This window comes from Streptomyces sp. NPDC088194, from assembly GCF_040702025.1.
Taxonomy (GTDB): domain Bacteria; phylum Actinomycetota; class Actinomycetes; order Streptomycetales; family Streptomycetaceae; genus Actinacidiphila.
In genome coordinates, this window is record NZ_JBFBIV010000069.1 from 1 (window position 1) to 47,620 (window position 47,620).

At 72.7% G+C, this 47,620-nt stretch carries 18 protein-coding genes and 2 pseudogenes; 12 read left to right on the plus strand and 8 right to left on the minus strand.

Translation table 11 applies throughout. The features are described from left to right. Positions 1-15 precede the first annotated feature (15 nt). The 4 genes and pseudogenes from AB0399_RS29715 to AB0399_RS29730 all read left to right on the plus strand — a co-directional run. Positions 16-258, plus strand: a pseudogene (locus tag AB0399_RS29715) (ketoacyl-synthetase C-terminal extension domain-containing protein); the annotation flags it as partial. A gap of 42 nt (positions 259-300) precedes the next feature. Then, positions 301-4,407, plus strand: coding sequence for a type I polyketide synthase (locus AB0399_RS29720; protein ID WP_366413458.1), 4,107 nt, complete (start codon positions 301-303; stop codon positions 4,405-4,407). Beyond that, on the plus strand, positions 4,408-21,558 hold the full coding sequence (locus tag AB0399_RS29725; RefSeq protein ID WP_366413449.1) for a type I polyketide synthase: 17,151 nt from the start codon (positions 4,408-4,410) through the stop codon (positions 21,556-21,558). 112 nt (positions 21,559-21,670) lie between these two features. Then, a complete protein-coding gene (locus AB0399_RS29730; protein WP_366413459.1) occupies positions 21,671-22,567 on the plus strand; it encodes a proline iminopeptidase-family hydrolase in 897 nt (298 codons plus the stop codon). A gap of 4 nt (positions 22,568-22,571) precedes the next feature. On the opposite strand, the gene AB0399_RS29735 is transcribed toward AB0399_RS29730, so the two are convergent. Further along, a complete protein-coding gene (locus AB0399_RS29735) occupies positions 22,572-23,624 on the minus strand; it encodes a LuxR C-terminal-related transcriptional regulator (protein WP_329362498.1) in 1,053 nt (350 codons plus the stop codon). Between the two features lie 279 nt (positions 23,625-23,903). Next, entirely contained in the window at positions 23,904-26,540 is a 2,637-nt protein-coding gene (locus AB0399_RS29740) for an AAA family ATPase (protein ID WP_366413450.1), read from the minus strand. Positions 26,541-27,670: 1,130 nt separating this feature from the next. Between AB0399_RS29740 and AB0399_RS29745 the strand changes: the two genes are divergently transcribed. Then, positions 27,671-28,372 carry a TetR/AcrR family transcriptional regulator gene (locus AB0399_RS29745; RefSeq protein ID WP_329362496.1) on the plus strand — a complete coding sequence of 234 codons (702 nt, stop codon included), beginning with the start codon at positions 27,671-27,673 and terminating at the stop codon, positions 28,370-28,372. A 24-nt stretch (positions 28,373-28,396) separates the two neighbouring features. Here AB0399_RS29745 and AB0399_RS29750 read toward each other — a convergent pair whose 3' ends face one another. After that, entirely contained in the window at positions 28,397-29,473 is a 1,077-nt protein-coding gene (locus tag AB0399_RS29750) for an ATP-dependent DNA ligase (protein WP_329362493.1), read from the minus strand. A 130-nt stretch (positions 29,474-29,603) separates the two neighbouring features. On the opposite strand from AB0399_RS29750, the gene ligD reads away from it, so the two are divergent. Next, the gene (gene ligD, locus AB0399_RS29755) at positions 29,604-30,614 is read left to right on the plus strand and encodes a non-homologous end-joining DNA ligase (RefSeq protein ID WP_366413451.1); all 1,011 of its coding nucleotides are present in this window, start codon (positions 29,604-29,606) and stop codon (positions 30,612-30,614) included. Positions 30,615-30,742: 128 nt separating this feature from the next. Here ligD and AB0399_RS29760 read toward each other — a convergent pair whose 3' ends face one another. Beyond that, a complete protein-coding gene (locus tag AB0399_RS29760) occupies positions 30,743-32,647 on the minus strand; it encodes a glycoside hydrolase family 35 protein (RefSeq protein ID WP_366413452.1) in 1,905 nt (634 codons plus the stop codon). A 278-nt stretch (positions 32,648-32,925) separates the two neighbouring features. Here AB0399_RS29760 and AB0399_RS29765 point away from each other — a divergent pair, with 278 nt between their 5' ends. Then, entirely contained in the window at positions 32,926-33,957 is a 1,032-nt protein-coding gene (locus AB0399_RS29765; RefSeq protein ID WP_329362487.1) for a LacI family DNA-binding transcriptional regulator, read from the plus strand. A gap of 371 nt (positions 33,958-34,328) precedes the next feature. Beyond that, positions 34,329-38,900: an endo-alpha-N-acetylgalactosaminidase family protein gene (locus AB0399_RS29770; RefSeq protein ID WP_366413453.1), complete on the plus strand. Its 4,572-nt coding sequence runs from the start codon at positions 34,329-34,331 to the stop codon at positions 38,898-38,900. A gap of 124 nt (positions 38,901-39,024) precedes the next feature. Here the strand turns inward: AB0399_RS29770 and AB0399_RS29775 are convergent, their stop codons facing one another. Genes AB0399_RS29775 through AB0399_RS29785 form a run of 3 tightly spaced genes read right to left on the minus strand, consistent with a single transcriptional unit; the run spans position 39,025 to position 41,005 of the window. Beyond that, positions 39,025-39,912 carry a MauE/DoxX family redox-associated membrane protein gene (locus tag AB0399_RS29775; RefSeq protein WP_366413454.1) on the minus strand — a complete coding sequence of 296 codons (888 nt, stop codon included), beginning with the start codon at positions 39,910-39,912 and terminating at the stop codon, positions 39,025-39,027. A gap of 11 nt (positions 39,913-39,923) precedes the next feature. Further along, the gene (locus AB0399_RS29780; RefSeq protein WP_329362481.1) at positions 39,924-40,556 is read right to left on the minus strand and encodes a cell wall protein; all 633 of its coding nucleotides are present in this window, start codon (positions 40,554-40,556) and stop codon (positions 39,924-39,926) included. Between the two features lie 26 nt (positions 40,557-40,582). Beyond that, on the minus strand, positions 40,583-41,005 hold the full coding sequence (locus tag AB0399_RS29785) for a hypothetical protein (RefSeq protein ID WP_328472195.1): 423 nt from the start codon (positions 41,003-41,005) through the stop codon (positions 40,583-40,585). 521 nt (positions 41,006-41,526) lie between these two features. Here AB0399_RS29785 and AB0399_RS29790 point away from each other — a divergent pair. Beyond that, entirely contained in the window at positions 41,527-42,612 is a 1,086-nt protein-coding gene (locus tag AB0399_RS29790) for a GlxA family transcriptional regulator (protein ID WP_366413455.1), read from the plus strand. 223 nt (positions 42,613-42,835) lie between these two features. Further along, positions 42,836-43,456, plus strand: a complete 621-nt coding sequence (locus tag AB0399_RS29795; protein ID WP_329362475.1) for a DJ-1/PfpI family protein — start codon at positions 42,836-42,838, stop codon at positions 43,454-43,456. Between the two features lie 269 nt (positions 43,457-43,725). Here the strand turns inward: AB0399_RS29795 and AB0399_RS29800 are convergent. Beyond that, positions 43,726-44,193: pseudogene (locus AB0399_RS29800) on the minus strand (Lrp/AsnC family transcriptional regulator); the annotation flags it as partial. A gap of 463 nt (positions 44,194-44,656) precedes the next feature. On the opposite strand from AB0399_RS29800, the gene AB0399_RS29805 reads away from it, so the two are divergent. Then, on the plus strand, positions 44,657-46,243 hold the full coding sequence (locus tag AB0399_RS29805; RefSeq protein ID WP_366413456.1) for a hypothetical protein: 1,587 nt from the start codon (positions 44,657-44,659) through the stop codon (positions 46,241-46,243). 154 nt (positions 46,244-46,397) lie between these two features. Further along, the gene (locus AB0399_RS29810) at positions 46,398-47,438 is read left to right on the plus strand and encodes a lactonase family protein (protein WP_366413457.1); all 1,041 of its coding nucleotides are present in this window, start codon (positions 46,398-46,400) and stop codon (positions 47,436-47,438) included. Positions 47,439-47,620 lie beyond the last annotated feature (182 nt).

Below are 47,620 nucleotides of genomic sequence, written 5' to 3' on the forward strand. Positions count from 1 at the left end.
TGGGCGTCGGGTGCGGTGGAGTTGTTGGTGGAGTCGCGGGAGTGGCCGCGGGTGGGTCGTGTGCGGCGGGCGGGGGTGTCGTCGTTCGGGATCAGTGGGACGAACGCGCACGTGATCATCGAGCAGGCGCCGGAGGAGGTGGAGCCGGCGCCGGCGGAGTCTGAGTCTGTTTCGGGTTCGGGTTCGGGTTCGGGTTCGGGGTTGGTGGCGTGGGTGGTGTCGGGTCGTTCGGAGTCGGCGGTGGCGGCTCAGGCGGGCCGGTTGGGTGAGTGGGTGGGTGGGGTTGGTTCTGGTGTGTCGGTGGGGGATGTGGGGTGGTCGTTGGCGGGGCGTGCCGCGTGGGAGCAGCGTGCGGTGGTCGTCGGGCAGGACCGTGCCGAACTGGTGCGGGGGTTGGAGGCGTTGGCGGCCGGCGAGGTGCGGGCCGGTGTCCTCCGGGGTGCGGTGGCGGAGGGCCTGACCGCGTTGGTGTTCACGGGGCAGGGTGCGCAGCGGTTGGGGATGGGGCGGGAGTTGTGTGGGGCGTTTCCGGTGTTCGCGGCGGCCTTCGACGAGGCGGTGGCGGAGCTGGATCGCCATCTCGGGTTCTCGTTGCGGGAGGTGTTGTGGGGGTCTGACACGGACCGGGTGAATGACACGGTTGTGGCTCAGGCGGGGTTGTTCGCGTTCGAGGTGGCGTTGTTCCGGCTGGTGGAGTCGTGGGGGGTGCGGCCGGAGTTCGTGGTGGGTCATTCGATTGGTGAGGTGGCGGCTGCGTGTGTGGCGGGGGTGTGGTCGGTGGAGGATGCCGCGCGGGTGGTGGCGGCGCGGGGGCGGTTGATGCAGGCATTGCCGGCGGGTGGGGCGATGGTGGCGATCGGGGCCTCGGAGGCGGCCATTCGCGAGGAACTGTTGGAAGGCGTCTCCATTGCTGCGGTGAACGGCCCCTCGTCGGTGGTGGTGTCCGGGGTCGAGGACGCCGTCGCCGAACTGGCGGACGTATTCGAGCGGCAGGGGTGCCGGACGAGTCGGCTGCGGGTGAGTCACGCGTTCCATTCGGCGTTGATGGAGCCGATGTTGGCGGAGTTCGGGGAGGTGCTGGACGGGGTGTCGTTTGCGGCGCCGACGATTCCGGTCGTGTCGAACGTGACCGGCACCCTCGCGACAGCCGAGGACCTGTGCACCCCCGACTACTGGGTGCGGCACGTTCGAGAGGCGGTGCGCTTCGCCGACGGCGTCAGCTGGCTGGCGGATCAGGGGGTGTCGCGCTGGGTCGAGATCGGACCGGATGCCGTGTTGTCCGGGATGCTCACTCCCTGCCTCGAATCCGCCGCCGAAGAGGACAGCGCAGCCACCAACACAGCCACCAGCGGGGCCAGTTCGGCGGTCATCGTGCCGCTCGTACGCCGCGATCGCCCCGAGGCGGCCGAAGTCCTCACCGGGGTGGGCCGCTTGTGGACCTCGGGCGTGGCCGTGGACTGGCGCGAGACCTTCACCGGCGCCGCGCCTCGCCACGTCGTGGACCTGCCCACCTACGCCTTCCAGCGCCGGAACTTCTGGCTCGACTCCGTACACGGGGACACGCGGCGCGACGCGGTGTCGTTGGGCCTGGGCGCCACCGGTTCGCCGCTGCTCGGTGCGGCCGTGCCGCTGGCGGAGGCCGACGGCGTGGTGCTGACCGGTCGGCTGTCACTCGCGACGCACCCGTGGCTCGCCGACCACCGCGTCGGCGGCATGGTGCTGTTCCCCGGCACCGGCTTCGTCGAACTCGCCGTGCAGGCCGGCGACCAGGTCGGCTGCGACGTACTGGAGGAGCTGACGATCGAGGCGCCGCTCGCGGTGCCCGACCAGGGCGGAGTCCAACTCCAGCTCACCGTGGGCGAGATGGACGCGGCGGGCGGCCGTACGCTCACGGTGCACTCGCGCGGCGAAGAGGCGGAGTCGCCGTGGGTGCGGCACGCCAGTGGAACGCTCACCACCGGCCCGAGCGACCCCGGCGCGGACGTCGACCTCACCGACTGGCCGCCGGCCGGGGCCGAACCGGTCGACGTCGACGCGCTGTACGAGCAACTGGCCGACGCCGGTCTGGAGTACGGCGCCGCGTTCCAGGGGCTGCACCGGGCCTGGATCGGCGGCGACGACATCTACGCCGAGGTGCGCGTGGACGAGCGGTTCACGACCGAGGCCGCGTCGTACGGCCTGCACCCGGCCGCGTTCGACGCGTGCCTGCACGCCATCGGCCTCAAGGCGGCGCACGAGGGTGAACCCGGCGCGGCGCGGCTGCCCTTCGCCTGGCACGGGGTGACCCTGCGGACCAGCGGCGCCGCCGCTCTGCGCGTGTGCGTCTCGCCCGCCGGCACCGGCGCGGTCTCGCTGTCGATGGCCGACGAGGCAGGCGGCCCGGTGGCGCACGTCCGGCAGTTGGCGCTGCGCGAGGTGTCGGCGGAGCAACTGGCGGCGGCGCGGGCCGCCGGGCACAGCGACGCGCTGTTCCAGCTCTCCTGGACACCCGTGCCGGTTCCGGTGCCGGAGCCCGCGCCCGCGTCCGCCGTACCCGTGTGGTGCGAGTGGGAGGCGCTGTCCGACGACGAAGTGCCGCCCGCGACCGTGGTGTTGCGCTCGCACGGCGACGACGGCACCGTGCAGGCACGCGTGCACCGCGTCCTCGACGTGCTCCAACGCTGGCTCGCGGACGAGCGCTTCACGTTCGCGAAGCTCCTCGTCCTGACCGGCGGCGCGGTGTCGGTCGGCGGCGAGGACATCGCGGACCTCGCGGGTGCGGCGGTCTGGGGGCTGATGCGTTCCGCGCAGTCCGAGCATCCGGACCGGTTCCTCGTCGCCGACTTCGACGAAGCCGCGGCGTCGTTCGAGCCCGGCCAGGCGAGCGGCCAGGCGACCGGAGAGGTGACCGCGGCCGCGGCCGACGCGCTGATCGCCGCGGTCGTCGGGACGGGCGAACCGCAGATCGCGGTGCGCGGCGACCTCCTCCACGCGCCTCGGCTCATCCGTGCCGTGGCCCCGGCACCGACCGCGGCTGAGGACACCGGTGCGGACGGCGGCCAACGCCCGGCGTCGTTCGACCCCGACGGGACCGTGCTGCTCACCGGCGCCACCGGAACGCTGGGCCGCCTCGTCGCACGCCATCTGGTCGTACGCTGCGGCGTCCGGCGTCTGGTGCTCACGAGCCGCCGCGGCATGGACGCCCCGGGCGCCGCCGAACTCGTCGCGGATCTCGCCGAACTCGGCGCCGAAGCGGCCCTCGTGGCCTGCGATGTCGCGGACCGGGCCGCCCTGGCCGCCGTGCTCGCCGCACATCCGGTGACAGCGGTGGTCCACGCGGCGGGGGTGCTCGACGACGGGGTGATCAGCGCGTTGACCCCCGAGCGGGTCGACACCGTGCTGCGGCCCAAGGTGGACGGCGCGCTCAACCTGCACGAACTCACCGAGGAGATGGGCACGAAGCTCTCCGCCTTCGTCATGTTCTCCTCCGCCGCCGGTGTCTTCGGCACCCCGGGCCAGGGCAACTACGCGGCCGCCAACGCCTTCCTCGACGCGTTGGCCGCACACCGCCGTTCTGCCGGCCGCCCCGCCCAGTCCCTCGCCTGGGGGCTGTGGGAGGACGACGAGGGCATGGCGGGCGAGCTGGACGTGGCGGGCCGGCAGCGGATGAGCCGCACGGGAGTCCGCCCGCTCGCGACCGATGAGGGGCTGGCGCTCTTCGACACCGCCCGCGGACTCGACGCCGCCGTGCTCGTACCGATCCGGTTGGACCTCACCGCGTCCGCCGGCGGGCGCGGTGGCGGGCCGGACGACGTCCCGCCGCTGCTGCGCTCCCTGGTCCGTCGCACGTCCCGGCGGAGCGCGGACGGGGGGCCGGGCAGCGGTGCGGCGCTGCGCGGCCGGCTCGCCGACGCCACCGCGGAGGAACGCGACGCGCTGCTGTTGGACTTGGTGCGGACCCGGGCCGCTGAGGTGCTCGGACACGCGTCCTCCGACGCCATCGAACCCGATCGGGCGTTCAAGGAACTCGGCTTCGACTCGCTGAGCGCGGTGGAGTTCCGCAACCTGATCAACTCCGCCACCGGTCTGCGGCTGCCGCCGACGCTCGTCTTCGACTACCCCAACGCCCGCGCCCTGGCTGCCCATGTGCACGGCGAACTGCTGCCGGAGGAGGACCCGGCCGACCGCGAGGAGGCGGAGATCCGGCGCGTGCTGCACAGCATTCCGGTCAGCCGGCTGCGCGAGGCGGGCCTGATGGAACTGCTGCTGGAACTCGGCGGAGCGCACGGCCCGGACTCCGGCGCGTCGGCCCCGGGCGCGGCCGACGGCGGACCGTCCATCGACGAGATGGACACCGCGGCACTGATCAGCATGGCACTTGACGGGCATGGCTTTGACGAGCCGACACAGGAAACGGGAGAACTGTAGATGTCCAGCTCTGACCAGAAGCTTGTCGAAGCCCTCCGCTCCTCCCTCAAGGAGACCGAGCGGCTCCGCGCCCAGAACCAGAGTCTCGTTGCCGGTGCCCGCGAACCGATCGCGATCGTCGGGATGGCGTGCCGGTATCCGGGTGGTGTGGAGTCGCCGGAGGATTTGTGGCAACTGGTGTCCGGCGGTGTGGACGCGATCTCCGAGTTTCCGACCAACCGGGGTTGGAACACGGAGGAGTTGTACGACCCGACGGGTGAGCGGGCGAATACCACGTACACGAAGCACGGTGGTTTTCTGCACGATGCGGGGGAGTTCGATCCGGCGTTCTTCGGGATCAGTCCGAATGAGGCGTTGGTGATGGACCCGCAGCAGCGGTTGTTGCTGGAGGTGTCGTGGGAGGCGTTGGAGCGGGCGGGGATCGACCCGGCGTCGTTGCGCGGGAGCGCGACCGGTGTGTTCGCCGGGATGATGTACCACGACTACCCGGCCAATGCCAGCACGGGCTCCATCGCGTCGGGTCGGATCTCCTACGTGCTGGGCCTTGAGGGGCCGGCGGTGACGGTGGACACCGCGTGCTCCTCCTCCCTGGTCGCGCTTCATTCCGCCGTGCAGGCGTTGCGTTCGGGCGAGTGCTCGCTCGCGCTGGTGGGTGGGGTGGCGGTGATGGCGACTCCGGATGTGTTCGTGGAGTTCAGCCGTCAGCGCGGATTGTCGCGTGACGGTCGGTGCCGTTCGTTCTCCGAGGGGGCGGACGGCACGGTCTGGGGTGAGGGCGCGGGGATGGTGGTGGTCGAGCGGCTTTCCGACGCTCGGCAGAACGGGCATTCCGTGTTGGCGGTGGTGCGGGGTTCCGCGGTGAACCAGGACGGGGCGAGTAACGGGTTGACGGCGCCGAACGGTCCGGCGCAGCAGCGGGTGATTCGTGCGGCACTGCGTTCGGCCGGGTTGTCGGTGGTGGACGTGGATGTGGTGGAGGGGCACGGCACCGGGACGTCGTTGGGTGACCCGATCGAGGCGCAGGCGCTGTTGGCGACGTACGGGCGTGGCCGCGCGGAGAACTCGCCTTTGTGGCTGGGCTCGTTGAAGTCGAACATCGGTCATACGCAGGCGGCTGCCGGTGTCGGTGGCGTCATCAAGATGGTGGAGGCGTTGCGGCGGGGGGTGTTGCCGCGGTCGCTGCATGCGGGGGCGGCGTCGAGTGAGGTGGACTGGGCCTCGGGTGCCGTGGAGTTGCTGGTGGAGGCTCGGGAATGGCCGCGGGTGGATCGTGCACGGCGGGCGGGGGTGTCGTCGTTCGGGATCAGCGGGACGAACGCGCACGTGATCATCGAGCAGGCGCCGGAGGAGGTGGAGCCGGCGCCGGCGGAGTCTGAGTCTATTTCGGGTTCGGGTTCGGGGTTGGTGGCGTGGGTGGTGTCGGGTCGTTCGGAGTCGGCGGTGGTGGGTCAGGCGGTTCGGTTGGGTGAGTGGGTGGGTGGGGCTGGCTCTGGTGTGCCGGTGGGGGATGTGGCCTGGTCGTTGGCGGGCCGCTCCCAATGGGAGCACCGTGCGGTGGTCGTCGGGCAGGACCGTGCCGAACTGGTCCGGGGGCTGGAGGCGTTGGCGGCCGGTCTGCCGGGTGCGGGTGTGTCTCGGGGTGTGGTGTGTTCGGGTCGTTCGGCGTTCGTGTTCACGGGGCAGGGTGCGCAGCGGTTGGGGATGGGGCGGGAGTTGTGTGGGGCGTTTCCGGTGTTCGCGGCGGCGTTCGACGAGGCGGTGGCGGAGTTGGATCGTCATCTCGGGTTCTCGTTGCGGGAGGTGTTGTGGGGTTCGGATGCGGGCCGGGTGAACGAGACGGTTGTGGCGCAGGCGGGGTTGTTCGCGTTCGAGGTGGCGTTGTTCCGGTTGGTGGAGTCGTGGGGGGTGCGGCCGGACTTCGTGGTGGGTCACTCGATCGGTGAGGTGGCGGCTGCGTGTGTGGCCGGGGTGTGGTCGGTCGAGGATGCCGCGCGGGTGGTGGCGGCGCGGGGCCGGTTGATGCAGGCGTTGCCGGCGGGTGGCGCGATGGTGGCGATCGGGGCCTCCGAGGCGGCCATTCGCGAGGAGTTGCCGCAAGGCGTGTCCATCGCTGCGGTGAACGGTCCCTCGTCGGTGGTGGTGTCCGGGGTCGAGGAGGCGGTGCTTGCGCTGGCGGACGTATTCGAGCGGCAGGGGTGCCGTACGAGTCGGCTGCGGGTGAGCCACGCGTTCCATTCCGCCCTGATGGAACCGATGTTGGCGGAGTTCGGCGAGGTCTTGGAAGGGCTGTCGTTCGCGGCGCCGCAGATTCCGGTGGTGTCGAACGTGACGGGTGGCCTCGCGACGGCCGAGGACCTGTGCACCCCCGACTACTGGGTGCGCCACGTTCGAGAGGCGGTGCGCTTCGCCGACGGCGTCAGTTGGCTGGCGGATCAGGGGGTGTCGCGCTGGGTCGAGATCGGACCTGACGCGGTGCTGTCCGGGATGCTCACCCCTTGCCTCGAAGCCGCCACCGTAACTGACGAGACGCATGCGGCGAGTTCGGCGGTCATCGTGCCGCTCGTACGCCGTGATCGCCCCGAGGCGGCGGAAGTCCTTACTGGGGTAGGGCGGTTGTGGACCTCGGGCGCCACCGTGGACTGGCCCAAGACCTTCACCGGCCCCGCGCCCCGCCACGTCCTGGACCTGCCCACCTACGCCTTCCAACGCCAGCACTACTGGCTGCACCCTCTGGAGTTCCTCGCCGAGTCCTGGCTCGCGGCCGAACTGGGCGGCAGGCCCGAGGCGATGGGGCTGAGCGCGGTCGAACACCCGCTGCTCGGTGCCGTTGTGGCCCTGCCGGAGACCGACGGGGCCGTCTTCACCGGCCGGCTCGCGCTCGACACGCAGGAGTGGGTCGCGGACCACGACGTCCTCGGAGCCGTCCTGCTGCCCGGCACCGCCTTCGTCGAACTCGCGATCCACGCGGGCGACCACTTCGGGTGCGACGTCGTTGAGGAGCTGACACTCCAGGCACCCCTGGTCATGCCCGACAGCGGCGGCGTCCTGCTCCGGGTCACCGTCGGCGGCGCGGACGGCTCCGGTGCCAGGTCGCTGACCATCCACTCGCGTCCCGAAGGCGCCGACCAGCCCTGGACACCGCACGCCGAAGGACTCCTGCGCGTGGGTGCGGCGACGCCCTCGTACGACTTCACCCAGTGGCCGCCGGCCGGCGCCACGCCCATCGACATCACCGGCGGCTACGAGCGCCTGCTGGACCGCGGGTACGGCTACGGCCCGGCCTTCCAGGGCCTCACCTCCGCCTGGGAGCGCGGCGACGAACTGTTCGCCGAGGTCGCACTGCCCGACGCGGCACACCCCGACGCCGCCCGGTTCGGCCTGCACCCGGCCCTCTTCGACGCGGCCATGCACGCGGCCCTGCTCCAGGAGGAGGAGACCGGCGAGGAGACGTTGCTGCCCTTCTCGTGGAAAGGCGTCTCCCTCTTCGCGTCGGGTGCCACCGGGCTGCGGATGCGGATGCGCGCCGAGGGCCAGGACAGCGTGTCCATGGAGATGGCCGACGCGTACGGCCAACCGGTCCTGTCCGTTGGGTCGTTGGTGTCCCGGGCGGTCTCGTCGGAGCAACTGGGCGCGGCCCGGGCGGCGGGCGCGGCGCAGAACCAGGCGCTGTTCCGGGTGGAGTGGACCGCGACTGCCGTCTCCCAGGCTCAGCCGGAGACGTCGGAGTGGGTACTGCTCACCGCGGACTCGGACGGCCCGGAGACGGCCGAACTGCTCGGCATGACCGGGCGATCCGCGTACCGCGATGTCGCGGCGCTGCGGGCCGCGCTCGATGACGACGGAGTCGCCGTCCCCCCGGTCGCGCTTCTCGCCCTGCCGCCGGACGAGACCGCGGGTCCGGTCCCCGCCGCGGTACGGGCTCGCGCGGCGACCGTCATGGCGGCGGTACAGGGCTGGCTCGACGATGACCGCTTCGCCGGCTCGCGGCTCGTGGTCGTGACCCGCGGCGCGGTCGCCACGGCCGACGGCGACGACATCGACCTGGCGCTCGCCCCCGTCTGGGGACTGGTGCGGGCCGCGCAGGCCGAACAGCCGGGCAGGTTCGTACTGGTGGACCTCGACGAGGACCACGCGCCGGAGCTGCTGCGTGCCGCCGTGGCCGCCGGCGAACCCGAGATCGCGCTGCGCGACGGACAGGCGCGGGTGCCGAGGCTCGCCCGGGTCGCACCCGACGAGATCACCGCCGCGGTCACCGCCGCGGTCACCGACGCCGACACCGACATGGTCACCGGCGCGGACACCCCGCGACTCGACCCCGAACGGACGGTGCTGGTCACCGGCGGCACCGGCGGCCTCGGCGCCCTCGTGGCCCGCCATCTGGTGGCGGCCCACGGCGCACGGCACCTCCTCCTGACCAGCCGCCGCGGCCTCCAGGCACCCGGCGCCGAGGAACTGCGGGCGGAACTCGTCGCGGCGGGCGCCTCCGTCACGGTCGCCGCGTGCGACGTGAGCGACCGGGACGCGCTGGCCGCCCTGCTCGCCGGAATCGACCCCGCGCATCCGCTGACCGCGGTCGTGCACGCCGCCGGCGTGGCCCACAACGGACTCGTGACGGCGCTGACCGACGAGCGGCTGGACGCCGTTCTCGGGCCCAAGGCCGACGCCGCCCACCACCTGCACGAGCTGACCGGCGACCTCGACCTGTCGGCGTTCGTGCTCTTCTCGTCCGCCGGCGGCCTGCTCTTCGCCGCCGGACAGAGCGCCTACGCCACCGCGAACGTCTTCCTCGACGCGCTGGCCGCACACCGCCGGGCCCACGGCCTGCCGGCGACCTCCCTCGTCTACGGCCTGTGGGGTGTCGAAGCGGGCCTCGGCGCGGCCCTCGGCGACGCCGACCTGCACCGGATGAAGCGGCAGGGCTTCCCGCCGCTGTCCGCGGAGGAAGGACTCGCCGCGCTCGACGCCGCCCTGCGCGGAGCCGGGCCGGCGAGCACGCCGCCGTCCGCCGCACCCGCGGTGCTGGTGCCGTTGCGCGTGGACACCGCGGCGCTGCGTGCCCGTGGCGAGGTCCCCGCCCTGCTGCGCGGGCTGGTGAGGAGCCGTCAGGTATCCGGCTCCGGCGGACCGTCCCAAGGCACCGCCCTGGCCCAGCGGCTGGCCGGCCTGCCCGCGGACGAGCGCCGCGGCGTCCTGCTGGATCTGGTCCGCGACCGCGTGGCCGCGCTGCTCGGGCACGGGTCCTCCGACGCGATCGAGCCGGACCGCGCCTTCCAGGAACTCGGCTTCGACTCGCTCACGTCGGTCGAGCTGCGCAACGTCCTCAACACGGAGACCGGCCTGCGCCTGCCGGCCACCCTCGTCTTCGACTACCCGACCGCGGCCGACGTCGCGCGGTACCTCGACGACGAGATCGCCGGAGCGGTGGCGAACGTGCCGGTGACCCCCCTGCCGCTCACCCGTCAGGACGCCGAGCCGATCGCGATCGTCGCCATGACCTGCCGCTACCCGGGCGGCGTCTCCTCGCCCGAGGACCTGTGGCGACTCGTGGCCGACGAGGTGGACGCGATCGCGCCCTTCCCGACCGACCGCGGCTGGGACCCGGACGTCTACGACCCCGAGCCTGGCAAGGCGGGGAAGTCGTACGCGTCGGAGGGCGGATTCCTTTACGACGCGGCCGACTTCGACGCCGACTTCTTCGGCATCAGCCCCAGCGAGGCGCTTTCCATGGACCCGCAGCAGCGGCTGCTGCTGGAGGCGTCATGGGAGGTGTTCGAGCGGGCCGGGATGGACCCCACCGCGCTGCGCGGCAGTTCGACCGGTGTCTTCGCCGGACTGATGTACCACGACTACGGCCAGGGCAACGGCGGCGCCAGCACCAGCGGCGGAAGCCTCGTCTCGGGCCGGATCGCCTACACCTTCGGCCTGGAGGGGCCGGCGGTGACGGTGGACACGGCGTGCTCCTCCTCCCTGGTGGCGCTGCATCTGGCGGTGCAGGCGCTGCGTTCGGGCGAGTGCTCGCTCGCACTGGCCGGCGGTGTCGCCGTGATGGCCACGCCGGAGATGCTGATCGAGTTCAGCCGCCAGCGCGGCCTCGCTCCCGACGGCCGTTCGAAGTCCTTCTCGGACGCGGCGGACGGCACCGGCTGGGGCGAGGGCCTGGGCCTCCTGCTGGTCGAACGGCTCTCCGACGCCCGCAGGAACGGGCACCCCGTCCTCGCGGTGGTGCGGGGCTCCGCCGTCAACCAGGACGGCGCCAGCAACGGCTTCTTCGCGCCGAATGGTCCGGCGCAGCAGCGGGTGATTCGTGCGGCGTTGGGTGCGGCGGGGTTGTCGGTGGTGGATGTGGATGTGGTGGAGGGGCACGGGACGGGGACGTCGTTGGGTGATCCGATCGAGGCGCAGGCGTTGTTGGCGACGTACGGGCATGGTCGGGTGGAGGGTTTGCCTTTGTGGTTGGGGTCGTTGAAGTCGAATGTGGGTCATACGCAGGCGGCTGCGGGTGTCGGTGGTGTGATCAAGATGGTGGAGGCGTTGCGGCGGGGGGTGTTGCCGCGGTCACTGCACGTGGGAACGGCGTCGGGTGAGGTGGATTGGGCGTCGGGCTCGGTGGAGTTGTTGGCGGAGGCTCGGGAGTGGCCGCAGGTGGGTCGTGTGCGGCGGGCGGGGGTGTCGTCGTTCGGGATCAGTGGGACGAACGCGCACGTGATCATCGAGCAGGCACCGGAGGGGGAAGAAGCGCGAACGGTGTCGGCGGGGGTTGGGCCGGCGCCGCTGGAGATTGCGGCGGAGTCCGAGTCTGAGTCGGGTTCGGGGTTGGTGGCGTGGGTGGTGTCGGGTCGTTCGGAGTCGGCGGTGGTGGGTCAGGCGGTTCGGTTGGGTGAGTGGGTGGGTGGGGTTGGTTCTGGTGTGTCGGTGGGGGATGTGGGGTGGTCGTTGGCGGGGCGTGCCGCGTGGGAGCAGCGTGCGGTGGTGGTCGGGCAGGACCGTGCCGAACTGGTGCGGGGGTTGGAGGCGTTGGCGGCCGGTGAGGCGCGGGCGGCGAATGTGTGTCGGGGGGTGGCGGGTTCGGGTCGTTCGGCGTTGGTGTTCACGGGGCAGGGTGCGCAGCGGTTGGGGATGGGGCGGGAGTTGTGCGGGGCGTTTCCGGTGTTCGCGGCGGCCTTCGACGAGGCGGTGGCGGAGTTGGATCGCCATCTCGGGTTCTCGTTGCGGGAGGTGTTGTGGGGTTCTGACGCGGCCCGGGTGAATGACACGGTTGTTGCTCAGGCGGGGTTGTTCGCGTTCGAGGTGGCGTTGTTCCGGCTGGTCGAATCGTGGGGGATGCGGCCGGACTTCGTGGTGGGTCATTCGATCGGTGAGGTGGCGGCTGCGTGTGTGGCGGGGGTGTGGTCGGTCGAGGACGCGGCGCGGGTGGTGGCGGCACGGGGGCGGTTGATGCAGGCGTTGCCGGCGGGTGGGGCGATGGTGGCGATCGGGGCCTCCGAGGCGGCCATTCGCGAGGAACTGCCGGAAGGCGTCTCCATTGCGGCGGTGAACGGCCCCTCGTCGGTGGTGGTGTCCGGCGTGGAGGACGCCGTCGCCGAGCTGGCGGAGGTGTTCGCTGGGCGCGGTTGCCGGACGAGTCGGCTGCGGGTGAGCCACGCGTTCCATTCCGCCCTGATGGAGCCGATGTTGGCCGAGTTCGGCGAGGTACTGGACGGGGTGTCGTTTGCGGCGCCGACGATTCCGGTGGTGTCGAACGTGACGGGTGGCCTCGCGACGGCCGAGGACCTGTGCACCCCCGACTACTGGGTGCGCCACGTTCGGGAGGCGGTGCGGTTCGCCGACGGCGTCAGTTGGTTGGCGGATCAGGGGGTGTCGCGGTGGGTCGAGATCGGACCTGACGCGGTGCTGTCCGGGATGCTCACCCCCTGCCTCGAAGCCGCCACCGAGGAGGACGGCGTAGCCGCCAACGCGGCGACCAGCGCGGCCAGTTCCGCGGTCATCGTGCCGCTGGTACGCCGTGATCGCCCCGAGGCGGCGGAAGTCCTCATCGGGATCGGGCGGTTGTGGACCTCGGGCGTCGCCGTGGACTGGCGCAAGACCTTCACCGGCCCGGCGCCCCGCCACGTCGTGGACCTTCCCACCTACGCCTTCCAGCGGAAGCGGTACTGGCTGGACGCGTCACGCGGCGGAACGGACGTGGGCGCGGCGGGACTTGGGGCCGTCGACCACCCGCTGCTCAGCGCCGTACTGCCGTCGCCCGACGGTGACTCCGTCGTGCTGACCGGGCGCCTCTCGACGGAAACCCACCGTTGGCTGGCCGACCACGACATCCTCGGGGCGGTCCTGCTGCCCGGTACCGCATTCGTCGAACTCGCGTTGCGCGCAGGGCTGGAGGTGGGCTGCGGGGGTCTGCGGGAACTCGCCCTGCACGCCCCGCTGGTCCTCCCGGAGCGCGGCGGCGTAGCCGTCCAGGTGGTGGTGCGCGCGCCCGACGCCGCGGGTCTGCGGGAACTCGCGATCCACGCGCGGCCGGAGGAGGACGGCGAAGAGGCCGTCTGGACCCTGCATGCCGAGGGCGCCCTCACCCCTGAGCAGGAGGCCCCGGCGTTCGACCTCGCCGCGTGGCCGCCGCCTGGTGCGGTGCCCGTCGAGATGGCGGGTGCCTACGAGCGGCTGCTCGGCGCCGGCTACGTCTACGGCCCGGCCTTCCAGGGGCTCAAGTCCGCCTGGCGGCGCGGCGACGACCTCTTCGCCGAAGTGGAGTTGCCGGAGGAGTCCCACGCCGACGCCTCCCGATTCGGGCTGCACCCCGCCCTGCTCGACGCCGCCCTGCACGTCAATCTGGTCGCCGCGGGGGACTCCGACGACGAGGACCGCACCGTGGTCCCGTTCGCCTGGAACGGCCTGGCGCTCCACGCGCGCGGGGCCACGGCGCTGCGCGTGCGGCTGACACCGCAGGAAGCCGGACGGACGGCCGACGGCGGTCCGGCCCCGGCCGGGATGTCCATCGTCGCCGCGACCGCCGACGGTCAGCCCGTGTTCAGCGTCTCCTCGCTCGTCGCCCGCGAGGTCTCCCCGGAACAGCTCGCGGCGGCACGCCGTACGGAGCAGGTCCCGTACCACCTGGGGTGGGCCACGCTGCCCGCGCCCACCGGCACGGCCGACGCGCCGAGTTGGGCGGTCATCCGGCCCGCCGGAGCGGCCGAACCGGCGACCGGCCGGCCCGGAGCGACCGAACCCCCCTCGTTCACCGGTCTGGAGGCGCTGGGCGCGGCGCTGGAAGCGGGACAGCCGCTCCCCGACGCGGTCGTCCTGCCGTACGTCACCCTTCTCGACGGCGCCGAAGGCACTGACGGCGCGGACGGCCCCGGCCTGACCGTCATCGCCCACCGTGCCCTTGAGGTGGTGCAGTCCTGGCTCGCGGACGAGCGTTTCGCGCCGTCCCGACTGGTGCTGCTGACGGACGGGGCGATCCGCCTGCCGGAGGACGGCGAGTCCGCGTCCGAGGCCCGGCTCGAAGCCGTGCCCGAAGCCGTGCCCGAAGCAGTACCCGAGGCCGAAGCCCTGTCCGAGGCCGGGCTGTCGGCATCGGCGGTGTGGGGCCTGCTCCGGGCGGCCCACAGCGAGAACCCGGGCCGCTTCGTCCTCGTGGATGCCGACGCCGCCACCGATCCGTGGACCGCGCTGCCCACCGCCCTCGCCACCGGCGAGGCGGAGATCGCGATACGGGACGGCGTCATGCGGACGCCTCGACTGGTCAGGTCGAGCACCGTGCCCAGCGACGCCGAACCCGTCTGGGACGCGCATGGGACCGTGCTGATCACCGGCGGCACCGGCGGCCTGGGCGCACTGACGGCCCGTCACCTGGTGACGGCCCACGGGGTGCGACGGCTGCTCCTGGTCAGCCGCCGGGGTGCCGAGGCCCCCGGTGCGGCCGAACTGCGCGACGAGCTGGCCGCGTTGGGCGCGGACGTGGTGATCGCCGCCTGCGACGTGGCGGACCGCGCGCAGATCGCGGCCGTCATCGACGGCATCCCCGCTGAGCATCCGCTCACCGGCGTGATCCACACCGCGGGCGTGCTGGACGACGGTGTCGTCTCCGCCCTCACGCCCGAACGGCTCGACACCGTGCTGCTGCCGAAGGCCGTGGCCGCCTGGCACCTGCACGAGCTCACCCGCGATCTCGACCTGTCCGCGTTCGTGCTGTTCTCGTCGATGGCCGGCACGTTCGGCGGCATCGGCCAGGCCAACTACGCGGCGGCGAACGTCTTCCTCGACGCCCTGGCCCAACGCCGCAAAGCCGCCGGCCTGCCCGCGGTGTCCATGGCGTGGGGCCTGTGGGCGACCGGCATGGGTGGCCAGTTGACACAGGTGGAGGTACGGCGCCTCGGCAGGCAGGGCTTCCCGCCGCTGTCCGACGCCGAGGGCCTGGCCCTGTTCGACGAGGTCATGCGGTCGGACGCCGTCACGTGGTCCGGACAGGCGCTGACCGTGCTGCTCCGGCTGGACCCCGCCGCCCTGCGCGCCCAGGCGGTGTCCTCCGGCTTCGTCCTGCCGGTACTGCGCGACCTCGTGCGCGTGCCCGCCCGGCAGAGCGTGGTGAGCGCCACCGCTTCCGGCCTGGCCGGCCGAGTGACGGGCCTGGCGCCCGCCGAGCGGCACGCGTTGGTGCTCACCCTTGTCCGGCAGCACGTCGCCGACGTGCTCGGGCACGCGTCCTCCGACGCGATCGAACCGGACCGTGCCTTCAGCGACCTCGGCTTCGACTCGCTGGCCGCCGTCGAGCTGCGCAACAGCCTCAACACGGCGACCGGAATCCACCTGCCGGCCACCCTGGTCTTCGACTACCCGAGCGCCGAGGCCGTCACGGCCCACCTCGTCGACGAACTGACCGGCGCCGCACAGGCGTTGGCGCCGGTGGCGTTCCGTACGCAGGCGGACGATGACGACCCGATCGTGATCGTGGGGATGGCGTGCCGGTATCCGGGTGGCGTGGAGTCGCCGGAGGATCTGTGGCGGCTGGTGGCGGACGGTGTGGACGCGATCTCCGAGTTCCCGACCAACCGCGGTTGGAACACGGAACGCATCTTCGACCCGACGGGTGAGCGGCCGAACAGCACCTACACCCGGCACGGCGGATTCCTGCATGACGCGGGGGAGTTCGATCCGGCGTTCTTCGGGATCAGTCCGAATGAGGCGCTGGTGATGGACCCGCAGCAGCGGTTGTTGCTGGAGGTGTCGTGGGAGGCGCTGGAGCGGGCGGGTATCGACCCGGCGTCGTTGCGCGGGAGCGCGACGGGTGTCTTCGCCGGGATGATGTACCACGACTACGCGAACAACAACAACACCGGTTCCATCGCCTCGGGTCGGATCTCCTACACCTTCGGCCTCGAAGGGCCCGCGATCACCATCGACACGGCGTGCTCGTCGTCCTTGGTCGCGCTTCATTCCGCTGTGCAGGCGTTGCGTTCGGGCGAGTGCTCGCTCGCGCTGGTCGGCGGTGTCGCCGTGATGGCGACCCCGGACGTCTTCATCGAGTTCAGCCGCCAGCGCGGCCTTGCTCCCGACGGCCGTTCGAAGTCCTTCTCGGAGGGGGCGGACGGTACCGGGTGGGGTGAGGGCGCGGGCATGCTGGTGGTGGAGCGGCTTTCCGATGCCCGGCGGGGTGGGCACTCGGTGTTGGCGGTGGTGCGGGGTTCCGCGGTGAATCAGGATGGGGCGAGTAATGGGTTGACGGCGCCGAATGGTCCGGCGCAGCAGCGGGTGATTCGTGCGGCGTTGGGTGCGGCGGGGTTGTCGGTGGTGGATGTGGATGTGGTGGAGGGTCATGGGACGGGGACGTCGTTGGGTGATCCGATTGAGGCGCAGGCGTTGTTGGCGACGTATGGGCGTGGTCGGGTGGAGGGTTTGCCTTTGTGGTTGGGGTCGTTGAAGTCGAATGTGGGTCATACGCAGGCGGCTGCGGGTGTGGGTGGTGTGATCAAGATGGTGGAGGCTTTGCGGCGGGGGGTGTTGCCGCGGTCGTTGTATGCGGGGGCGGCGTCGGGTGAGGTGGATTGGGCCTCGGGCGCCGTGGAGTTGCTGGTGGAGGCTCGGGAGTGGCCGCGGGTGGATCGTGTGCGGCGGGCTGCGGTGTCGTCCTTCGGGATCAGCGGGACCAACGCGCACGTGATCATCGAACAAGCCCCCGACGAGCCTGAGTCGGCACCGGTGATGGGCTCGGAATTGCCGCTGCTGGAGGGAGCGGCGGAGGCCGACGGGGCTGAGTCCGAGGCGGGTTCGGGGTTGGTGGCGTGGGTGGTGTCGGGTCGGTCGGAGTCGGCGGTAGCGGCTCAGGCGGGCCGGTTGGGTGAGTGGGTGGGTGGGGCTGGCAGTGGTGTGCCGGTGGGGGATGTGGCCTGGTCGTTGGCAGGCCGCGCCGCGTGGGAGCACCGTGCGGTGGTCGTCGGGCAGGACCGTGCCGAACTGGTCCGGGGGCTGGAGGCGTTGGCGGCCGGTGAGGCGCGGGCGGCGAATGTGTCTCGGGGGGTGACGGCATCGGGTCGTTCGGCGTTCGTGTTCACGGGGCAGGGTGCGCAGCGAGTGGGAATGGGGCGGGAGTTGTGCGGGGCGTTCCCGGTGTTCGCGGCGGCGTTCGACGAGGCGGTGGCGGAGTTGGACCGCCATCTCGGGTTCTCGTTGCGGGAGGTGCTCTGGGGCTCTGACACCGACCGGGTGAACGAGACGGTCGTTGCTCAGGCGGGGTTGTTCGCGTTCGAGGTGGCGCTGTTCCGGCTGGTCGAATCGTGGGGGATACGGCCGGACTTCGTGGTGGGTCACTCGATCGGTGAGGTGGCTGCTGCGTGTGTGGCCGGGGTGTGGTCGGTCGAGGATGCCGCGCGGGTGGTGGCGGCACGAGGCCGGTTGATGCAGGCCCTGCCCGCGGGCGGCGCGATGGTGGCGATCGGGGCCTCCGAGGCCGAGGTGTGCGCGGAACTGCCGGAAGGTGTCTCCATCGCGGCGGTGAACGGCCCCTCGTCGGTGGTGGTGTCCGGCGTGGAGGACGCCGTCGCCGAACTGGCGGAGGTGTTCGCGGGGCGCGGCTGCCGTACGAGTCGGCTGCGGGTGAGCCACGCCTTCCATTCCGCCCTGATGGAACCGATGTTGGCCGAGTTCGGCGAGGTCTTGGAAGGGCTGTCGTTCGCGGCGCCGCAGATCCCGGTGGTGTCGAACGTGACGGGCGCCCTCGCGACAGCCGAGGACCTGTGCACCCCCGACTACTGGGTGCGCCACGTTCGAGAGGCGGTGCGGTTCGCCGACGGCGTCAGCTGGCTGGCGAGTGAGGGGGTGTCGCGCTGGGTCGAGATCGGACCTGACGCGGTGCTGTCCGGAATGCTCACCCCCTGCCTCGAAGCCGCCACTGAAGAGGACAGCGCAGCCACCAACACAGCCACCAGCGCGGCCAGTTCGGCGGTCATCGTTCCGCTCGTACGCCGGGATCGCCCCGAGGCGGCCGAAGTCCTCACCGGGATAGGCAGGTTGTGGACCTCCGGCGCCACCGTGGACTGGCCCAAGACCTTCACCGGCCCCGCGCCCCGCCACGTCCTGGACCTGCCCACCTACGCCTTCCAACGCCAGCACTTCTGGCTGCTCCCTGAGGACCACGCCGACGTGGCCTCCGCTGGCCTGGACACCCCCGATCACGCCCTCCTGGGCGCGGCCGTCACGCTCGCGGAGTCCGAGGCCGTCCTCCTCACCGGCCGGCTCTCCGTGGCGACCCACCCGTGGCTCGCCGACCACCGCGTCGGCGGCGCGATCCTCTTCCCCGGCACCGGCTTCGTCGAACTCGCCGTGCAGGCCGGCGACCAGGTCGGCTGCGACGTACTGGACGAACTGGTCCTGCACGCCCCGCTGATCCTCCCGGAGGAGGGCGGGGTCCAGGTGCAGGTGTCCGTCGGGGAGCCGGGGGAGGCCGGCCCGGGAGACGCCCGCAGGTCACTGACCGTCCACTCGCGGCCCGAGGGCGACGACCAGTCCTGGACGCTGCACGCCGAGGGGTTCCTGGGCACCGGCGCGGCGGCACCGTCGTACGACTTCACCCAGTGGCCGCCGGCCGACGCCACGACCATCGACGTCGACGGCGCCTACGAGCGGCTGGCGGAGTACGGCTACGGCTACGGTCCGGCCTTCCAGGGGCTCAAGGCCGCCTGGCGGTGCGGCGAGGACCTGTTCGCCGAAGTGGAGCTGCCCGAGGACGCGCACCAGGACGTCAGCCGGCTCGGAGTCGACCCCGCCCTGCTCGACGCCTCCCTGCACATCATGGCCTTCGCCGGAATCCGCGAGGACGACACCCTGGGCGCCACCGTGCTGCCCTTCTCCTGGAGCGGCCTGTCGGTCCACGCCGAGGGCGCGCGGGCGGTGCGGATACGGATCGCCGCGACGGGACCGCAGGCGGTGTCCGTCGAACTCGCCGACCCCACGGGCGCCCCCGTCGTCCACATCGAGTCGCTGATGCTGCGGGAGGCGTCGCCGGAGCAGTTCCGGGTGCCCGCCGCGGGGCGCAAGGAGCCGCTGCTGCGGATCGACTGGACGCCGGTCGCCCTGCCTGCCCGCGCGGTGCCCTCCGCGCTGATCGGCTCCTTCGCGGACCCGACCGGGTTCGGCGACGCCGCTTCCTACGCGGACCTCGCCGCGCTCACCGCCGCCGTCGAGGCCGGCACCGCCGTACCCGAGGTGGTCGCCGTACGGGTGGACGCGGTGGCCGCCGTGGACGGCCCGCCCGGGGAGACGGACATGCCCGCCGCGGTGCGTGGGACCGTCCACGGTGTCCTGGCACTGGTCCAGGAGTGGCTGGCGGAGGAGCGGTACGCCGGGTCGCGGCTGGCGGTCGTGACCACCGGTGCGGCCGACGGCGGCGACGTTCGGCTGGAGCAGGCACCGGTGTGGGGTCTGGTGCGGGCGGCGCAGGCGGAGAACCCGGGCCGCTTCCTGCTCGTGGACGTCGACGGCACCCCCGAGTCCGAGCGGGCGCTCGCGGCCGCCGTCGCCGGGGACGAGCCGGAGACGGCGCTGCGCGGCGGTGAACTGCTCGCGCCGCGGCTGGTCAGGGCCGAGGAGGAACCGGCCGAGGGCGACCCGACCGAGAGCGAACCGCGCGAGGGCGACTCGGGCGAGGCCGAACCGGGCGTGCTCGCCGGCGACGGCACCGTACTGGTGACCGGCGGCACCGGCGGGCTCGGCGGCCTGGTCGCCCGGCACCTGGTGACCGCGCACGGCGTCCGGCACCTGCTGCTGGTCAGCCGCAGCGGGCCGGACGCCCCGGAGGCGGAGGAACTACGGGAGGAGCTGCGGCGGGCCGGCGCCGAGGTGGCGATCGCCGCGTGCGACGTCTCGGACCGCTCGGCGCTCGCCGGCGTCCTCGCCGCGATCCCCGACGGGCATCCGCTGCGGGCCGTGGTCCACGTCGCCGGTGTCGCGCACAACGGGCTGGTCTCCGCGCTGACCCCGGAGAACGTCGAGACGTCGCTGCGGCCCAAGGCCGACGCCGCCTGGCACCTGCACGAGCTGACCCGGGAGATGGACCTGGCGGCGTTCGTGATGTTCTCCTCCGCGGGCGGCCTGGTGCTGGCCGCGGGACAGGCGGGCTACGCCGCGTCGAACGTGTTCCTCGACGCGCTGGCCCGGCACCGGCGCGCCCTGAACCTGCCGGCGTGCTCCCTCGCCTACGGCCTGTGGGACGTGGCGACCGGGCTGAGCCGGTGGCTGACCGACGCGGACCGGGAGCGCATGAAGCGCCAGGGCCTGCCCGCGCTGACCGAGGAGGAGGGCCTCGCGGCGTTCGACGCGGCGCTGACCACCGCGCACCCGACGCTGGTGCCGCTGCGGGTCAACCCGAGGGGGCTGCGCGGCTGGTCCGGTGAGCCGCCGGCGCTGCTGCGGGGGCTCGCGCCGAAGGCCAGGCGCCGTGCGGCGGGCGGCGGCGCCGACGCGGTCTCGCTGCGCCGGCAGCTGGCCGGCATGGCCGAGGCCGAGCAGAAGCGGGCCATCCAGGACGTCGTGCTGCGGTACTCGGCGATGGTGCTGGGCCACAGCGGGCCGGAGGCCGTGGAGCCCGAACGGGACTTCCTGGAGTCCGGCTTCGACTCGCTCAGCGCCGTCGAGCTGCGCAACCACCTCAACGCCACGACGGGGCTGCGGCTGCCGCCCATGGCCGTCTTCGACGCCAAGACGCCCGCCGAGCTGGCGTCCCGGCTGCACGAGGAGCTTGCCGGCCAGCTCGACGGGACGCTCGCCGGGCAACCCGCGGCGGCGCAGCAGCCGGAGCAGGCGCCCGGCCGCCGCCCCGACACGCTGTCGGAGCTGTTCCGCGGCGCGGTGCTGTCCGACAACGTCCCGCAGGGCTTCGACCTGCTGCGGGCGGTGGCCGCGCTGCGGCCGGTGTTCTCCTCGGTCACGGAGCTGGAACACCCGCCCGTCGGGGTGCGGTTGGCCGACGGCCCGGCCACGAACCGGCTGATCTGCATCAGTTCGCCGATGGCGACGGCCGGCCCGCACCAGCACGCCCGGCTGGCGGCGCCCTTCCGCGGCCTGCGCTCGGTCAGTTCGCTGCCGACACCCGGCTTCGGACACGGGGAGAGCCTGCCGTCGTCCGTCCAGGCCGCGACCGCCGCGTTCGCGGCCGGCGCCGTCGAGACGGCGGCCGGCGAGCCGTTCGTGCTCCTCGGCTACTCCGGGGGCGGGGTGATCGCCCACGCCGTGGCGGTCCACCTGGAGCAGCACATGGGCGTCCGTCCCGCCGGCCTGGTGCTGATCGACACCTACCAGGTGGACACTGGCGACGGCGACCAGCGCGACCTGATGCGGCAGCTGGTGATGGGGCTGGTGGCCAAGGACTCGGAGTACGAGATGTTCGACAGCACCGTGCTGTCGGCCATGAGCTGCTACTTCGACCTGGTCCCGCAGTTCACCGTCGGGGAGTTGCGGGCACCGGTGCTGTTCGTCGGGGCGGAGGAGTCGTTCCTGCCCGGCGCCGGCGACTCGGCCGGCCCCGACGACGACTGGCAGGCGAAGCCCTGGGACAGCCGCCAGGAGTACCGGACCGTCCCGGGCAACCACTTCAGCCTCATCGAGGGGAAGGCAGCGGACACCGCGCGGGTCGTCCAGGAGTGGCTGACCACCCTGGACTGAGCGGCGCCCGCCCCTGTGCGGGCGGCTCCGGGGGGAGGCCGGTCCGGCCGGCCTCCCCCCACCGTCAGGAACCGACGTGTCACCGACGTGCCAAAGAGAGGCGATGGACATCATGCACCCGGCCCCGAGCGCTCGAGGAACCCTGCCGTTCGGTCCCTACCGGACCTGGTACCGCGTCACCGGCGAGCTGGGCGCCGGCCGGCCGGCACTGGTCGCCGTGCACGGCGGTCCCGGCAGCACGCACGACTACCTGCTGCGGCTGGCCGGCTTCGCCGCGCACGGCTGGCCGGTCGTCCACTACGACCAGCTCGGCAACGGCGGTTCCACCCATCTGCCGGACGCCGGCGCGGACTTCTGGACCGTCGAGCTGTTCCTCGACGAACTCGACAACCTGCTGCGCGGCCTGGGCGTGGCCGACGACTACATCCTGTTCGGGCAGTCCTGGGGCGGCCTGCTGTCCGCGAAGCACGCCTCGACCCGCCCCGCCGGGCTGCGCGGCCTCGTCATCGCCGACTCGCCCGCCTCCTACCCGCTGTGGATGCAGGAGATGAAGGTGCTGCGGTCCCAACTGCCGCCCGGCACCGACGAGGAACTCGCCCGCCACGAAGCGGCCGGCACCACCGACACCGACGCGTACCACGCCGTCGCGCAGCCCTTCTACGAGCGGCACGTGTGCCGGCTCAAGCCCTGGCCCCGGGACTGGACCGCTTCGTTCTACGAGCTGTACAACGACCCCACCGTGTACTACGCCATGAACGGCCCGAGCGAGTTCCACGTCGTCGGCACCCTGCGCGACTGGTCCGTGGAGGACGTCATCGCCGACATCTCCGTGCCGACGCTGCTGATCTCGGGCCGCCACGACGAGGCGACGCCGGCGACCGTGCAGCCCTACCAGGACCTGATCCCCGACGTGCGCTGGAAGATCCTGGAGGAGTCCAGCCACCTGCCCCACCTGGAGGAGCCCGAGCGCTTCGACGAGATCCTGCTGGCCTTCCTCGCGGGGCTGTGACCGCTCACCTGTCGTCGAGCCAGCCCGCCCCGGGCTCCGGCTGGCCGTCGATCAGACCGCGCTGCGCGGCGATGACACCCGCCTGGAACCGGCTCGTGGCCTTCAGCTCCTCCGTCAGGTCGGAGATGTGCCGGCGGCAGGTGCGCACCGACATCCCGAGCCGGCGCGCCACCATCTCGTCCTTGTAGCCGTTCGCCATGAGCCGCAGGATCGACCGTTTGAGGTCGTCGGTGCGCGGCGCCGGCGACGCGGTGTTCGGCGCGAACGGAACCGACCGGCTCCAGAAGTAGTTGAAGAGCGAGCAGATGAAGGCCACCAGGTTCGGCTCCTTCACGACGACCGCACCGTCCCCGCCGCCCCGGGCCGACTGCGCGGGCAGGAAGGCCACCTCCCGGTCGTAGACGACCATCCGGTCGACGAGTTCCTCCGTGGTGCGTACGTGCGCGCCACGGGCGGTGATCTGCCGCACGTAGGCGATGGTGGTCAGATCACCGCGCGCCGTGTGCTGGTAGATCGTCCGCAGCTCGACCCCGCGTTCGAGGGCGGAGAGCATCGACGGCCCCGGCCGGTCCGACTCGGCGCCGTACCGGGGGCGGGCGGGCTGCACGTCCAGCACCTCGCTGCGGCACCGCCTGCGGTAGTGGTCGAGCATCGACTGGACGGTGTCGGCGTCGGACACGATGTCGAACGCCTCCACCTCGTTGCGCCGCCGGCGCGCCTCGAAGTACACGGGTACGAGCGACAGCAGTTGGCTGCGGATCTCGGCCGCCGCCCTCTGTATCCGGTGGACCTCCTCGTCCAGCGGCCCGACGAGATCGGCGGAGGCGACGTCCGGGTTCACCGGGACGAGCACGTCCGGCGCGCCCGGCATCGCCTGCAGGAGCCGGAGCCGGCGCAGGACCCGTTCGGCCCTGACGACCTCCTCCGACGGCAACTCCATCCGGTCGCCCAGCTCCTGGCGGGAGAACGTCCCGATCTGGATCGCTTCCCGGTAGGCCGCGGCGCTGACGTCGTCCAGTTCGAGGCAGTTCCGCTCATCAGATACCGGCTCCGACATCCTGACAGGACCCCCGTCCGTCGCATCTGGATATGCCGAGGGTCAACGTACTCCAGGTTGCTTTGCACGGCGGGTATGCGAACGCCCACAGTTTCCGGCGCCGGCGCCGGCGACGAGGGCGGCGGGTGGGGCAGCCGGTGCGGCGGCGGGACGTGCGGCCGGTGGGGCGGCCGGTGCGGAAAGCCGGTGGGGAGGCGGGACGGGCGAACGGTGGGGCGGCGGGACGGGTGAACGGTGGGGCGGCCGGTGGGGCGGCCGCCCTGCGCGTCGCCCGGTCGCTCAGGCGCTCTCCATGGAGCCGAGCGGGAGGTCCACCGGCAGGTCCTGGCGGCGGCTGATGCTCAACTTGCGGTAGACGTGGGTCAGATGCTGCTCGACGGTGCTGACCGTGATGTACAGCTTCGAGGAGATCTCCCGGTTGGTGTAGCCGTGCGCGGCGAGCGCGGCCACCCGGCGCTCGGACTCGCTCAGCTTCGCGTCGCTCTCCTCGGCCCCCCGTCTTTGCCGCGGCACCGTGGGATAGCAGGGGTTCAACTGCGCGGCGAGCCCGGGCAGGATGACCTCGCGCAGCGTCTTCGCGCCGCACGCGTGCGCCAGGTTCCAGGCCCGCCGGGTGAGCATGCTCGCCCGGTTGGTCTCCCCGACCGCCTGGAGGTGCTGGCCGAGGTCGGCGAGCGCCCGGGCCAGTTCCACCCGGTCCCCCGACAGCCGCAGCTCGTCGATGGCCTCCTTCAGCAGCGCCTGCCGCTGTTCCGGCGGCCGGATCGCCGCGCGCAGCCGGAGCGAGATGCCCCGTACCCGCGGATGCCGGGCGTCCGGCAGGGAAAGCTGCTCCGCCACCAACTGCTCCGCCTGCTCGGGCTCCCCGAGCCGTACCAGCGCGTCCGCGGCCTCCGTCCGCCACGGCAGGGCCACCGGCCGGTCCAGTCCCCAGGACCGCAGCAGCCTGCCGACCTCCAGGAAGTCACGCAGCGCGGAGGCGTACTGGTTGGTCGCCACGTAGTGCACGCCGCGCGCGTACAGGTAGGAGGACAGGTACACGCTGTCGTCACGGGAGTTGGCGATGGGCAGGTCCAGCAGCCGGGCCACCGTGGCGTGTTGGCCCATCGCGGTCCGCGCCCTGATCAACAGGGCGGCCGGCGCCGCCACGAAGACGGTGCCGTTGCGGCCGGGCAGCGCCTCCCACGCGCGTAGAGCTTGCCGTTCGGCGCCGCGCAGGTCACCGAGACGCAGCAGGACGTCGCCGTGGAGCGTGGCGAACACCGCGGTCCACGCGGGGGCGTTGCGGCAGGCGGCGTCGTCGGCGAAGGTCTGGCACCACGGGGTGGCCCGCTCCGGGTGCTCGGACAGGATGAGCGTCTGGAGGGCCTGCACGATCGGCAGCAGCGTGGTCTCGGTCAGGACGGCGTCCTGCAGGAACCGTTCGCAGTCCGCCAGATCGCTCATGCCCCGGTCCCGCACCGCCCAGAAGGCCGCGTGGGGCAGGTTCGGGTAGGGATCGTGCGCCGTACCGGAGTCCGGCCCGGGCGGGTTCATCCGCCGCAGGACCTCGTCGGTCTCGGCGATGCGCCCCTGCGCGCTGAGCGAGCGGACCAGAGCGGTCAGCCGGCCCTTGCTGAGCTGGCCCGCGCGCGCCAGCCGCAGCGGCTCGGCGAGGTGCTTCTCGGCCGCGGCCGGGTCGAACCGCCAGGTGATCGAGGACAGCCGGGTCTTGATCTCCGCCCGCGTTCCCTCGTCGGTGCAGGCGTCGTAGGCCAGGTGGAGCAGGTCGGCGGCCTGCCGCGGGTCGTCGGTGACCATCAGCTGCTCGGCTCGCTCCCGCAGCACGTCGACCGCCCACAGGGTGTCCGGCCACGGCTCGTGGGCGTGGACGGAGGCGCGCAGGTGCTGGATGACCTTCGCGGCCGGCTCCTGCGCCTGGTAGGCCAGGCGGGCGCAACGCCGGTGCAGGCGGGCCCGCTTGGCCGGCTCCAGCGCGTCCAGCACGGCGGCCGCGGAGCCCGGGTGCCGGAAGCGGTGGCCGTCGAGGATGCCCGCCGCCCGCAGCGCGGTGTCGGCCTGCTCGACCGCGGAGACCGGGATGCCCAGCAGCAGCGCGGCCTGCTCCGGCGAGCCGCGGTCCTGGAGCAGCGCGAGGGCGACGCCCAGGTCGAAGGCGGCCGGGCCGCTGCGCAGCACGCACGTCAGCACGGCCTGGGAGAAGAGCCCGCCGCGCTCCGGCTCCAACTCCTCCGTGGTGGTGGCGGGCGGGGTGGTGGCGCGGGTCTCCTCCAGCAGGGCCCGCAGGAGAAGGGGGTTGCCGCCGCTGATGTCGTGCAGCGCCGCGGCGGACCCGGGGATGGCGGCGATCCTCGGGTAGCCGGCGACCGCCTCCGCGACGGCCGCCTCGCTCAACCGGCCCAGCCGGATGCGCCGGAAGTCGGGCCGGCGCAGCAACTCGGTGTCGAACGTCGGGTCCTGGGAGCTGAAGTGCAGCGACCGCGCCGCCACCAGCAGGACCGGACCGGTACGGGCGTGCCGGATGAGCGCCTGGAGGTACTGCAACGACACGGCGTCCGCGTACTGGAGGTCGTCCACGCAGCAGACGACCGGCACGTTCTGGCTCAGCTCCTGGATCGCCGCGCAGAACTCGCGCATGGCCTCGGCGCGCGGCCGGCCGTCCGTGGCCTGCGGCACCTGGGCCAGCCGCGGGGTCGGCGCGTCGGCGAGCAGTTGCCGCAGTACTCCCGACGGGACGTCCGCCTCGCCCGGTGACCCGACCCCGTGCAGGAGGGCGGCGCCCTCGGCCACCGCTCGCTTTGCGAGGAAGTCGATTAAATCGCTCTTTCCGCAGCCTGAGGCGCCCTCGATAAACAGCAGACGGGCTTGCCCGGAGAGGAAATCGGCCAGTGTTGATTCGATGATCTCAATGTCCATACGATGTTCCACGAGAGTCATCATCTTCCCCCGAATTGGCGACTCGATGCAACGTACGATCAACGGCGTAAGTCTAGAGAGCGGGCAGTCGTTTCGCGCTGACCGCAAGTTGCACGGCAGTAAGTTCGCATGTAGGGGTGGCGCCCTCTCTACGGGCGCATAGGGGGTTGGATCAGGGGAGATGTCCCTTCGCCGGCTAGCCGCGGGGGCACGTTCCGGTCCTGAAGTCCGCGGCAGTTCGTGGCGGACTCACAGGGCTCCTTCGGTCCGCGGGCCCCTATGATCCACATTCGGCCGGTTCGCCGTCGGAGCGGGGGAGCCGGCACGCCCTGAGTGGGGGCGTCGGCCCAGGCCGGACGCCCTGCGAACGCCGTTGGCCGAGCGGCCGCGCCCGCGCGGGCGGGCCGTCGATCGGCGGCCGAGGCGGTCGCTGCCGGGTTGCCCCGACGGGCCGGAATGGCCTGGCCGGAAAAATCTGGTTGACAGTTGGATGACTTTCGCTTGTATACGGCCCCTACCGCGTCCGCGTGCGGGAGCGGGGTCCACGCCGGGGCCTCCGGCGAATGCGGATGCCCGCGATATTCCTCGGGAATAGCTGTCGGAATCAGGTCGGAATGTTATGCGGTGGCGGGGAGAAGGGGGCTTCGGCTCACCGCGTGTTCCTGGGCCGAACACCCCTTGTCCGCCCGGTACGGGAACGGGAAAAGGTGCCGGACGACGGCCGGCCGGGGGACGGGAGCCCACCGCGGAGCGCCAAGCGGAGAAAATCCGCTGCCTCCGTTCGCCGGGCTCGGCGGTTTTTCCCGACGACCCTCGCCCGACCCGGTTCCGGCGCCCGGAATTCCCCCCGGTTGCCCGATCGTCGGCCGCCCCCGAGGGTCCGCGCGCCGCCGTCCGAGGGGTGCGCGGAAGGGTCCGCGGGCCGCGCCGGCCGCTCGGGAGATCGGCTCGACGCCAGGTGGGCGGGGGCGCGGACCGGTTCGCGGCGTGCGGTCGCGTCCCGGGCCGCGCCCTCGCTCACCTCGGCTTTTCGTCCGGCAAAGCGGCTTCTTCACCAGCAGCCACATGCGTTCCTACGAATTGCGCGCAGTGTGTAATACATACGTCTGATCCAGAGCTACAGTTGGACCATGGGACATCGCGAGGAACTGCTCAAAGGCGCCAAGCACTGCCTGTATGAAAAGGGTTACGCCCGGACTACGGCACGTGACATTGTGGCGGCGTCCGGCACCAATCTTGCTTCCATCGGCTACCACTACGGGACAAAGGAAGTCCTGCTGCGCGCCGCCCTGATCAGGGCGATGAACGAGTGGGGCAGCGAGATGCTGCGCGCGCTTCCGGCCGAGGCCCCCGCGTCCGAGGACCCGCTGGAGCGCTTCGAGTCCACCTGGACGCGGATGATCGAACTGTTTCCGGACAACAGCCGCCTGTGGCGGGTGAGCTTCGAGGTCTTCGCACAGATCCCGCACGACGAGGAGCTCCGCAAGACGATCGCGGGGGCCCTGCCCGACGCCCACGAGGCGATCGCCGAGCTCTTCCAGGGCGTCGACAGCGCCGCGGACGAGAAGTCGGCGCAGCTCGTCGGCATGTTCCACCAGGCCCTGCTCACGGGAGTGCTGGCGCTGTGGCTCATCGACCCGGAGCAGGCCCCCACCGGCCATGACCTCGCCGAGGCGCTGCGCATCGTCGCCGGTGGCCCGGCCGCGTCCACGCAGGGGGCATCCGGCGCGGAACCGTCCCGTGAGAAGTCCGAAACCGCCCAGGAACAGGAGGAGGGCATCCGCGAGGACAGCGCGGCACCCGGGGCCGGCGCGGAGCCCGTACAGTCGTGAGCCCGCGCGGCCCGGGCCCGGCGCTCAGCCGGCCGGCCCGCCGCCGCCCAGCACCTGCGCCAGGTCGTAGGAGACGGGCTCCTCCAGTTGCGCGTACGTGCAACTGTCAGGGGTCCGGTCCGGGCGCCAGCGGCGGAACTGGGCGGTGTGCCGGAAACGGTCGCCCTGCATGTGGTCGTAGGCCACCTCCAGGACGCGCTCCGGGCGCAAGGGCACCCAGGAGAGGTCCTTCTTGCCCGTCCAGCGGCTGGGCCCGCCCGGCAGCCGGTCGGCGGACTGCGCCTCCTCGCTGGCCCACTCCTGCCAGGGGTGGCCCTCGACCGACTCCATCCGCAGCGGCGCCAGCTCCTCCATGAGGGCCGCGCGCCGGGCCATCGGGAAGGACGCGCAGACCCCGACGTGCTGGAGCCGGCCGTCCGCGTCGTACAGGCCCAGCAGCAGCGAGCCGACCACCGGCCCGCTCTTGTGCGGCCGCAGCCCCGCCACCACGCAGTCCGCGGTCCGCTCGTGCTTGACCTTGACCATGGACCGCGCCCCCGGCTGGTACGGCAGTTCGTGCGGCTTGGCGACCACGCCGTCCAGGCCCGCGCCCTCGAACTGCGCGAACCACTCCCGCGCGACGGCCAGGTCGTCGGTGGCGGGAGTGACGTGCACGGGGGCCGCCGCGTCGCGCAGCGCGAGCAGCAGCGCCTCGCGCCGTTCGCGCTGGGGCGCCGCCACCAGCGAGGTGTCGCCCAGCGCCAGCAGGTCGAACGCGACGAAGCTCGCCGGCGTGACCTCCGCCAGATGGCGCACCCGCGAGTCGGCGGGGTGGATGCGCTCCAGCAGCGCGTCGAAGTCCAGCCGGCCGTCCCTCGCGATCACGATCTCCCCGTCCAGCACGCAGCGTGCGGGCACCTGCTCGCGCAGCGCCTCGACCAGTTCGGGGAAGTAGCGGGTCAGCGGCTTGCCCGAGCGGCTGCCCAGCTCGACCTCGTCGCCGTCACGGAAGACGATCGCCCGGAAGCCGTCCCACTTCGGCTCGTACAGCATCCCCGGCGGGACGGCCGCCGCCGACTTCGCCAGCATCGGCCGCACCGGCGGCATCACGGGAAGGTCCATGCCGGGATTCTCCGCCGCGCGGCGGCCGGGCGCCCGCCGAGTGACGGGCGGGGGGAGCCCCGGCCCGCGCGCGTGAGGCGGCTGCCGCGCCGACGGGCGATCCGCGGCGAGGCGGCCTAGCGTGAGGGGCATGGCAGAGGCGCTGGAGCTCACGGTCGGCGAGCGCACGGTCCGCGTGTCCAACCCGAACAAGGTGTACTTCCCGGAGCGCGGCTTCACCAAGGCCGACGTCGTCCGCTACTACCTGAGCGTCGGGGACGGCATCCTGCGCGTCCTGCGGGACCGGCCCACCACCCTGGAGCGCTACCCCGACGGCGTCGGCGGCGAGTCGTTCTTCCAGAAGCGCGCGCCCAAGAACCTGCCCGATTGGATTCCGACCGGCCGCATCTCCTTCCCCAGCGGGCGCCACGCCGACGAGATCTGCCCCACCGAGACCGCCGCCGTCGCCTGGGCGGCCAACCTCGGCTGCCTCACCTTCCACCCCTGGCCGGTGCGCCGCGACGACACCGAGCACCCCGACGAGCTGCGCATCGACCTCGACCCGCAGCCGGGCACCGACTACGCCGACGCGGTGCGCGCCGCCCACGAACTGCGCGACGTGCTCGACGGGCTGGGCCTGACCGGCTGGCCCAAGACCTCCGGCGGCCGGGGCCTGCACGTCTTCGTGCCGATCGCCCCCGAGTGGACCTTCGTCCAGGTCCGCCGTTCGGCCATCGCGATCGCCCGCGAACTGGAGCGGCGCGACCCGGCGCACGTCACCACCGCCTGGTGGAAGGAGGAGCGCGGCGCGAAGATCTTCGTCGACTACAACCAGACCGCCCGCGACCGCACCATCGCCAGCGCCTACTCGGTACGGCCCCGCCCGCAGGCCCCCGTCTCCGCACCGCTGCGCTGGGACGAGCTGGACAGCGCGGTGCCCGCCGACTTCGACCTCGCCACCATGCCGGGCCGGTACGCCGAGGTCGGCGACCTGCACGCCGACATGGAGGACCACGCCTTCCGGCTCGACGCCGCCCTGGAGCTGGCCGCGCGCGACGAGGCCGAGCACGGGCTGGGCGACCTGCCCTATCCGCCGGACCACCCGAAGATGGCGGGCGAGCCGAAGCGGGTGCAGCCGAGCCGCGCGAAGAAGGAGAAGTAAGGAGAAGGGGGCCCGGGAGGAAGCACGGGCGCCGGAAGGCACCGACGCGTAGCGGCCGGGGGAATGCGGTGGGGGGGTGACCCGGGCCCGGAGGCACCGGGACCCGGGTCACGTCAGGGGGGCGGGCCTCAGTCGAAGGTCTCCACGAACTCCTGCGGCGGGCCCAGCTCCGGCCGGTCGCGCAGCTCGATCCGGTCGCCGAAGCGCTCCAGTTCGAGCACCGTCACGGTGTTGCCGCCCGCGGCCAGCAGCGGCGCGGGCACGTACAGCGTCAGCTGCGGACCGATTTCCCAATAGCGGCCCAGCAGCGTGCCGTTGACCCAGGCGAAGCCCTTGCCGAAGCCGGGGAAGGCGAGGAAGGTGTCGGCGGGCCGCGGCACGCTGAACGACGCGACGGCGAAGCCCGCGCCGCCCGAGGGCGCGGCCGCGTCCGGCGCGATCCGCACGTCGTCCGGCGACCATTCGTCCAGCGGGAGTTCACGCATCTCCCAGCCGTGCACCAGCCGCCGCTCGACGCGGACCCCACCGAGGATGCCCTTGCCCTGGCCCAGCAGCGGGCCGTAGTTGATCCGGCCCTGGTTCTCCACCAGCAGTTCGAGCCGGACCCGCTGCCCGGCGCCCTCGACGGCCAGCGAGCCGGTCTCCTGGTCGAGCACGCCCAACGGCACCCCGTCGGCGAAGACCTGCGCCCGGTCGTGCAGCCCGGTCACCGTCAACTCGCAGCTGCCGTGCGGCAGTCGGGGCCACGCCCGGTACAGCACCAGGCCGGAGGGCTGCCCCAGCTCCTCGAAGCTCATCGGGTACGGCGAGCGCACCGCCGCGGACATCGCGGTGAGCCCGCCGAGCAGACCCGCGCCCTGCCGCACCGGCAGGTCGCGCGGGGCGAGCAGTTCGGCCGGCGGCGGCAGCGGGCGATCCCGTGCCCCGGACGCCGCGGCGCCGTCCTGCGTCCCGGCGGCCACCGCCCGCAGCCGCTCCCGCAGCGCGAGGAACTTCGCCCCGACCGCGCCGTGTTCGGCGATCGGCGCGTCGGAGTCATAGCTGGTGACGGTCGGCTGGAAGCGGGTGCCGTCATGGTTGGCGCCCGCCCACAGGCCGAAGTTGGTGCCGCCGTGCGCCATGTAGAGGCTCACCGAGCCGCCCTCGTCCAGGATCTCGCCGAGCGTGCCCGCCGCGCTGCCGGCCGAGCGGACGTGGTGCGGGTCGCCCCAGTGGTCGAACCAGCCGTTCCAGAACTCGGCGCAGACGAACGGCTCGTCGGCCCGGCGCTCGCGCAGCAGCCGCGCCGCCTGCCCGGCCCGCGAGCCGAACGTCGCGGTGGCCAGCACCCCCGGCAGCGAACCGCCGTCCTGCATCAGCTCGGTCGGGCCGTCCGCGGTGCACAGCAACTCGCTGATCCCGCGATCCACCAGCGCGTCCCGCAGCCACTCCAGATAGTCGGTGTCGTCGCCGTAGCTGCCGTACTCGTTCTCCACCTGCACGGCGACCACCGGCCCGTCGTACGCCGCCTGCGCCGCCGCGATCTTCGGTACCACGACGTCGAACCAGCGTGCCACCTCGTCCAGGAACAGCCGCTGCGAGGTGCGCGGCCGCAGCCCTGGCATGCCGGTCAGCCACGAGGGCAGCCCGCCGTTGTCCCACTCCGCGCAGATGTACGGGCCCGGGCGGACGATCACGTCCAGGCCGGCGTCCTGCGCGAGGTCGAGGAACCGTGCGAGGTCGCGCGGGCCGTCGAAGCGGGGCGCCGACCGGCGCGGCTGGTGGAAGTTCCACGGAACGTACGTGTCCACGGTGTTGAGGCCCAGCGCGGCCAACCGGGCCAGCCGGTCCGCCCATTGCGCCGGGTGCACCCGGAAGTAGTGCAGCGACCCGGCGAGTATCCGGTGCGGCTCGCCGTCCCGCAGGAGTTCGCCCCGCGGGTAGGACAGGATCGGGGCGGGTGGCTGCGCCGGGCTCCCGACCGGGACCACGGCGGCCGTCGCGTCCCGCTGATCGGCAGTGTCCCGCTGATCGGCGTCCACGCCCACCGCCATCCCGCGGAATGATACCGATACCGTCCGGTCCACCGCCGACTTCGCCATGCTCGCTCCCTAGTGACGTGCTCACGGGTGGAGCAACCTCGGGGGAACTGTTGCACAGGATGATATCGATGCCAAGCCCGGCCGGTGCCGGGTGTCCGGCGGCCCCTGGGTGGCCCCTCCCCGGGGCCGGGGTGTCCTTCACGGGCGGCGGCCACCCCCGAGGGGCGCTCGGCCGCACGGGAGGGCGGCGGATGGGACCGTTATCATCGGGGGAGGAGCGGAAGGGGCCCATGGAGAAGCAGAGCGGGCGCGAGAGCGTACGGCCGCCGGGGATGACGGACGTCGCGCGGGTCGCGGGAGTGTCCGCGCAGACGGTCTCCCGGGCGCTGGCCGGGCACCCGAACGTGCAGGAGAAGACCCGCGCGAAGGTGCTCGCCGCGGTGGAGCAGCTCGGCTACCGGCGGAACAACGCCGCCCGCATGCTCTCCTCCGGCCGCAGCCGCACCATCGGCGTGGTCACCCTCCAGACCAGCTTCTACTCGCGCACCGCGCTCACCTCGGGGATCGAGCACGCCGCGCAGGCCGCCGGGTACGCGGTGAGCACCGCCACCACCGCGTCGCTGGACACCTCCGCGATCGAGGGGGCGCTGCAGCGGCTGGCCGACCAGCACGTGGAGGGCGTGATCCTCGCGGTGCCGCTGATCCATGTCTCGCGGCAGATCGAGCAGTTGACCGGTGCGGTGCCCACCATCACCATCGACGGCTCGCGCACCTCGGCGACCGAGGTGGTCGCCGTCGACCAGTCGCTCGCCGCGCGGCTGGCGACGCGGCACCTGCTCGACCTGGGCCACGAGACGGTGTGGCACGTGTCCGGGCCCGGGCAGTGGCTGGACGCGGCGAGCCGCGCGGCCGGCTGGCGGGCCGAGCTGGAGGCCGCCGGGCGTACCGTCCCGCCGGAGCTGGCGGGGGACTGGTCGCCCGCGTCCGGCTACCGCAACGGCCTGATCCTGGGCCGCATCCCCGACGTCACCGCGGTGTTCGTGGCGAGCGACGAGATGGCGTTCGGCGTGATCAGGGCGCTGCACGAACTCGGGCGCAGGGTGCCGGACGACATCTCCGTGGTCGGGGTCGACGACATCGCGCTCGCCGAGTACTGCTCGCCCTCGCTGACCACGGTCGCGCAGCCGTTCGCGGAGATGGGGGCGCTCGCGGTGGCGCACCTGGTCCGGGCGATCGCCGAGCCGGGCGCCGCCCCCGAACCCGCTTCCGTGGAGCCCACGTTGGTGGTCCGCGCGAGCACTGCTCCCGTCAGGGTGCCCTGACCCTCCGGGGTGGTGGGTGCTGTCGGTCGAGGGACCACCCGCCGGTGGTGGGTTTCGCGCGCCGTTCCCCGCGCCCCTTTGCCGACCTGGGTGCCCCGTCCCGCCCGTCGAGGGACCACCCGCCGGTGGCGGGTTGGCCGCGCCGTTGTCCCCCAGAGCTTCGCCCGGGTGGGGGCGCCCCCGGCGGAGCCAGGGGGAGCGGCCCCATGCGCCCGCTATCCGGCTGGACCGGATGCTCATCGGGTGTGCGGCGATATCAGGCTTGCTCGCTTGGTTCACAGACTCTGGTGTTATCGATGCCATCGCGGCTACAGTCGGCACCACTTTCGGCGCTCTCCCAGCCCTAGGCGGTAGTTGGCATGACCTTGAGCATGACCTCGAGCCCACCCCGTTCACCGCGTCGCAGACGTAGCCGGCGGCTTGCGACCGCGGTCGCGTTCCTCGCCTCGCTGACGTTGCTGTCGGTCGGCGTGACCCCCGCGCTGGCGGCGGCGCCGGCCGCGCAGGCGGCCGCGGACCCCGGCACACCCATCGACCCGGGCCAGTACAGCCTGGTCGGCGCCGACTCGCAGTCGCCGGCGTATCCGGCGCCGCCGGCGCTGGACGGCACCGCGCTCGCGGCGTTCGACGACGACACCGGCACGCAGTGGACCGTCGCGTACGACGTCGTGAACGGGGCCGGCGTCGCCAAGACGCCGATGCCGCACTGGCTCACCGTCGACGTGGGCGGGTCGTTCACCCTCACCGGCCTCGACTACTCCGTGAAGAAGCAGGACAACGGCCCGGTCAAGGACTTCAAGGTCTACGTCACCGACGACCCGGCCGTCGCGAAGGACCCGAAGGGCGACTGGGGCGCACCCGCCGCCACGGGGTCGTTCCACCAGCCCACCGCCGACACCGAGGTGCAGACGGTCGCGTTCGACAAGCCGGTCAAGGGCCGTTACGTCAGGTTCGAGGCGGACAGCGCGATCAACGGCAGCGACAACGCGTCCGTCTCCGAGCTGCGGGTGCGCGCGACCGGCGACACCACGCCCGCGCCGGTGACGCCGCCGCCCCCGGCGCACCCCGCCACCCCGGTGACCCTGTCCCGCGGCGGGCTGAAGGTCCAGGTGGCCAAGGAGTTCCCGCAGGTCGTGTCGTACGCGATGGACGGCGGCACGCTCGGTGGGCAGCCGTCGGTGCTGGACACCTTCGACATCAACGGCAAGGCGCACACCGCGACCACCGCGATGCGCGTCACGGGCGACACCGCGACGTACACCTCCACCTTCGCCGACCTGCCGAACGTCACCATCACCTCGGCGATCACCGTGACCGCGAAGAAGACCGTGGTGTTCGAGGTGAAGAAGATCGCCGGCAGTGCGGCCCGCACCGTGGACGAGCTGTCGATCCCCGACCAGTCGCTGGTGTCGGTCGACACCTCCGACCCGCACGCGAACCTGGCCCGTACCAGGATCTCCACCGACTCCACCACGACCGCCGACCAGTTCATCGCGGTCACCGGGGCCACCACGCCGGACGCCGCGTCGGTCGGCACCCCCTACGGCTTCGTCGCCGACTCCCGGCTGTCCGCGGGGCTGCTCACCGACGCCACCGACGACGCCGCGCAGGACAACAACGACAACGGCAACACCCGGCTCCAGTCGCGGATCGTGGACGCGGGCGGCGGCGCCCGGCGCGCGGAGCTGTCGGTCGGCAACTACACCTACGCGGCCAAGGGCGCGACCGACCCGCGGGTGGCGACGTACACGCTGCCGAAGACCACGGTGGTGCTGGCCGGGGACGCCAACGGCGACGGCCAGGTGACCTGGGAGGACGGCGCGATCGCCTACCGGAACGCGATGACGCGCCCGCTGGGCGCGGACCGGGTCCCGGAACGCGTGGTGCAGCACATCCCGTTCAACTTCGCCAGCGAGGCGACCAACCCGTTCCTGAAGACGCTCGACAACGTCAAGCGGATCTCGCTGGCCACCGACGACCTCGGCCAGTGGGTGCTGGAGAAGGGCTACGCCAACGAGGGCCACGACTCCGGGCACCCGGACTACGGCGGCGACTACAACGTGCGGGCCGGCGGGTTGAGCGACCTCAACCAACTCGCCGCCCAGGGCGCGAAGTACAACGCCGACCTGGCCGTGCACGTCAACGTCACCGAGGCGTACCCGCAGGCGAAGCACTTCAGCTCCGGCCTGGTCCAGGGCCAGGTCAACGGCTGGGACTGGCTCAACCAGTCGTACCACATCGACCAGCGCACCGACCTGGGCAGCGGCGCGATCCTCGACCGCTTCAAGGAGCTGCGCAAGGAAGCGCCCGGCATCAAGACCGTCTACATCGACGCCTACTACTCCAGCGGCTGGCTCGCCGACGAACTCGCCACCCAGCTGCACAAGATGGGCTTCGAGGTCGCCAGCGAGTGGGCGTACAAGTTCGAGGGCGAGTCGATCTGGTCGCACTGGGCCAGCGACAAGAACTACGGCGGCCCCACCAACAAGGGCATCAACTCCAACATCGTCCGCTTCATCGGCAACACCGACCGTGACGTGTGGAACGTCGACCCGCTGCTCGGCGGCTCCGACATCAAGGAGTTCGAGGGCTGGACCGGCCAGGACGACTGGAACGCCTTCTACAGCAACATCTTCACCGAGAACCTGCCCACCAAGTTCCTCCAGCACTACCAGGTGACGGACTGGGACTTCGGGAAGTCCGCCCGGCTCACCGGCGGGGTCGACGTCGCGATGACCGACGGGGTGCGGCAGATCACCATGGGCGGCGCCCTCGTCCTGAAGGGCGACAGCTACCTGCTGCCGTGGGGCGAGGCCAAGGGCGGCGACGGCACCTCCTCGCCGAGCGACGCCGACAAGATGTACGCCTTCAGCGCGTCGGGCGGCACCCACACCTTCGGGCTCACCGCGCAGTTCGCCCGGGACCGGCACTTCACCCTCTACCGGCTCACCGACACCGGCCGGGTCAAGGCCGCCGACATCACCCCGTCCGGTGGCCAGGTCACCCTGACCACCACCAAGAACCAGCCGTACGTCCTGGTGCCGACCGGCGGCAAGGCCCCGCACACGGACGTGGACTACGGCCAGGGCAGCGGCCTGTCCGACCCGGGCTTCAACGCGGGCGACCTGACCGCCTGGCACCCGACCGGCGGCGCGGCCGTCGCGCGCACCACCAACGGCGACAACGTCGCCCGCCTCGGCACCGGCGCCGCGTCCGGCATCTCCCAGCAGGTCAAGGGACTGAAGGCCGGGAAGACCTACACGCTCAGCGCCGACGTCGAGATCGCCAAGGGGCAGCGGCGCGCCGTCACCCTCGGCGTCAGCGGCGGCAAGCAGCCCGCCGCGAACACCTTCGACACCACACCCGCGCCCAACGAGGTGGCGGCCGACGCCAAGGAGGGGACGTACGCCCAGCGCGCCTCGGTCACCTTCACCGCACCGCCCGGCGGCCGGGTCACCGTCGCCATCGGCGCCGCCGCGGGCGACCCGGCGGTCACCCTGGACGACGTGCGGCTGATGGCCGACAGCACCGTCCCGCTGCCCAAGGCCGGCAGCAAGGCGGCCGACGGCACCCTCGTCGCGAGCGAGGACTTCGAGGGGAACCAGCCCGGCTGGGGCCCCTTCGTGAAGGGCGACGCGGGAGGCGTCACCGACCCGCGCACCAGCATCAGCGACCTGCACGCGCCCTACAGCCAGAAGACCTGGAAGAACACCTACGCCCCCTACAACTCCGGCACCCTCAAGGGTCAGGCGGTGGACGACGTCATCGGCGGCGACCACTCGCTGAAGGCCCACGAGGAGAACACCGGACTGGTCTACCGCACGGTCCCGGCGACCGTGCCCTTCACCGCCGGGCACCAGTACCGGGTGTCGTTCAGGTACCAGACCAACGTGGCCGGGCAGTGGGCCTGGGTGACGGGCGCCGACACCGTCGGCGGCGGCAAGGTCACGTCGAAGGACGTCACCCGCGACACCCTCGACCCGGCGCTGGACACCGCCACCTACAGCAAGGACATCGTGGCCGGGTGCGGTGACACCTGGGTGGGCCTGCGCAAGCTCGGCGGGGCTTCCGGCACGGACTTCGTGCTGGACGACTTCACCGTCACCGACCTCGGCCCCTCGGCCACCGGGCCGGCCTGCGCGAGCGTCACGGTGCCGCCCACCGCGGAGTTGAGCCCCGGGGTGCCGAGCGAGTATGCCACCACCTTCACCAACAGCGAGACCACCGACGCCACCGGCGTGCGGATGACACTCGACGGGCTGCCCGCGGGCTGGACCGCCGAAGTGGAGAAGCAGGGCGGCAACGCCTTCGCGGCCGTCAAGCCCGGTGCGAGCGCGACCACCACCTGGCTGATCACCGCGCCGGCCGGTGCGGCGGGCACCTCGGCGAGCTGGAAGGCCACCGCCTCCTACACCAACGGCGGCGCCACCAAGACCGTCGCCACCGACGCCAAGGCGACGGTCGCCTCCCGCGCGCTGCTCTCGCCCGGCTCCATGACCGCCACCGCCGACTCCGAGAACCTCTCCTCCGACCCCACCGAAGGCCCGGTCGCCAACGTGCTCGACGGCGACCCCGGCACCATCTGGCACACCGACTACACCAACTCGGAGGCGCCCTACCCGCACTGGGTCACCCTGAAGCTGTCCGGACCCGCCGACGTCGACGGCTTCGGCTACCTCGACCGCCAGAGCGGCGGCCTCAACGGCCGGATCGGTGACTACGAGATCGCGGTCTCCGACGACGGCACCACCTGGCAGACCGTCACCCACGGCACCCTCGTGGACTCCCCGCAGACGCAAGCGATCAACTTCCCCCCGGTCAGGGCCTCCTACGTCCGCTTCACCGGGCTGAACGCGCTCAACGGCCTGCCGTTCGCGGCCGCCGCCGAGATGCGGGTCTACGGGTCGTACGCCAACCCGCCGGTGGGCTACCCGCCGCAGTAGGGCAGACGCACGGAAACCGGGGTGGCCGCTCTTCACGGAGAGCGGCCACCCCGGGCGCGGTTCCGGCCGCCGCGGGGCACGCAGGACGCGAGCAGCCCCGGGCGCGGGTCCCGCGAGGGCGCGGTCAGGCCATCCGCAGCGGCTTGTGCAGCCCGGACAGCTCCAGCAGGTCCACCGGCACGACCTCCTGGGTGCGGTCGTCGATCACCGACACCCGCACCGCGGGGCTCGGGTTCGCGTCCCTGGTCGCCTGGTCGTCCAGAGCGAACAGCACGTTCACCGGCCGCGCGCCGCCCGCGTCGTGGTGCACGCCGGCGAACCGCAGCACCCGCCAGCCCTCGTCGTCCCAGGAGTCCAGGAGCGCGGAACGGACGATCGGCGCCGATGCCTGCCAGGCGAGCGAGCGCTCCAGCAGTTCCACCGACGCCTCGACGGGCACCCAGCCGCGCGGGCCGGCCGGCAGCGGAGTGCCGAAGACCCGCAGCCGCAGCCGCCGCAGCGGCATCCACACCCGGTCCAGGTCGGTGGACAGGGCGAGCAGGCCCGCCGCGGCCACCGCGACCACCAGCACCGACCAGCCCGGGTCCCGGGCCACCCGCGACCACCAGGCGGTGCCCGCGAAGGCCGCGGCCACCCCGCCGGCCAGTACCGCGCCGGCCCGCAGGAACGAGCGCACGCCGATCGGACCCTCGTCACGGGCACTGCAACCGCAGGAGGACTGCGGCGCGGTCGCCTTCGCATAGCCGAGGTAGCCGGTGAAGCCCGCCCCGAGCAGCGCGGTGGCCGCGCCGGGCAGGACCGTGCCGGGGAAGGCGGCCAGCAGGCCTGCGGCCACCACGAGTTCGACGGCCCCCACCGCGCGCAGCGCGAACGCCGCCCGGTGGCCGTTGCCGAGCACCCGCACCAGTACGGTGTTCGCCGCCACCTGCGCGGTGCGCCGGCCCAGCAGCTTGGCCGCGCCGCTCACCGCGAGCAGCACACCGCACACCAGGGGAGCGAGGTCGAGGATCATCGCGCCGCTCCTCAATGGCCGACCGTGACGCGGGCGATGTCCACCGAGTCGTCCGCGGGCCGCCAGGCGCCGAGCACCTGCGCCGACTGCCCGATCCGCACCCGGGACAGGTCCGGGGTGAGCGACCCGCCGAGGTAGGACGCGGTGGTCGTCTGGGGCACGATCCGGCCCACCACGGCGTGGTTGCCGTCGCCGTGCGTGAGGTGCAGGCGGTCCTTGGCGATGCCCCGGATCGTGCAGAACAGGTTCACGATGTTCACCCACACCGCGTCGGCGGCGATGGTGCCGTCGGGCATGTCGACGCCCCGCGCGTACAGGCCGTCGCCGACCTCGATCGCGTCGGCGGTGGTGGTGTGCAGCTTCCAGACGCTGGTGGCGTTGGTGAGTTGGATCAGGTGCCGGTCGCCGTACGAGCCGGCCACTTCGAGCACGGTGCCCTTGATGGCGGTGATCCGGCCCTCGGCGAACGCCGACTTGGCGATCGCGGGGTCGAGGGAGGGGGACGGCGCGGCGAACGCGGCGTCCGCGTCGAGTCCACCGAGCGCCGAGGCGCCCACGATGGTGGCGCCGCCGAGCGCGGCGGTGGTCAGGAAGCGCCTGCGGTCGAAGCCGGAACGGGCTCTGGGGTCTTGGCGGTTGCTCATGTCGGTGCTCCTCCTGCCGGGTCGGGTCACTCGTAGATGTAGACCGGCAGCAGGCCGGAGCTGAGACTCCCGATCGCCGAGAAGGCCGCCGGGGTCAGGTCGATCACGCGGTTGGTGCGGCAGGCGCCGTTGCAGCAGGTGGCCTCGCCGCAGAAGCTGTGGGTGCTCGGGCCGCAGTCGGAGATCGTGACGCAGACCTGGGCGCCGGAGCACTGGTGCTTGACGTTCATCACCGAACCGCAGCCGCGCTGCGGGAGGCCCTCGCCGCACAGGTCGGGCCGGGTGATGTTGAAGCACGCCTGGCTGGCGTAGGGCCAGGCGGCCTGGTTGGAACTGGACTGGCAGGTGCCGCAGGCGCCGGTGCCGGCGCTGCCGCAGGGGCCCCAGGAGCTGCCGCAGCAGAACCAGGAGGTCTCACCTGCCCAGAGGCTGGTCGATCCGCAAGCCATGTCGGGTTCCCTTCGCTGTTGTCGGAATACCGAGATGTCCTGTGCATGACAACTCGGGATACGAGGTGGGGTTCGCGGGAGTTCGGGAGGAGTTCAGGGTGCGGCGTACGAGGTGTGACGTACGAGGTGCGATGCGCGGGGTGCGGCGTACGAGGTGGGATGCGCGAGGTGCGGCGTACGAGGTGCGATGCGCGAGGTGCGGCGTACGAGGTGCGACGTGCGAAACGCGGTCTGCGACGTACGGTCTGCGACGTGCCCGGGGTGTGGCGTGCCCGTGGTGTCTCGTGGAGCCGCACGCGACGCGGCGCTGCGCGCGTGGGCCCGGGGATCGGGCGCCTCCGGCTGTGCCGGGTGGGGACGTTGGGGCTGTAGTGCGGTGGAGCACGGCCATGATGCGCGCTTCTACGCGCGTCCGCCAGAGGGCGGACGCGCGTAGATGGTTTCCCGGTGCACCGACGGTGGCCGGAATCGTCATAACCCTGTCCTTGCCGCCATTCCCGGGCCGCGCCCAGGATGGAGACGTGACCAGCCGCCGTATCGTCTTCGCCGTCTACCCGGACTTCCAGATCCTGGATCTCACCGGGCCGCACGAGGTGTTCGCGAGCGCCGGACGGATAGCCGCCGCGGCGGGCGCCGGGGCGGCGGACCCCCACGTGGGTGACGGCGCGGACCGGACGGTGATCGAGGTCGTGTCCGCCGAGGCCGGCCCGGTCGCGTCGAGCGGCGGCCTCGCGGTGACCCCGACGCTGCCCCCCGCGCGAGTCGGCAGCCCGGTCGACACGCTCGTCGCGGTCGGTGGACCCGGCGTCCAACGAGCCTGCCAGGAACGGGAGTTCGTCGAGTGGTTCGCGGCCACCGCGCGCACCGCCCGGCGTACCGCGTCCGTGTGCAGCGGCGCCTTCCTGCTCGCCGAGGCCGGGCTGCTCGACGGGCGCCGGGCCGTCACCCACTGGTCGGTCTGCGCCGAACTGGCCGAGCGCTACCCGGCCGTCACGGTCGACCCCGACCCGATCTTCGTCCGCGACGGCGACGTGTGGACGTCGGCCGGGGTCACCGCGGGCATCGACCTCGCGCTCGCCATGGTCGAGGCGGACCACGGCCCGGAGGTGTCCAGGACGATCGCCCGTCACCTGGTGATGTTCGTGCAACGACCGGGCGGACAGGCCCAGTTCAGTACCCAACTCGCCGCGCAGCGCCCGGACAGGTCGCCGCTGCGGGAGGTGCTGGACTGGATCGCGGACCACCTCTGCGACGATCTCGCGGTGCCCGCGCTCGCCGCCCGCGCCGGGATGAGCGAGCGCAACTTCACCCGCGTCTTCCGCGCCGAGACCGGCCGCACCCCGGGGGCGTACGTCGAGGGCGCCCGGATCGAGGCCGCGCGCCGGCTGCTGGAGTCCACCGGCGCCACGCTCGACGGCGTGGCCCGCAGGTGCGGGTTCGGCACGGTCGAGACGCTGCACCGCAGCTTCAAGCGCCGGGTCCGGGTCACTCCGGGGGAGTACCGACGGCACTTCTCCGTGCCCTCGCCCGTGCCCGTACCCGCGCCGGCGCCCGATCCCGTTCCCGTACCCGCGGGTCCGGCCGCAGCCGCCGAACCGCCCCGGTAGCCGGCCGGATCGCTGCCCTGGGCGCCTTCCGGCCACTCGCCCGGGCTCGGCGTACCACCGGGCCCCTGACCCCCAACTGCCTCTTCCTGCCCACGAGTCGACGAACCGACCGCATGTCAGGTCGACAAACCGACACGCCCGTACGGCGACACGTACCGGCCCCCAAGGGTCCGGAGCGGCGTCGGACACGCCCGAAAACGATCACTCCCGAAAGGTTCCGCCCGTGCGAATCGTCGTTCCGGTCTTCGACGGCTTCACCTCGCTCGACGCCATCGGCCCCTACGAGTTGCTGCGGATGCTGCCCGGCGCGGAGGTGGTCTTCGCCGCGCAGTCCACCGCCCCGGTCACCGACGACGCCGGCTGGCTGACCGTGATCCCGTCCGCCACGCTCGACGCGACGGCGTCGGCCGACGTGCTGCTCGTGCCCGGCGGCCCCGGCGCGTCCCGCAACCTCGGCAACGAGGCGCTGCTGGAGTGGATTCGCCGCATCCACGCCACCACCCGGTGGACCACGTCGGTGTGCACCGGCTCGCTGCTGCTGGGCGCCGCCGGGCTGCTGGACGGGCTGACTGCCACCACGCACTGGAGCGCGGCCGGGAAGCTGGCGTCCTTCGGCGCCACCTACACCGAGCAGCGGGTGGTGGAGCAGCCCGGGGGGATCATCACCTCGGCGGGCGTCTCCTCCGGGATCGACATGGCGCTGCGGCTCGCCGAACTCGCCGCGGGCCGGGTCGCCGCCGAGGCGTTCCAGCTCGCCATCGAGTACGACCCGCAACCGCCGTTCGACTCCGGCGCGCTGTCCAAGGCGTCCCAGGAGGCGAAGGACTACCTCGCGGCGCGCTGAGCCGCGGGCGCGTGGGACGCCGCCCCGCCGTGCCACCCGCCCTGCGGGCGCGGCGCCGGCGGGGCACCGGGCGCGGGGGAGGCGGAGCGCGCGGCCGGAGCGGACGCCGGCGCGCCCGCGTCCTGGCCCGCAGCGGCGTCCGCACCCGCGTCCTCGTCCGTAGCCGGACCCTCGTCCGTACCCGGGTCCGGCTCCCGATCGGCGCCGGACCCCGCCCCGTCCGCCTCCTGCCCCTCCGGCAGCCGCGGATCGGCGGCCCGCAGCCGCTCGGCCGCCCGCTCCACCGTCTCCACCAGCGGCAGCACCCGCTCGGCCACGCGCTCCCGCAACGCGATCTCGGTGCGGGTCCTGACCACCCCCGGCAGCCGTATCAGCCGCTGGATGATGTCCTCCAGGTGCGCGTTGTCGCGGGCCACGACCCGGGCCAGCAGGTCGCCGCCGCCGGTGATCGAGAACGCCTCGATGATCTCGGGCACCACCGCCAACTCGGTGCCGATCTCGTCGAGATGGCCCTGTGCGACCTCGATCCGGACGAACGCCAGCACCGGGTGGCCGAGGGCCGCGGGCGAGACCCGCGGGCCGGCGGTGGTGATCACGCCGTCGCGCTCCATGCGGTCCAGCCGCGCCTGGAGGGTGCCGCGGGCGACGCCGAGGATACGGGCGTACTCGCGGACGCTGGTACGCGGCTGCTGGAGGAGCAGCCGCAGGATACGGGCGTCCAGGGCGTCGACGGGCATGGGCCGGTGGTCCCCTCACGGCTGTGTTCTTGGCATATTCACCGTACCGACGGGTCGTCGGCCGACGATCATTTCGAGCCACCGCCATGGCCGACGGAAAAGTCGGGCCGGAAGGGAACCGGCGGACCATCGGCGGAATCTTCATATTCACGGGCACGAACCGGGCCGTGCGCATAGGCTCCGGCCACACCCGGGCGCGATCACGCGCGCCCGGCGATGTCGACGGTGACCGAGGGTGGGGGAGTTCGCGGTGTCTTGGGATGGGCAGAACGGGGCTGGTGGCGGCGGTGGTTACGGTGCGCCGCCACCCGGCGGCGCGGGAGGACCCGGTGGTCCGGGCGGTCCCGGCAGCCCGCCGGGAAGCGGCTACGGCAGCCCCGGCGGCTACGGCGCACCGCCACCCGTCCCGCCCGTCCCGCCGGCTCCGCCCACCGCCGGCGGCTACGGTGGCTACGGCGCCCCGGTGGGCGGCTTCGGCCCGCCCGGCAGCGGCCCCGGCGGATATCCGCCGCCCCCGCCGCCCGCGCCCCCCGCCGCGCCCAAGCCGCCCGCCGACGCGCTGCGGGCCGTCGCCGTGGGGCTGCTCAACCTCAGTGGCCTCGGCCTCGGTTACGCCTTCATGCGCCGCTGGCTGGGCCTGGCGATCTGCCTGATCGCCACCGCCGCGCTGGTGGTCGTCGCGCTGCCGGCCAAGCCGGACGGCGTCTCCGGCGGCGTCCTCGCCGGCTATCTGGCTTTCCTGGTGCTGGCCGCCGCACACGGCGCGTGGCGCGGCCTGCGCACCCGCCTGTCGTGGCCGCCGCTCGCACCGGTCGCGGTCGTGGTCGGCCTGGTGCTGCTCGCCGTGCCGGCCGGCGGCGTGGTCCTCTACGACAACGCGCGGGACAACGCGACGCAGAAGATGCTGCTGGACCGCCTCGCCGCGGCCGACAGCAAGGTGACCGCCGCCAAGGGCAAGGACTTCTCGTCCGCCCAGCCCGCGTACAAGTCGGCCCTCGCCTCCTACAGCGACCTCAAGAAGCACCACTCCGGCTCCAAGGCCGCCAAGTTGGTGCCCGCCCGGCTGCAGACGTTCTACTCGACGGTCGCCGCGCCGTTCGACCAGCAGCAGTACTGCGACGCCATACCCCCGCTGAAGTACCTGCGCACCGTGCCCGACTCGTTCGGCAAGGACGGCGTCGGCTCGCTGGCCACCTGGCCCGACGACAAGCTGGCGACGTCGCTGTACGAGTGCGGGGTCGTCGACCTGCAGAGCACCGACCAGTCCACCTCCTCCGGCGGCGACGAGAACGACCTGGGCGAACTGCTCACCACCTTCCCGCAGTCGCCGCAGGCCGCGAAGGTGGAACCGGCGGTCAGCTCCACCATCGACAAGGCGGCCAAGGCGATCGGCGGCAGCGACCCCTGCGGCGCCACCCAGAAGGTCACCGGCCTCGGCTCCTTCGCCACCACCCTCTCCGGCAAGGCGCACGGCAGCGCCGCGGCGGCCCTGGCCAAGGACTCCTCGCGTGCGGGCAGCCATGTGGAGTCGGGTACGTACGCGTGCGGCGTGCACCAGTACAAGGCCGGTGACTTCGACACGGCGCTCACCACGATGAACGACTTCACCGGCAAGTACCCGCACGACAAGAACCACGCGCTGGCCCACAAGTTCGCCATCGCCGCGGAGATCGCCAAGGAGGAGGCCCCGGCCGGCAAACACGTGCCCACGATGGCCTCCGGCGGCAGCATCAAGCTGATCGTCAGCAACGACAGCCCTGACCCGGTGCAGATCCTCTACACCGGCAAGGTCACCGGCAGCTTCACCCTCAAGGCGTGCGGGAGTTGCCACGCCTACTCCAGCGAGGCCAGTGCGCAGGGCAGCGCCTGCCAGGCCAGCGGCAAGCACTACCCGGAGAAGACCATCTACCTGCCGACCGGCACCATCTACTTCCTGCACAAGCCGTCGGGCGATTCGGGCGCCACCTCGCACGCGGACTCCGAGACGCTGCGTTCGGGCAGTTACTACACGGACTGCGCCTACACCGTGTCGTCCTACGGCGGTTTCTGACCGTCCGCGGAACGGAATCCGGACCCCCGGGGCGCCCGACGGCGTCGCCCCGGGGGTCCGACATGCCCCCACCGGGTGACCCGGGGGCGACGCCGACCGCCGCAGGTACTACTCTCAGCCGCCGTACAGGTGTCAGTCGGAAGAGGTACGGCAAGTGGCCGCACACGCATACATCGGGTCGTTCACGTCGGCGGGCGGGCACGGGCTCACCGCCGCCGAGGTCGACCCGGGCACGGGCGCGCTGACCGCGCTCGGCCACACCGCCGAGGTGCGGAACCCGTCCTTCCTCACCGCGTCCGCCGACGGGGGCACGCTCTACGCGGTCGGCGAGACCGATCCGGACGGCACGGCCGCCGCGTTCTCGCTGGCCGACCCGGCCGCCCCCAAGCTGCTCGGCGTCCCCGTGCCGGTCCGCGGCGGCGCGCCGACGCACCTGGCGCTGCACCACGGCCACCTGGTGACCGCCAACTACGCGGCGCCCGGCAGCGTGAGCGTGCTGGCCGTCGAGGACGACGGCGCGCTCGGCGCGGTCCGGTGCGTCCTGGCGCACGAGGGCGACGGGCCGAACCCGCAGCGCCAGGAGGCCCCGCACGCGCACGCGGTGCTGCCCGACCCCAGCGGCCGCTGGCTGCTCAGCGTGGACCTCGGCACGGACTCGGTACGGGTCTGCGAACTCGACCCGGCCACCGGCGAGCTGGAGGTCGAGCGGGAACTCGGCCTGCGCTCCGGCATCGGCCCGCGCCACCTCACCTTCCACCCCGACGGCGGCCACGCCTACGTGATGAACGAGCTCGACTCGGTCGTCACCGTCTGCCGTTGGGACGCCGACAAGGGCAGCCTCCGGCCGCTCGCCGAGACACGGGTGCTGCCCGACGGCGTCAAGGGCGACAACTACCCCTCGGAGCTGGTGGTCTCGCCCGGCGGCCGGTTCGCGTGGGCAGCCAACCGCGGGCACGACAGCATCGCGGTGCTCGGCATCGACGAGACGGGCGAGCAGGTCGAACTCCTCGACACCGTGAGCTGCGGCGGCGCCTGGCCGCGCCACCTCACCCTCGACCCGTCCGGCACCCGCCTGTACGCCGCCAACGAGCACTCCGGCGACGTGAGCTGGTTCGACGTCGACCCGGCCACCGGCATCCCGAAGCAGACGGGTTCGCTGGCACTGCCCGCGGTGTCCTGCGTGCTGTTCGTCTGACCGACGGCCTACCTGATCGACGGCCTACGTGACTGGCGGCCTACCTGACCGGTGGTCGGTCTGACCGGTGGTTCGTCTGACCGGCGGTCGGTCCTGCCGCGCAAGGCGGCCGTCCGCAGGCGCGCGAGCGCCCGCACAGGCGCCTCCTGGAGCGGCGCGGGCGCCCCCTCGGCTGTCCGAGG

Coding starts and splice junctions, on each gene's coding strand:
- AB0399_RS29735 (WP_329362498.1), bottom strand. CDS start 23,624: ATGTCGGAGCCGGTATCTGATGAGCGGAACTGCCTCGAACTGGACGAC.
- AB0399_RS29730 (WP_366413459.1), top strand. CDS start 21,671: ATGCACCCGGCCCCGAGCGCTCGAGGAACCCTGCCGTTCGGTCCCTAC.
- AB0399_RS29775 (WP_366413454.1), bottom strand. CDS start 39,912: ATGATCCTCGACCTCGCTCCCCTGGTGTGCGGTGTGCTGCTCGCGGTG.
- AB0399_RS29745 (WP_329362496.1), top strand. CDS start 27,671: ATGGGACATCGCGAGGAACTGCTCAAAGGCGCCAAGCACTGCCTGTAT.
- AB0399_RS29740 (WP_366413450.1), bottom strand. CDS start 26,540: ATGGACATTGAGATCATCGAATCAACACTGGCCGATTTCCTCTCCGGG.
- ligD (WP_366413451.1), top strand. CDS start 29,604: ATGGCAGAGGCGCTGGAGCTCACGGTCGGCGAGCGCACGGTCCGCGTG.
- AB0399_RS29725 (WP_366413449.1), top strand. CDS start 4,408: ATGTCCAGCTCTGACCAGAAGCTTGTCGAAGCCCTCCGCTCCTCCCTC.
- AB0399_RS29765 (WP_329362487.1), top strand. CDS start 32,926: ATGGAGAAGCAGAGCGGGCGCGAGAGCGTACGGCCGCCGGGGATGACG.
- AB0399_RS29780 (WP_329362481.1), bottom strand. CDS start 40,556: ATGAGCAACCGCCAAGACCCCAGAGCCCGTTCCGGCTTCGACCGCAGG.
- AB0399_RS29750 (WP_329362493.1), bottom strand. CDS start 29,473: ATGGACCTTCCCGTGATGCCGCCGGTGCGGCCGATGCTGGCGAAGTCG.
- AB0399_RS29760 (WP_366413452.1), bottom strand. CDS start 32,647: ATGGCGGTGGGCGTGGACGCCGATCAGCGGGACACTGCCGATCAGCGG.
- AB0399_RS29785 (WP_328472195.1), bottom strand. CDS start 41,005: ATGGCTTGCGGATCGACCAGCCTCTGGGCAGGTGAGACCTCCTGGTTC.
- AB0399_RS29770 (WP_366413453.1), top strand. CDS start 34,329: ATGACCTCGAGCCCACCCCGTTCACCGCGTCGCAGACGTAGCCGGCGG.